Annotated in this window: 55 protein-coding genes and 3 tRNA genes (2 of these 58 running past the window's edge); 26 read left to right on the forward strand and 32 right to left on the reverse strand. The window is 68.3% G+C overall.

From position 1 onward, the window contains the following. From O5M90_RS27740 to O5M90_RS27765, 6 genes are all read left to right on the forward strand, one after another. A protein-coding gene (locus tag O5M90_RS27740) for a MarR family winged helix-turn-helix transcriptional regulator (protein WP_269840760.1) crosses the window boundary here: on the forward strand, positions 1–271 show its 3' portion. Its footprint begins 209 nt before the window's first position; only the last 271 of its 480 coding nucleotides appear in the window; the start codon falls outside the window, past its left edge; its stop codon occupies positions 269–271. Between the two features lie 3 nt (positions 272–274). After that, positions 275–2,053: an arsenic resistance N-acetyltransferase ArsN2 gene (arsN2, locus tag O5M90_RS27745; protein WP_332909502.1), complete on the forward strand. Its 1,779-nt coding sequence runs from the start codon at positions 275–277 to the stop codon at positions 2,051–2,053. A 5-nt stretch (positions 2,054–2,058) separates the two neighbouring features. Then, entirely contained in the window at positions 2,059–3,249 is a 1,191-nt protein-coding gene (locus tag O5M90_RS27750; protein WP_269841091.1) for an MFS transporter, read from the forward strand. A gap of 273 nt (positions 3,250–3,522) precedes the next feature. After that, complete coding sequence (locus O5M90_RS27755; protein WP_269840759.1) at positions 3,523–4,035, forward strand: hypothetical protein; 513 nt, start codon at positions 3,523–3,525, stop codon at positions 4,033–4,035. Positions 4,036–4,180: 145 nt separating this feature from the next. Next, positions 4,181–4,378 carry a hypothetical protein gene (locus O5M90_RS27760; protein ID WP_269840758.1) on the forward strand — a complete coding sequence of 66 codons (198 nt, stop codon included), beginning with the start codon at positions 4,181–4,183 and terminating at the stop codon, positions 4,376–4,378. Then, positions 4,375–4,860 (forward strand): hypothetical protein, encoded by a 486-nt coding sequence (locus O5M90_RS27765; protein WP_137942409.1) that lies wholly within the window; start codon positions 4,375–4,377, stop codon positions 4,858–4,860. Before O5M90_RS27760 ends, O5M90_RS27765 begins: the two co-directional genes overlap by 4 nt. 10 nt (positions 4,861–4,870) lie before the next feature. Here O5M90_RS27765 and O5M90_RS27770 read toward each other — a convergent pair whose 3' ends face one another. From O5M90_RS27770 to O5M90_RS27780, 3 genes are read right to left on the reverse strand one after another with little or no spacing between them, the layout of a single operon-like run. Then, positions 4,871–5,203, reverse strand: coding sequence for a DUF3325 family protein (locus O5M90_RS27770; RefSeq protein ID WP_269840757.1), 333 nt, complete (start codon positions 5,201–5,203; stop codon positions 4,871–4,873). After that, entirely contained in the window at positions 5,196–6,860 is a 1,665-nt protein-coding gene (locus O5M90_RS27775; RefSeq protein ID WP_269840756.1) for a PepSY-associated TM helix domain-containing protein, read from the reverse strand. Before O5M90_RS27775 ends, O5M90_RS27770 begins: the two co-directional genes overlap by 8 nt. A 25-nt stretch (positions 6,861–6,885) precedes the next feature. Further along, positions 6,886–7,200 (reverse strand): iron uptake protein, encoded by a 315-nt coding sequence (locus O5M90_RS27780; RefSeq protein ID WP_269840755.1) that lies wholly within the window; start codon positions 7,198–7,200, stop codon positions 6,886–6,888. A gap of 323 nt (positions 7,201–7,523) precedes the next feature. Between O5M90_RS27780 and O5M90_RS27785 the strand changes: the two genes are divergently transcribed. After that, positions 7,524–7,811: a hypothetical protein gene (locus O5M90_RS27785; RefSeq protein ID WP_269840754.1), complete on the forward strand. Its 288-nt coding sequence runs from the start codon at positions 7,524–7,526 to the stop codon at positions 7,809–7,811. A 198-nt stretch (positions 7,812–8,009) separates the two neighbouring features. On the opposite strand, the gene O5M90_RS27790 is transcribed toward O5M90_RS27785, so the two are convergent. Both O5M90_RS27790 and O5M90_RS27795 read right to left on the reverse strand, forming a co-directional pair. Continuing rightward, positions 8,010–9,413, reverse strand: coding sequence for an ATP-binding protein (locus O5M90_RS27790; protein ID WP_269840753.1), 1,404 nt, complete (start codon positions 9,411–9,413; stop codon positions 8,010–8,012). After that, positions 9,410–10,084 (reverse strand): response regulator, encoded by a 675-nt coding sequence (locus O5M90_RS27795; RefSeq protein WP_269840752.1) that lies wholly within the window; start codon positions 10,082–10,084, stop codon positions 9,410–9,412. Before O5M90_RS27795 ends, O5M90_RS27790 begins: the two co-directional genes overlap by 4 nt. A 163-nt stretch (positions 10,085–10,247) precedes the next feature. Here O5M90_RS27795 and O5M90_RS27800 point away from each other — a divergent pair, with 163 nt between their 5' ends. Then, positions 10,248–11,402: a serine hydrolase domain-containing protein gene (locus O5M90_RS27800; RefSeq protein WP_440402492.1), complete on the forward strand. Its 1,155-nt coding sequence runs from the start codon at positions 10,248–10,250 to the stop codon at positions 11,400–11,402. A 61-nt stretch (positions 11,403–11,463) separates the two neighbouring features. Here O5M90_RS27800 and O5M90_RS27805 read toward each other — a convergent pair. Beyond that, positions 11,464–11,539: transfer RNA gene (locus tag O5M90_RS27805), tRNA-Ala, on the reverse strand. Positions 11,540–11,676: 137 nt separating this feature from the next. Here O5M90_RS27805 and O5M90_RS27810 point away from each other — a divergent pair. Continuing rightward, on the forward strand, positions 11,677–12,558 hold the full coding sequence (locus tag O5M90_RS27810) for an alpha/beta hydrolase (protein WP_269840750.1): 882 nt from the start codon (positions 11,677–11,679) through the stop codon (positions 12,556–12,558). 3 nt (positions 12,559–12,561) lie between these two features. Here the strand turns inward: O5M90_RS27810 and O5M90_RS27815 are convergent, their stop codons facing one another. From O5M90_RS27815 to O5M90_RS27845, 7 genes are read right to left on the reverse strand one after another with little or no spacing between them, the layout of a single operon-like run. Beyond that, positions 12,562–13,182, reverse strand: coding sequence for a YitT family protein (locus O5M90_RS27815; RefSeq protein ID WP_269840749.1), 621 nt, complete (start codon positions 13,180–13,182; stop codon positions 12,562–12,564). Continuing rightward, positions 13,179–13,397, reverse strand: a complete 219-nt coding sequence (locus tag O5M90_RS27820; protein ID WP_137942419.1) for a DUF2788 domain-containing protein — start codon at positions 13,395–13,397, stop codon at positions 13,179–13,181. Before O5M90_RS27820 ends, O5M90_RS27815 begins: the two co-directional genes overlap by 4 nt. 5 nt (positions 13,398–13,402) lie before the next feature. Then, positions 13,403–14,176: a DUF2189 domain-containing protein gene (locus O5M90_RS27825; RefSeq protein ID WP_137942420.1), complete on the reverse strand. Its 774-nt coding sequence runs from the start codon at positions 14,174–14,176 to the stop codon at positions 13,403–13,405. Between the two features lie 48 nt (positions 14,177–14,224). Then, positions 14,225–15,283 carry a tRNA 2-selenouridine(34) synthase MnmH gene (gene mnmH, locus O5M90_RS27830; RefSeq protein WP_269840748.1) on the reverse strand — a complete coding sequence of 353 codons (1,059 nt, stop codon included), beginning with the start codon at positions 15,281–15,283 and terminating at the stop codon, positions 14,225–14,227. Continuing rightward, positions 15,280–17,889 carry a [protein-PII] uridylyltransferase gene (locus O5M90_RS27835; protein ID WP_269841090.1) on the reverse strand — a complete coding sequence of 870 codons (2,610 nt, stop codon included), beginning with the start codon at positions 17,887–17,889 and terminating at the stop codon, positions 15,280–15,282. Before O5M90_RS27835 ends, mnmH begins: the two co-directional genes overlap by 4 nt. A 4-nt stretch (positions 17,890–17,893) precedes the next feature. Further along, positions 17,894–18,700 carry a type I methionyl aminopeptidase gene (gene map, locus O5M90_RS27840; RefSeq protein WP_137942423.1) on the reverse strand — a complete coding sequence of 269 codons (807 nt, stop codon included), beginning with the start codon at positions 18,698–18,700 and terminating at the stop codon, positions 17,894–17,896. Positions 18,701–18,730: 30 nt separating this feature from the next. Beyond that, entirely contained in the window at positions 18,731–19,555 is an 825-nt protein-coding gene (locus O5M90_RS27845) for an undecaprenyl-diphosphate phosphatase (protein WP_269840747.1), read from the reverse strand. A gap of 143 nt (positions 19,556–19,698) precedes the next feature. Here O5M90_RS27845 and O5M90_RS27850 point away from each other — a divergent pair, with 143 nt between their 5' ends. The 6 genes from O5M90_RS27850 to O5M90_RS27875 all read left to right on the forward strand — a co-directional run bounded on the left by O5M90_RS27850 (position 19,699) and on the right by O5M90_RS27875 (position 27,243). Continuing rightward, positions 19,699–20,382, forward strand: a complete 684-nt coding sequence (locus O5M90_RS27850; RefSeq protein ID WP_269840746.1) for a TetR/AcrR family transcriptional regulator — start codon at positions 19,699–19,701, stop codon at positions 20,380–20,382. Then, positions 20,379–21,503: an efflux RND transporter periplasmic adaptor subunit gene (locus O5M90_RS27855; RefSeq protein WP_269840745.1), complete on the forward strand. Its 1,125-nt coding sequence runs from the start codon at positions 20,379–20,381 to the stop codon at positions 21,501–21,503. The genes O5M90_RS27850 and O5M90_RS27855 overlap by 4 nt, the downstream gene beginning before the upstream one ends. A gap of 6 nt (positions 21,504–21,509) precedes the next feature. Further along, positions 21,510–24,743, forward strand: a complete 3,234-nt coding sequence (locus O5M90_RS27860; RefSeq protein WP_269840744.1) for an efflux RND transporter permease subunit — start codon at positions 21,510–21,512, stop codon at positions 24,741–24,743. A 41-nt stretch (positions 24,744–24,784) separates the two neighbouring features. Continuing rightward, complete coding sequence (locus O5M90_RS27865) at positions 24,785–25,435, forward strand: protein-L-isoaspartate O-methyltransferase family protein (protein WP_269840743.1); 651 nt, start codon at positions 24,785–24,787, stop codon at positions 25,433–25,435. 8 nt (positions 25,436–25,443) lie between these two features. Next, positions 25,444–25,785, forward strand: coding sequence for a rhodanese-like domain-containing protein (locus O5M90_RS27870; protein WP_269840742.1), 342 nt, complete (start codon positions 25,444–25,446; stop codon positions 25,783–25,785). Positions 25,786–25,896: 111 nt separating this feature from the next. Further along, positions 25,897–27,243 (forward strand): TolC family outer membrane protein, encoded by a 1,347-nt coding sequence (locus tag O5M90_RS27875; protein ID WP_269840741.1) that lies wholly within the window; start codon positions 25,897–25,899, stop codon positions 27,241–27,243. Between the two features lie 13 nt (positions 27,244–27,256). On the opposite strand, the gene O5M90_RS27880 is transcribed toward O5M90_RS27875, so the two are convergent. Then, complete coding sequence (locus tag O5M90_RS27880; protein WP_262968133.1) at positions 27,257–27,781, reverse strand: Lrp/AsnC family transcriptional regulator; 525 nt, start codon at positions 27,779–27,781, stop codon at positions 27,257–27,259. Positions 27,782–27,890: 109 nt separating this feature from the next. Between O5M90_RS27880 and O5M90_RS27885 the strand changes: the two genes are divergently transcribed. The 3 genes from O5M90_RS27885 to O5M90_RS27895 are packed head-to-tail and all read left to right on the forward strand — an operon-like array spanning position 27,891 to position 30,476. After that, positions 27,891–28,784, forward strand: coding sequence for an EamA family transporter (locus tag O5M90_RS27885; RefSeq protein WP_269840740.1), 894 nt, complete (start codon positions 27,891–27,893; stop codon positions 28,782–28,784). A 43-nt stretch (positions 28,785–28,827) separates the two neighbouring features. Then, positions 28,828–29,610 (forward strand): peroxide stress protein YaaA, encoded by a 783-nt coding sequence (gene yaaA, locus O5M90_RS27890; RefSeq protein WP_269840739.1) that lies wholly within the window; start codon positions 28,828–28,830, stop codon positions 29,608–29,610. 20 nt (positions 29,611–29,630) lie between these two features. Then, positions 29,631–30,476 (forward strand): 2OG-Fe(II) oxygenase, encoded by an 846-nt coding sequence (locus O5M90_RS27895; RefSeq protein ID WP_269840738.1) that lies wholly within the window; start codon positions 29,631–29,633, stop codon positions 30,474–30,476. Positions 30,477–30,479: 3 nt separating this feature from the next. On the opposite strand, the gene O5M90_RS27900 is transcribed toward O5M90_RS27895, so the two are convergent. Next, positions 30,480–30,941: an Lrp/AsnC family transcriptional regulator gene (locus tag O5M90_RS27900; protein WP_137942434.1), complete on the reverse strand. Its 462-nt coding sequence runs from the start codon at positions 30,939–30,941 to the stop codon at positions 30,480–30,482. 99 nt (positions 30,942–31,040) lie between these two features. Between O5M90_RS27900 and ilvB the strand changes: the two genes are divergently transcribed. Continuing rightward, a complete protein-coding gene (gene ilvB / locus O5M90_RS27905) occupies positions 31,041–32,792 on the forward strand; it encodes a biosynthetic-type acetolactate synthase large subunit (RefSeq protein WP_137942435.1) in 1,752 nt (583 codons plus the stop codon). A gap of 47 nt (positions 32,793–32,839) precedes the next feature. Here the strand turns inward: ilvB and efp are convergent, their stop codons facing one another. Continuing rightward, positions 32,840–33,394, reverse strand: coding sequence for an elongation factor P (gene efp, locus O5M90_RS27910; protein ID WP_137942436.1), 555 nt, complete (start codon positions 33,392–33,394; stop codon positions 32,840–32,842). Between the two features lie 125 nt (positions 33,395–33,519). Then, a complete protein-coding gene (gene earP / locus O5M90_RS27915) occupies positions 33,520–34,575 on the reverse strand; it encodes an elongation factor P maturation arginine rhamnosyltransferase EarP (protein WP_269840737.1) in 1,056 nt (351 codons plus the stop codon). Between the two features lie 32 nt (positions 34,576–34,607). Here earP and uvrC point away from each other — a divergent pair, with 32 nt between their 5' ends. From uvrC to O5M90_RS27950, 7 genes are all read left to right on the forward strand, one after another. Then, positions 34,608–36,599, forward strand: coding sequence for an excinuclease ABC subunit UvrC (gene uvrC / locus O5M90_RS27920; protein ID WP_269840736.1), 1,992 nt, complete (start codon positions 34,608–34,610; stop codon positions 36,597–36,599). Continuing rightward, positions 36,586–37,134 (forward strand): hypothetical protein, encoded by a 549-nt coding sequence (locus O5M90_RS27925; RefSeq protein ID WP_269840735.1) that lies wholly within the window; start codon positions 36,586–36,588, stop codon positions 37,132–37,134. The genes uvrC and O5M90_RS27925 overlap by 14 nt, the downstream gene beginning before the upstream one ends. Before the next feature lie 74 nt (positions 37,135–37,208). Further along, on the forward strand, positions 37,209–37,775 hold the full coding sequence (gene pgsA, locus O5M90_RS27930) for a CDP-diacylglycerol--glycerol-3-phosphate 3-phosphatidyltransferase (RefSeq protein ID WP_137942439.1): 567 nt from the start codon (positions 37,209–37,211) through the stop codon (positions 37,773–37,775). A gap of 239 nt (positions 37,776–38,014) precedes the next feature. After that, a complete protein-coding gene (locus tag O5M90_RS27935) occupies positions 38,015–38,287 on the forward strand; it encodes an HU family DNA-binding protein (protein WP_137942461.1) in 273 nt (90 codons plus the stop codon). A 17-nt stretch (positions 38,288–38,304) separates the two neighbouring features. Next, positions 38,305–38,380, forward strand: a tRNA-Val gene (locus tag O5M90_RS27940). 144 nt (positions 38,381–38,524) lie between these two features. Further along, positions 38,525–40,438: a SurA N-terminal domain-containing protein gene (locus tag O5M90_RS27945; RefSeq protein WP_269840734.1), complete on the forward strand. Its 1,914-nt coding sequence runs from the start codon at positions 38,525–38,527 to the stop codon at positions 40,436–40,438. A gap of 80 nt (positions 40,439–40,518) precedes the next feature. Then, positions 40,519–40,594: transfer RNA gene (locus O5M90_RS27950), tRNA-His, on the forward strand. A 132-nt stretch (positions 40,595–40,726) separates the two neighbouring features. On the opposite strand, the gene O5M90_RS27955 is transcribed toward O5M90_RS27950, so the two are convergent. The 15 genes from O5M90_RS27955 to O5M90_RS28025 all read right to left on the reverse strand — a co-directional run. Then, complete coding sequence (locus tag O5M90_RS27955; RefSeq protein ID WP_262968106.1) at positions 40,727–41,650, reverse strand: CysB family HTH-type transcriptional regulator; 924 nt, start codon at positions 41,648–41,650, stop codon at positions 40,727–40,729. Positions 41,651–41,661: 11 nt separating this feature from the next. Beyond that, positions 41,662–42,714, reverse strand: a complete 1,053-nt coding sequence (locus tag O5M90_RS27960; RefSeq protein ID WP_137945632.1) for a sulfate/molybdate ABC transporter ATP-binding protein — start codon at positions 42,712–42,714, stop codon at positions 41,662–41,664. Next, positions 42,711–43,604 (reverse strand): sulfate ABC transporter permease subunit CysW, encoded by an 894-nt coding sequence (cysW, locus tag O5M90_RS27965; protein ID WP_269840733.1) that lies wholly within the window; start codon positions 43,602–43,604, stop codon positions 42,711–42,713. Before cysW ends, O5M90_RS27960 begins: the two co-directional genes overlap by 4 nt. After that, positions 43,604–44,482 (reverse strand): sulfate ABC transporter permease subunit CysT, encoded by an 879-nt coding sequence (gene cysT, locus O5M90_RS27970; RefSeq protein ID WP_269840732.1) that lies wholly within the window; start codon positions 44,480–44,482, stop codon positions 43,604–43,606. Before cysT ends, cysW begins: the two co-directional genes overlap by 1 nt. Then, a complete protein-coding gene (locus tag O5M90_RS27975; RefSeq protein WP_137945629.1) occupies positions 44,482–45,474 on the reverse strand; it encodes a sulfate ABC transporter substrate-binding protein in 993 nt (330 codons plus the stop codon). Before O5M90_RS27975 ends, cysT begins: the two co-directional genes overlap by 1 nt. Positions 45,475–45,603: 129 nt before the next feature. After that, a complete protein-coding gene (locus O5M90_RS27980; RefSeq protein ID WP_269840731.1) occupies positions 45,604–46,404 on the reverse strand; it encodes a MetQ/NlpA family ABC transporter substrate-binding protein in 801 nt (266 codons plus the stop codon). Positions 46,405–46,441: 37 nt separating this feature from the next. Further along, positions 46,442–47,170, reverse strand: a complete 729-nt coding sequence (locus O5M90_RS27985) for an ABC transporter ATP-binding protein (RefSeq protein WP_269840730.1) — start codon at positions 47,168–47,170, stop codon at positions 46,442–46,444. Beyond that, a complete protein-coding gene (locus O5M90_RS27990; protein ID WP_269840729.1) occupies positions 47,170–48,003 on the reverse strand; it encodes an ABC transporter permease in 834 nt (277 codons plus the stop codon). Before O5M90_RS27990 ends, O5M90_RS27985 begins: the two co-directional genes overlap by 1 nt. Positions 48,004–48,013: 10 nt before the next feature. Beyond that, positions 48,014–49,012 (reverse strand): aliphatic sulfonate ABC transporter substrate-binding protein, encoded by a 999-nt coding sequence (locus tag O5M90_RS27995; RefSeq protein ID WP_269840728.1) that lies wholly within the window; start codon positions 49,010–49,012, stop codon positions 48,014–48,016. Then, positions 49,009–50,415 carry an LLM class flavin-dependent oxidoreductase gene (locus O5M90_RS28000; RefSeq protein WP_269840727.1) on the reverse strand — a complete coding sequence of 469 codons (1,407 nt, stop codon included), beginning with the start codon at positions 50,413–50,415 and terminating at the stop codon, positions 49,009–49,011. The genes O5M90_RS27995 and O5M90_RS28000 overlap by 4 nt, the downstream gene beginning before the upstream one ends. Then, entirely contained in the window at positions 50,412–51,212 is an 801-nt protein-coding gene (locus O5M90_RS28005) for a MetQ/NlpA family ABC transporter substrate-binding protein (RefSeq protein ID WP_269840726.1), read from the reverse strand. Before O5M90_RS28005 ends, O5M90_RS28000 begins: the two co-directional genes overlap by 4 nt. 24 nt (positions 51,213–51,236) lie before the next feature. Further along, positions 51,237–51,926: a methionine ABC transporter permease gene (locus O5M90_RS28010; RefSeq protein WP_440402493.1), complete on the reverse strand. Its 690-nt coding sequence runs from the start codon at positions 51,924–51,926 to the stop codon at positions 51,237–51,239. Next, positions 51,919–52,728: a methionine ABC transporter ATP-binding protein gene (locus tag O5M90_RS28015; RefSeq protein WP_269840725.1), complete on the reverse strand. Its 810-nt coding sequence runs from the start codon at positions 52,726–52,728 to the stop codon at positions 51,919–51,921. The genes O5M90_RS28010 and O5M90_RS28015 overlap by 8 nt, the downstream gene beginning before the upstream one ends. An 11-nt stretch (positions 52,729–52,739) precedes the next feature. Beyond that, complete coding sequence (locus O5M90_RS28020; protein WP_269840724.1) at positions 52,740–53,960, reverse strand: acyl-CoA dehydrogenase family protein; 1,221 nt, start codon at positions 53,958–53,960, stop codon at positions 52,740–52,742. 313 nt (positions 53,961–54,273) lie between these two features. Beyond that, on the reverse strand, positions 54,274–54,774 hold the final stretch of the coding sequence (locus O5M90_RS28025; protein ID WP_269840723.1) for an O-acetylhomoserine aminocarboxypropyltransferase/cysteine synthase family protein. The gene runs 822 nt beyond the window's last position; only the last 501 of its 1,323 coding nucleotides appear in the window; its start codon lies beyond the right edge, outside the window; it ends in the stop codon at positions 54,274–54,276.

A 54,774-nucleotide genomic window follows, 5' to 3' on the forward strand; every position in this document is an offset into this window, starting at 1 on the left:
CGAGGGCCTGGCGGCCAAGGGCCTGGTCCTCAAGACCGACAACCCCGCCGATGCGCGCAGCTGGCTGGTGGGTCTGAGCCCGGCTGGCGAGGCACGGGTTAGCGAGCTCAACGGCTTGCTGGACGGCCATGCGGAGCAACTGCTGGCCACGCTTGCAGCCCCGCAGCGCGAAGCGGTGCAAACCGCGCTGCTGCTGCTGCTCAAAACCCTGCGGGCGGATCACAGCGCGATGTGCTGCCTGCCCGCCAGCGAACGGAACAAGGACGGATAAATCATGACGACCCTCCCTATCTCCCTGCGCCAGGCCGGCCCGGCCGACTGGCCCGCGATCAGCGCGCTGCTCGATGCTCATCGGCTGCCGCTGGACGGTGCCCGCGAGCATCTCGCGCACTTCCTGCTGGCCCAGCAGGGCGGCGAACTGGTCGGCTGCGCCGGCATCGAGCGCTACGGCGATATCGGCCTGCTGCGCTCGGTGGCGGTGGCGCCCGGGCTGCTGCAGCAAGGCATTGGCGCCCGCTTGCTGGCCACGCTCTTCGAGGAGGCCCGGCGGCGCGGCCTGCGCCGGCTCTTCCTGCTGACGACGGCGGCCGCCGGCTATTTCGAGCGTCTGGGCTTCGAGCACGTCGAATGCGCCGCGCTGCCCGCCGCACTGCAGGCCTCGGCCGAGTTGCGCGGCGCCTGCCCGGCCTCGGCCACCGCGATGGCGCTGCTGCTGGCCGAGGACGATGCCCCGACCCAGGCTGGCTCCGCCGGCGATCTGCCGGTGGCCGTGCTGGGCGCCGGCCCGGTGGGCCTGGCCGCCGCCGCCCACTTGCTGGAGCGCGGCATCACGCCGCTGATTCTGGAGGCGGGGGCCTCGGTTGGTGCGCACCTGCTGGATTACGGCCATGTGCGCCTGTTCTCGCCCTGGCGCTACAACCTCGACGCCGCGATGGCCAGCCAGCTGCGCGCCGGTGGCGGCTGGCAGGCGCCCCCCGAGGACGAGCTGCCGCTGGCGCGCGAGATCGTCGATCGCGTGCTCCAGCCCTATGCCGCGCTGCCGGCGGTGGCGGCCGCGCTGCGGCTCGGTACCCGCGTGACGGCGCTCAGCCGCGAGGGCTTCGACAAGGTCAAGACCACCGGCCGCGAGCAGGCGGCGTTCGTGATCCGCGCCACGCAGAGCGATGGCCGGACCCTCGAGCTGCGCGCCCGCGCGGTGATAGACGCCACCGGCACTTGGGGCCAACCGAACCCGGCCGGTGCCAACGGCCTGCCGGCGCTGGGCGAGCCCGAGCTGGCGGCTCGCATCGCCTACGGCATTCCCGATGTGCTGGGCACGGCGCGCTCGCGCCATGCCGGCCGCCGCACCCTGGTGCTCGGTGCGGGCCACTCGGCCGCCAATGCGCTGCTGGCCCTGGCCGAGCTGGCGCAGCAGGTGCCGGGCACCCGCCTGGCCTGGGCCACCCGCACGGCCGCGCCGGCGCGTGCTTTCGGCGGCGGCGCGCTGGACGCGCTGCCGGCCCGCGGCCAGCTCGGCAGCGCGCTGCGGGCGCTGCGCGATGAAGGCCGGCTGGAGTTCTTCGGCGGGCTGCGCATCGCCGCGCTGCGCCAGGAGGACGACGGCAGCCTGACCGTGCAAGGGCAAGACCTGACCCTGAGCGGCTTCGACGAGCTGATCGTCGCCACCGGCCAGCGCCCCGATCTGAGCCTGGGCAGCGAGCTGCGCCTGAAGCTCGACCCCTGGCTGGAGTCGACCGAGGCTCTGGGGCCGCTGATCGATCCCAATCTGCACAGCTGCGGCACGGTGCGCCCACATGGGCATCGCGAGCTGGCCCATCCGGAGCCGGGCTTCTACACGCTGGGCGTCAAGAGCTATGGCCGCGCGCCGACCTTCTTGATGGCCACCGGTTTCGAGCAGGCGCGCTCGGTCGCGGCGGCGCTGGCCGGCGACACCGAGGCGGCCGACCGGGTGGAGCTGGAGCTGCCTCAGACCGGCGTCTGCAGCAGCGGCCCGGCCGTGCGCCGTGGCTGCGGCAGCAAGGCCAGTGCGGCCAGCACCGCCTGTTGCGGCTGAAGCGCATGGCGGCCTTGCAGCGCAGCGGCACGGTGGCGGCGCTGGGCACGGCCCAGACCCTGGCCTGGGCCTCGTCCTATTACCTGCCGGCGATGCTGGCCGCGCCCATGGCCGCCGATCTGGGGGTGAGCACGCCCACGGTGTTCGCGGCCTTCTCGATGGCCCTGATCGCCAGTGCGCTGCTGGGTCCCTATGCCGGCCGGGCTATCGACCGCTGGGGTGGCCGGCCGGTGCTGATGGGCAGCAGCCTGCTGTTCGCGCTGGGGCTGGCCGCGCTGGGCCTGGCGCGCGACGGGGTCGGACTGTTCGGGGCCTGGCTGCTGCTCGGGCTGGCGATGGGTGGCGGGCTGTATGAAGCGGCCTTCGCGACCCTGGTGCGGCTGTATGGCCACGAGGCGCGCAACAGCATCACCGGCATCACCCTGATCGCCGGTTTTGCCAGCACCGTGGGCTGGCCCTTGTCGAGCCTGATGGAGCTGCAGTTCGGCTGGCGCGGTGCCTGCTTCGCCTGGGCCGGCCTGCATTTGCTGCTGGGCCTGCCGCTGAACGGGTGCTTGCCCGAGGTCGACAAGCCCGCTGCGGGGCCGAAGTCGGATGTCGCAAGGGCCGCGACGGCGGCCGCCGAGCCGACGGTGGTCGGCTCGCGCCATGCGGCCGCTCTGCTGGCAGTGGTGTTCGCCATCACGATGTTCATCAGCACCGCGATGGCGGCGCACCTGCCGGGCCTGCTGCAGGCTGGCGGCGCCAGCCTGGCGGCGGCCGTGGCGGTCGGGGCCCTGGTGGGGCCGGCCCAGGTGGCCGGCCGGCTGCTGGAGTTCGGCCTGCTGCGGCGGCTCCATCCGCTGCTGTCGGCGCGGCTGGCGGCGCTGATGCATCCGATCGGCGCGGTCCTGCTGGCCGGCTTCGGCGCGCCGCTGGCCGCCGTGTTCGCGCTGCTGCATGGCGGTGGCAATGGCGTGCTGACGATCGCCCGGGGGACCTTGCCGCTGGCGCTGTTCGGTCCGCAAGGCTACGGCCACCGGCAGGGGCTGCTGGCGGTGCCGGCGCGCTTTGCCCAGGCGCTGGCGCCCTGGTTGTTCGGTCTGCTGCTGGCGCGCTGGGGCGCGCAGGCCATGTGGTTCTCGGCCGGGCTGGGGCTGATGGCCTTTGCAGGGCTGGCCGCGCTGAGTGCGGACCCGCCGCAAGAGGAACCGTGACTTTTGCCGACCTTGCGCGATCTTGTGTCGCCGGCCTGCCTGGTATTTGCCCGGGCTTGCTTCCATAGTTTGAACAAGGCGCCTGCGCGTTGTCGGCGGCGTCCGACGCCGGCCGGCGCTGCCCGCCGACAGCGCCGGACCGCCTCCCTGCCTACGATGGAGGCGTCTTTGCGAAGGAGTGCGGACATGACGGGCTCAGCAGCTTCTGCCTCGGTTGGCGCTTGTCGCTGCCTGATGGCTTGTCTTTGCGCCGTAGCCCTGGTTTCGCCGGCGTTGGCGCAGGATCTGTCCGAGCGGGTCGCGCTCGATGGCTCGGTACTCAGACTCAGCGTGAACCAGGGCGAGCCCTTGGCGACCAGCGGCGCGGCGCCGGCGCTGGGTCCCGGCGCCGGCACCTCGACCAGCGCGCGCCAGACCATGGTGTGGATGCGTCCTCGCGCGGGAGCGCTGGGTCTGGGCCTGGGCGTGGAGCAGCGCGAGGGCCTGCTGAGCGCGAACGGCGGCGTGCGCCAGGCCGGTCTGTTGCTGGGCGTCTCGCTCGCCACCGGGCAGCGCTCCGAACTGGTCCTTCAGACCCCGCTGCTGAACGCCTCTCGAACCGTGCCCGAGCCGGGGCTGGTGTCGGCCGACGAAGCCCGCCAGCTGCGCATGGGTCTGGTGTTCGACAGCCGCAAGCCCTACGAGGATCTGCGCCGCGGCGTGCGCGTCGAGCTCAGCGGCCAGACCACCGTGTCCTTCAAGCCGCGCGGCGGCCGCATCGGCGTCACGGTGCAAAGCCGCTGGTGACACGGCCCCCCCCGGGCGTGCAGCGGTCGGCCTTGTCCTACAGCAGGAAGCGGCGCGCCGATATAGCCGGCCCGGCCGGGCTCGACCAAGATCGGTGCATGGGCCATCGCGGTGGTGTCCCAGGCATTCATCAAGGAGCAGCCCCATGATCAGCAAACGCATAGGCATCGTCTCGGCCCTGCTGGCCGGCATCGCGCTGTGGCGCCGCCAGGCCCGCCGCCAGCAGCAGCACGCTGCGGTGGCCGGCAGCCCCGTCAAGCCCCAGGAAGTCAATACCTGGGAAGGCGAGGGTGGCGCCTTGCGCGGCAGTGGCAGCCAGCTCGGCCCGGCTCCCTCGCAATGAGCCCCGAACGCCCGCGCCAGCGCGACGTGAACGCGCTGTTTGCCGAGCTGCGCGCCGCCAATGAAGAGTGCTTCGATGCGCTGCGGCAAACGCCGTCCGAGAGGGTCGCGCAGGCGCAGCGCCAACTGCTGCTGGCGCTGGAACTGAGCTGGCGGCTGGAGGAGTTGGTGCTGCTTCCGGCGCTGCGCCGCAGCGGCCTCAATACCGCCGAGATCGAGCAGGAGATGCTGGTTCTGCGCGAGGCGGCCGACATGCTGGCCAGCGATGCGCTCGATGCCTCGGCCGCCCATATCGTGCTGGGCGCGATCGAGGGCATCGCGATGCTGCGCGCCAAGCGCATCGGCACTGCGCTGGCCTCGGCGACCCAGGCCGGGCCGCTCGACAATGCCCGGCTTGCCGACGAATTCCAGCAGATGCTGGAGCGCTGGCGAGGCGAGCTGCGCGGCGATCCGCAGAGCCCGCCGGGCTCGCGGCCGCACTGAGACCCGGGGCTCAGCCGGCGCCGGTCCGCCCGGGCCGCCGAAGCAGCAGCAGTGCCAGCCACTGCGGCCGCCAGCTCAGCGTGAAGGCGATCAGCAGGGCCGCGCCGGCCAGGGTCATCACCCAGACCAGCGAGGCCATCGAGACATGGTCGACGCTCAGGCACAGCCCCAGCGAGCCCAGCAGGCCGGCAGCGCCCAGCAGGCGCAGGCCGCCCACGGTGGCGGGCGTGAGCGGCCTGGCGCCGCACACCTGCTGCCAATGCACCTCCATGGCCAGCGCCAACCAGCCCAGGCCGGCCACGGTGGCGGCCAGCGCCGCCAGCAGCATCAGGGGCTCACGCATGGGCGGCCTCCGCCACAGGGCTGCTGCTGGCCAGGCGCGCGCGTCGGCCGAGCCGGCGCGCCGCCAGCACGGCCAGCGCGGCGCTGGCCAGCAGCGCCAGATCGACGCCGGCCACCGGCCAGTAAGCGCGGCCCAAGGTGCTCAGCAGATGATCGCCGGTGCTGGCCCAGTTCAGCAGCACGGCAGTGATCGCCAGGGCGGCCACCGCCCAGCACTGCTCGCCCCAGGCCGGCGCGATGCGGCCCTCGGACACCGGCGCCGTGCGCCACAGCGCATGGGCAAAAGCCAGCAGCCAGGCGCCCCAGAAGCCGTACTGCTCCCAGTCGCCGCGCGCCGGCAGATCGCCGGGCAGCAGGCGGTTGGCGATCAGCACGGCCATGGTGGCGATCAGCATGCCGGTCACCGTGGTGACGGCCAGCGCATCGACCCAGCGTGCGCCGCTGAGCCCTTGCTTGGCATGCTGGCGCTTGCGCTTCTCGACGAAGAAGATGAAGCCCGTGGCGATGCAGACGCAGCCCGACAGCCCGCCCAGCACATAAAGCCAGCGCAGCAGCCAGTGGCGGAAGTGCTGCAGATGCAGGCCAGTCAGGAAGTTGTTGATGCCGGCCACCGCGGTGACCGGCGGATCCTCGCGTATCAGCGCGCCGCTGCTGCCCTTGAAGTGCATGCCCTCGCCGGTCAGCGTGACCCGGTCGGTGCCGGCGCGGTAGATGCTGACATAGGCATTGGCGTCGCCGACATGCTGCACGCTCAGGAAGCCGACCTCGCCGGCCATGCCCTTGGCGGCCCAGCGGCGCTGGGCCTCGGCCACCATCGCGTCGACCGAGGCCAACGCCGCCGGCTGGCCGGCGCGCTGGGCCGGCAGACCGGTTTCCATCGCCTCGTGCTGCTCATGCAGCTCGTGCAGCGGTTCCAGCTGGGTATGGGTGACCGGGAAATAGATGCCGCCGAAGATCACCAGCCCCGACAGCGCGAAGATGAAGTGGAAGGGCAGGGCGACGACGCCGGTCAGGTTGTGCAGGTCCAGCGCGCTGCGCTGGGTGTGCTTTTTCGGCCGGAAGGTGAACAGCTCGCGGAAGATCTTGCGGTGCATCACGACGCCGCTGACCAGGGCCACCAGCATGATCAGCGCGGCGAAGCCGACGATCCAGGTGCCGAGGTTTTTCCAGTGCAGGTTCAGGCTGTAGTGCAGCGGGTAGAAGAACTGGCTGCCGATCTTCAGATGGTCTTGCGGCAGTGGGCGGCCGTCGCGCGGATCGATGGTCAGGCTGCCCCAGACCACATCGTCGGCCTGCTTGGCATGGGGCAGCACAAAGCTGGTGAAGACGCTGAGCACCGGGTCGCGGTGCGTGGTGTAGGCGCCCCAGCTGTTGACGACCGGGAAGCTGTCGGCCATCGGCCCGTTGACGCGCTCTCGGGCGGCCTCGATGTTCGCGGCGTCGGGCTTGGTCATGGCCTTGAACACCGGCTGCAGCACCCGGTCGAACGAAGGCATCGGTTGCGGCGCGAAGCGCGATTCGGGGATCGCCCAGCGGTCGATCTCGCGATCGAACACCGACAGCGAGCCGAAGAAGAACACCACCATCAGCACAAAGCCCAGCACCAGGCCGAACCAGGTGTGCAGCCAGGCCATGGTGAGCCGGAAGTTCTGGAACACGGGTCTTACTCCTTGGGTCAGGGATTCAGAGCAGCGCGCGCTGGACCAGCCAGGCCGCCGCAGTCATCAGCGCGCCGCCACCCGCCAGCACGCCCCAGACGCGGGCCAGGCTGCGGGCCGCGAAGGCCCACAGAAACAGCCCGAGGAAGAGAAGGAAGGCCAGCATATAGCTGAGCGACTCGGCATCGTGGAAAGGCATGCCGGCCGCGAACATCGACGCGATGAACAGCGCGACAAAGCCCCAGCAGAAGGCATAGCCGCCCAGCATCGCCGCCGCGATGCGGGCGACGATGTGCAGGCGGGCGATGGCGTGGGGACGCCAGGACTTCTGGGGGCTCATCAGCGGACAACTCCAGCGGGAATCAGGGGCGGGCAACGAGGGTGGGCGCGCTGCCGGGGCAGAGGCGCATCCACTGTCGGGGGATTTCCGTGGCTGGCGATGGCTGGCGCGTCGGGCGGGCGGTCGCGCGCAGCGAGACCGCAAGAAGCGTAATCTTAATTGAGAATGATTCCCGTTATTGAATTGGCCCGTCTATCCGGTGATGCTGATGCAACGGCCGTGCGCTCTGCAAACGCTTGTCAGTCTCGCTCAATACTGTATATTTACACAGTACTGAGCGAGGGCCATCTCGCCAGCAAACCCGAGCGAGCGAGAGCATCACCATGAATCTCAATCTGAACGACCCTGACAGCATCATCGCCTGGTGGCGCGAGTTCCCAGAGCGCCACTGGGACTATCTGGATGTATTCGCCAAGCAGCCGCAGTTTATGGCGGCGGTGCGCCAGGCTCGCTCGCGCATCCGCAGCGACCCGCAACTCGCGCCCATCCTGAACCGGGCGGTGAGTTCTGGCGCGGATCGCCGGCGCGCGATGGCGGCCTTGCTGACGCGCGCGCGTGACATCGAGGTCGACGATGACGCTTTCGACCCCGGTGCCTACGGTTCGCACTGAGCTCGGCGCCTCCCACGTTTTTACCTTGCAGTTGCCGGGCGTTTGTTCTTCACGACCCGCGCGTTTAGCCCGACGGCCTTCCGAGGCCGTCGGGTTTTTTTGCTTTCCAGACCGTTCAGCCGGCCCTGCCGGTCCGTCAGGAAGCGTGCTCATTGGTTTCCGATTGAGCACCTACCGGTATCTTGCGTGGACATCCGTTCAGGCCGGCGTCGATGGATCCGATGGCAAGGCCCATTGCAGGCAGAACGCCACGCCGCGCCCGTCAATGCCTGCGCCCAGCTCGATGTCGGCGTCAATCCGTCGCGCCGCCGATCTGACGATCGCTAGGCCAAGACCGGACCCGTTCTGCCCGTCATGGGCACCACGCACAAAGCGTTCGAACAGCCTGTCCTGTAGTGCCGGGGCAATGCCCGGACCATCGTCCCGGACCTCCAGCCGCATGCGCCCGGCCTGTCGTTCCAGCTGCAGCTCCACCCGCCCTCCGACCCGACCGTAGCGCACGGCATTGCTGACGAGGTTGTCGATGATCGATTCGAATGCCTGCTGCGGACCGCGGCAAGGGGCCTGGTCCGGGCCCCGGTAGCTGAGCTCGATGCCGCGGCTGCGCGCCTCGGCCGCCTGGATCGCAAGACTGTCGCGAGCGATATCCGCCAGATCCACGGAGGCGGCCTCATGTGGGCCCTCGGCATCGAGCCGCGCCAGCGCGAGCAACTGCCCCACCAGGCGACCGGCCCGTGCGATGCCCTGGTCCAGCCGCTGCGTGGCCCGATGGCGCTCCTCGGCGCTGCTGCTGTGGATCCAGCGGTCGCGTTGCGCGCTGATCACCGCGAGCGGCGTGCGCAGCTCGTGGGCGGCATCCGCCAGAAAGCTGCGCTCGCGCTGCAGCAGGGCATGCAGCCGGGCCAAGGTGGTGTTGAGCTCGCGCACCAGCGGTTCCAGCTCGGCATAGCGAGCCGTCACGCGCAGCGGTGCGAGATCCCCGGGGCGGCGCTGCGCCAGTTCGCTGGACAAGCGGCGCAGCGGCCTCAGCCCGGAATGCACCGACAACCACACCGGCAACAGGACCAGCGGAAAGGCCACCAGCAGCGGCTGCAGCAAACCCTCGCGACTGATCATCACCGAGTCGAAATTCAGCCGCCGGCTGCGCGTCGACTGGGTCACGACGATGCGGTAGCGCCCATCGGCGGATTGCGTCCGGTAGGCCCGATAGGTCTGCGCGCCGGCAAGGTTCGCATAGCCATCCGGCCCGTCCGGAACCTGCTTTGGCCCGGCGCCGGCACGGGCCAGCAAACGCCCTTGCGAATCCAGCACGATGAAGGCCAGGAAACCCTCCGGATAGCCGAGCACTTCGCTGTCGCTGGCGATCTTTGCACCCAAGCCTTCCAGCATGGCGACCAGACGGCCCTCGTCGTCCGTCGCCGCCTCGGTCAAGCGCGTCACGCCCTGGGCCAGGGCCAGCATCTCGCGGTCGAAGCTGCCCGACTCCTCGGCATAGACCATCCAATGTCCGAGGGTGTAGATGGCCCCCCAGACCAGGACACAGGCCAGCAACAGCGCCAGCCACAGCCGCTTGGCGATGGACGGCCGCAGGCCCACTTTCACAACGGGCCTGCCATGCCGTAGCCGACGCCGCGCACCGTGCGGATGCAGTCCTCGCCCAGCTTGCGGCGCAGATTGTGGATATGCCATTCGAGCGCACTGAACTCCAGCGCCTCGCCCAGCGGTGCTACAGCGCGCACCAAGCGATGCTTGGTCACCACGCCGCCGCCATGCCTCGCCAGTTCGGCCACGATGGCGAATTCGCGTGGCGACAGCGACACCAGTTCCTCGTCGGTGCGCACCTCGCGGCGCCCCATATCGATGCTGATACTGCCCAGTGTCCAGATGCTGGAGGCCTGCCCGGCCGCCCGTCGCGTGACGGCCCGCACGCGGCTGGCCAACTCGGCGGCCTGCACCGGCTTGATGACGTAGTCGTCCGCCCCCGCATCGAGGCCCGCGACGCGCGCCTCCAGCGCATCACGGGCCGTCAGCAGGATCACGGGCAAAGCCAGGGCAGCGCGCCGCCACTCCCTGAGCAGCGTCAAGCCCTCGCCATCGGGCAGCCCGAGGTCGAGGACGGCGCAGACATAGGGCATGGATTCGTCCGCCGGACCGCACAGGGCACGCGCCTGAGCGAGGGTGCGCACCCATTCGCTGCTCAGCCCATGAGCCTTCAGCGCTTTCTGCAGGTCTGCGCCGAGGTCCAGATCGTCTTCGACCAGAAGAATGTGCATTCAGGCTCTCCAAGCGATGCCAGGCGCAGCTTATGCCAATGCTGTGAAGGCGGCCCAAAGGCGAAGCAAAGGAAGTCGCCCCTAGAGTGCGGCGGTTCTTGAGTCAGCCAGCCCCAAAACAGCCCGGGGCATTCCGAACCTTCAAGCTACGAGGCCCATCATCATGCTCATCTCACGCGCAATGCTCGGCGCTGCCCTGCTGCTGCCGACCCTGTTTCTGGGTTGTGGCGGCGGCAACGACGCGGACTTGGCCACGCCACCGCTTGACCGCAAGGCGGTTCAGGCCCTGGTGGACAAGGCTGTACCTGCGGAGGCGCTGCCGGGAGCCCTGGTGGCGGTGCGGGAGGCTTCCGGACCTACGCTGGGTTTCGCCGCGGGTCGCGGCCGGATCGAGCCGGCTGCCGCCCTGCGAGCCGAAGCCCGCTTTCGCGCCGGCAGTGTGCTGAAGCTGTTGATCGCCACGGTGGTGCTGCAACTGGTCGAAGAGGGCCGCCTCTCGCTCGCAGCGCCGCTTGGCGAGCTGCTGCCGCCGGACCGCGTCGGACGGTTCAATTACAGGGGGCAGATCACGCTGGAGCAGCTGCTGAACCACAGCAGCGGGCTTGGCGATACCGCCACCGGCGCGGCGCACGATGCCGACGTACTGAGTCATCCCGGCAAGTTGCGCAGCGAGCAGGACTATCTTGACGCCGCGCTGCTGGAGCCGCAGCAGCCCCCCGGTGCCCATGCCTACGCCAACACCAACTACATCCTGCTTGGCCTGATCATCGACCGGGCCGCAGGCCGGAGCTGGCGCGCCGAAGTGCGCCAGCGCTTGTTTGCCCGCTTGGGCATGCGGGACTCCTCGCTGCCGGAACCCGCCGACCTGGAGATGCCGGCACCGTTCGCGCACGGCTACGAGTCGGTCGAGGGTGTGGGGCTGGTGGATGTCAGCCGAATCTCCCCCTCGATGGCCGGGGCTGCCGGTGGCCATGCCCTGGTCACCAGCACGGCAGACCTGGCGCGCTTCGCGGCCGCGCTGTTTGGCGGAGCGCTCTATCGATCTCCGGCCACGCTGGAGCGCATGCTGCGCTTTGTGCCCGCCGAGCCGATCGGCGACATGGACTACGCCTACGGCCTGGGCGTCATGCGCCACCAGTTGCCGGACGGCAGGGTATTCCTCGGGCATGGGGGCGCCAGCGCCGGCTATTCCTGCGCCATCCTCTACGATCCGAGCCGCCGTCTCGTCGTGGTGGCCGCCCGCAACGGATCCGATCTGGGCTCGACCTATCTGGACCTGGCGCTGCCGGTGGCCCGCTATCTGCAGCAAGAACGCTGATGGGCGCTGGTGGGCCGTCGGGTCGAAACTGCTGCAGCCTCTTCCCAAGGCAAAGATCGCGTGGTGGAGAGGAGGAGGATCGAACTCCCGACCTCCGCATTGCGAACGCGGCGCTCTCCCAGCTGAGCTACCCCCCCGACGCGAAAAAAGTATAGCAATCGCCGCGCAGTGTGGGGCCGGGCGGCACTGCGGGTTTTCGGCGAGAGCGCGGGTGGGCTGGGCTGGGGGACACTTGCGGCCATCTCGGTCCGCAACGACAAGCAAAGGATGACCCATGGCCGACCACGCTCCCGAGTGGTTTGACACGCAGTACGACAACCGGGCCCGTGTGGCCGACAGCGCGCAGATCCTCGAGCGCTGGACGCGGGCGGCGCAGCTGTCGCGCGAGAAATCGGCGTGCCGGCTGGACCTGGCTTACGGCCCGCATGCCAGCGAGCGCCTGGACCTGTTCCCGGCCCAGACCGAGCACTCGGCGCTGGCCCCGGTGCTGGTGTTCATCCACGGCGGCTACTGGCGGGCGCTGGACAAGGCGGATCATTCCTTCCTGGCCCCGGTCTTCACCGACGAGGGGGCGATGGTGGTGATCCCGAACTACGCGCTGTGCCCCGGCGTCAGCATGGAACACATCCCGCTGCAGCTGGTGCAGGCCCTGGCCTGGGTCTGGCGGCATGCGGCCGAGCATGGCGGCGATCCGAACCAGATCGTGCTGGTCGGCCATTCGGCCGGCGGCCATCTGGCGGCGATGCTGGCCTGTTGCGACTGGAAGGCGGTGGCACCGGATCTGCCGCGCCATCTGGTCAAGGGCGTGCTGTCGATCTCGGGCCTGCATGATCTGGAACCGCTGCGCCAGGCGCCGTCCTTGCAGCGCGATCTGCGCCTGGATGCCGATGCGGTGCGGCGCCTGAGCCCGGTCAATTTTCCGGCGCCCGACGAGACGCCGGTGTACTGCGTGGTCGGGGCCAAGGAGAGCGAGGAGTTCAAGCGCCAGAACGGCCTGCTGCGCCAGGCCTGGGGGTCGCGCAGCGTGCCGGTCTGCGAGGAGGTGCCAGGTCTTGACCACTTCAGCATCCTGCACGACCTGGCCAACCCGGAAGGCCGCAGCCATCAGCTGGCGCGCAAGTTGCTGGAGTTGCGCTGGTACAGCGGCCTGTTGTAGTCCTCAGGTCGCCATGTATCGCCCGGGCCGGTGATTGACCGCCAGCGCCGCGTTGATGGCCGCCATGCCTAGCAGCGACAGGCCGATGCGGTCGGCCGGCACAAAGGCGGTCGAGGCCAGCAGGATGAGCGCGTCCAGGCCGGCCTGCACATAGCCGGCGCGCCAGCCGTAGCGCTCCTGCAGATACAGCACCAGCACATTGAGCCCGCCCAGGCTGGCGCGGTGGCGAAACAGGATCAGCATGCCGGCGCCGATCAGCAGGCCGCCGGCGATGGCGCCGAACCAGGGGTTCAGATCGGCAAAGCGCAGCCAGCGCGGCAGCAGCTCGGACAGCAGCGACATCAGGCTTACCGCCAACACGGTCTTGACGGTGAAGGCCAGTCCCAGCCGGCGATAGGCCAGCCAGTAGAAGGGCAGGTTCAGCGCGAAGAACAGCGCGCCGAAAGGCAGGCCGCTGCCGTAATGGATCAGGAAGGCGATGCCCACCGTGCCGCCGGTCAGCATGCCGGCCTGCTTGAACAGGGCCACGCCCAGCGCGACGAACAAGGTGCCGGTGATCAGCGCCTGCGCGTCCTCGAACAGGCTGTGACGGAAGCTGCGGCTGCTCAGCCTGGCATTGCTCATTCGACGATGCCGCTGAGGAAGAACTTGATCACGCCCTTGGCCGCGAAGCCCACCAGGCCAAAGCCCAGGCCCAGCAGCAGGATGAAGGTGCCCAGCTTGCCGGCCTTGGACTCGCGGGCCAGCTGCAGAATGATGAAGACCATATAGAGCATGAAGGCGGCCACGCCGAAGCTCAGGCCGAAGGTCGCGATCTGCTCCTCGCTATAGCCGAACATCGCCGTCAGTCCTTGGGGCTCACCAGATCGCGGTAGGCATGCCAGCTGGCATGGCCCAGCAGCGGCAGGATCACGATCAGGCCCAGCATCAGCGTGAGCATGCCGATCAGGGTCAGCCCCATGATCAGCAGGGCCCACAGCGCCACCGGCGCCGGATGCTCGAGCACGACGCGCCAGCTGGTGAACACCGCGGCCAGCACCGAGACGCGGCGGTCCAGCAGCATCGGGATTGCGACCACGCTGGAGGCGAACACCGGCGCGGCCAGCAGCGCCCCCAGCCCCAGCCAGGCCTCGAACAGCAGCGACTGTTCGCTCAGCACCACCTGGCGCAGAAAGTCCAGCGGCTTGGCGATGGCGCCGGGGGCGAACACCGTGATCAGCGAGGCCGAGGTCAGCACCCAGCCGCTGCCGGCCAGGGCCAAGAGCAGGCCGAACAGGATCAGCCGCCCGTCATGCGGCCGCCAGGCCTGCAGCACGGTGCTCCAGCCGGGACGCTCGCCACGCTCCAGCGCACGGCTGATCGCATAAAGCCCGGTGGCCAGGATGGGGGCGACCAGCAGAAAGCCGCTGAAGGCGCCGGCCAGCAGCCAGAAACGTTCGCGCGCCAGCCAGAAGATCAGGCTCCCGCCGGTGGCCATCAAGAGGCCATGGGCCAGCGAGGGGCCCGGGCAGCGGCGCAGATCGGCCAGACCGCGCGCCAGCCAGCCCAGCGGGCGCAGCAAGGGGATGGGCTTGACGCCGAAACGGCGCGATTCCTGCAGGGCGTGTTGGGTTCGCATCGAGGATCCGATAGTGCCAGTGCGAGTGTGCACCCGTCTTGACCTGGATCAGGTCGGCAGTTGTCGTGCCAGGTCTTGCAGCGCCGCCGGCTCGGCGCTGGCCAGCTCAAGCCGGCGCGCCTGGGCCAGCTGCGGAAAATGGCCTTGCAGCGAGCGCTCGTAGCCGGGGTCGTAATGCTCGCGCATCAGCGCGGCGAACAGCGTGGCCCAGTCGCCGGCGCGGGCCTGGGCCTGCCAGCCACGCACCGTGTCGCGGCCGCGCAGTGTGATCAGGCCATCGATCAGGGCGCAGAAGCCCTCGGGGTCGGCACGGAAATGCTCATAGTCCTGCAGCAAGAGCTCGACCCGCGCGGCCTCGGGCAGCTCCAGCCACAGGCAGGGGCTGGCGCGCATGCGCTCATGCAAGGCCTCGGGCACGCGCAGCTGGCCGATCTTGCGGCTCTCGCTTTCGATGTAGATGGGCCTGGATTTGTCGAGCGCGCGCAGGCGCAGCCACAGCAGGCTGTCGAAGCGCTTCTGGCTCGGCTGGGGCTGGCCGGGTAGGCCGCCCAGCACCGAGCCGCGATGCGCGGCGCAGGCCTCCAGATCCAGCACCTGGGCGCCCTCGGCGGCCAGGGCCTGCAGCAAGCGCGTCTTGCCGCTGCCGGTGCGGCCGCACAGCAGCCGCAGCTGCAGGGCTGCCGGCCATTGCGCCAGGTCCTCGCGCACCTGGGCCCGGTAGGCCTTGTAGCCGCCTTGCAGCTGGCGTGCCTTGAAGCCGATCTGGCCGAGGAACCAGGTCATCGCGCCGGACCGTTGACCGCCGCGCCAGCAATAGACCAGCGGCCGCCAGCTCTTGGGCAGCGGCGCCGAATGGGCATCCAGATGGGCAGCGATATTGCGCGCCACCATCGCCGCGCCGATCTTGCGGGCCTCGAAGGGAGAGCTCTTGTAGAGCGTGCCGACGACGATGCGCTCCTCGTTGCTGAGCACCGGCCAGTTCAGTGCGCCGGGCAGATGGTCCTCGGCGAACTCGGCCGGCGTGCGCACATCGACGATGGCATCGAAGCGGCCCAGCTCGGCCAGCGCCTCGGGCGCCGCGACGACATGGGAGGGCAGGGTGCTCATGAAGGCAGCGAGACGGCGTCCAGCAGCTCGGTTTCGATCTGCAGCTGGGCCTTGTTCTGCTGCAGCGCGGCGCCGTCGACCAGAAAGGTGTCCTCGACCCGCTCGCCCAGGGTCGAGATCTTGGCCAGCTGCAGATTGATGCCGTGCCGGGCCAGCACGCGGGCGATTGCATAGAGCAGGCCGGCGCGGTCGCTGGTGCTGATCGAGAGCAGCCAGCGCTGCGCGCGTTCGTCGGGCCGCAGCGCGATGCGCGGCGTGAAGGGGAAGGACTTGACCCGGCGCGACAAGCGGCCGCGCTTGGGCTCGGGCAGCGGCCCCTCGGCGTTCAGCGCCTCGCCGAGCTTGGCCTCGACCAGGGGCACCAGATCGCGGTGATGCGATTCAAGGTCGGAGCTGGTGACCTGGAAGGTGTCCAGCGCATAGCCCTTGCGGGTGGTGTGGACCTTGGCGTCCAGGATGTTGAAGCCGGCGCCATCGAAATAGCCGCAGATGCGGGCGAACAGGTCCTGGCGATCCGGTGCATAGACCAGCACCTGCAGGCCTTCGCCGATCGGCGAGGGGCGGGCGCGCACGATCGGGGTGGCGGCCTGCACATGGCGCCACAGCGAGCGCGCATGCCAGGCCAGATCGCCGGCCTCGTGGCGGGCGAAATAGCTCAGCTCCAAGGTGGCCCACAGCGGCGCCTCGGTATCGGGCAGCATCGAATGCAGGGCCAGCTTCTCGCGCGCCTCCTGCTTGCGGGCCTCGATATCGGCCGCCAGATTGGGCTTGGCGCCGCCGAGGGCGCGCAGCGCCAACCGGTACAGGTCCTCCAGCAGCTTGCCCTTCCAGGCATTCCAGACCTTGGGGCTGGTGCCGCGGATATCGGCCACCGTCAGCAGGTACAGCGCGGTGAGGCGACGCGCATTGCCCATCTTCTGGGCAAAGGCGGCAATCACCTCGGGGTCGGACAGGTCTTCCTTCTGCGCCACCCGGGACAGGGTCAGGTGTTGCTCGACCAGGAACACGACCAGCGCGCTGTCCTCGCGCGACAGGCCATGGTCGCGGCAGAAGCGCCGGGCCTCGACCGCGCCGAGGTCGGAGTGGTCGCCGCCGCGGCCCTTGGCCACATCGTGGAAGAGGGCGGCGATATAGAGCAGATAGGGCTTGTCGAACTGCGCGGCCAGCTGCGAGCAGAAGGTGTACTCGTGCGCATGCTCGGGGATGAAAAAGCGCCGCACATTGCGCAGCACCATCAGAATGTGCTGGTCCACCGTGTAGACATGGAACAGGTCGTGCTGCATCTGGCCGACGATGCGGCGGAACACCCACAGATAGCGGCCCAGCACCGAGGTCTGGTTCATCAGCCGGAAGGCATGGGTCTGCCCTTCCGGCTGCTGCAGGATCTGCATGAACATCGCGCGGTTGGCCGGGTCGCGGCGGAAGGCGCCGTTCATCTGCTCGCGGGCGTTGTAGAGCGCGCGCAAGGTGCGCGCCGACAGGCCCTTGATGCCGGGCGTCTGCTGGTAGACCAGAAAGGTCTCGAGAATCGCGTGGGGCTCGCGCTCGTAGAGATCGTCGCTGACGACCTCCAGCATGCCGGCGCGCTCCATGAAGTGCGCATTGATCGTGCGGCGCAGGTCTTGCTGCGAGCCGTTGATCTGCTCCTCCAGGTTCAGCATCAGCACCTGGTTGAGCTGGCTGACGGCCTTGGCGGCCCAGTAGTAGCGCCGCATCAGCACCTCGGAGGCGCGCTGGCCCGGGCTGTTCTCGTAGCCGAAGCTCAGCGCGACGGCGGTCTGCAGATCGAACACCAGCCGGTCCTCGCGGCGACCGGCCACCGCATGCAGGCGGCAGCGGATCAGGTTCAGCAGGCCCTCGTTGCGCTGCAGCTGGCGGCTCTCGAAGGGCGTGATCAGGCCGCGTTGGGCCAGCGCACGCCAGGTCTTGCCCAGGCCGGCGGCCCGGGCGATCCAGATCAGCAGCTGCAGATCGCGCAGGCCGCCGGGGCTTTCCTTGCAGTTGGGCTCCAGCGAATAGGGCGTGTCGTCGTATTTGGTGTGGCGCTGGCGCATCTCCAGCGTCTTGGCGCGCAGGAAGGCACGTGCATCCATGGCCTGGCCGAGCGCTTTCTCAAAGCGCTTGAACAGCGGCCGGGCGCCGGCCAGCGGGCGGGCCTCCAGCATCGCGGTCTGCACCGTGACGTCGCCGGCCGCTTCCTGCAGGCATTCGCCCAGCGTGCGCACCGAGGAGCCGATCTCCAGCCCGGTGTCCCAGCAGGCGGTGATGAAGGCCTCGATGCTGCTCTTGACGGCGCCGGGCTGGTGGGCCTCGCAGCCGTCGGGCAGCAGCAGCAGCACATCGACATCGGAGTAGGGAAACAACTCGCCGCGGCCATAGCCGCCGACGGCGGCCAGGCAGGCCCCGGCCGGCATGCCGGCCTGGGCCCACAGCGTCTGCAGCAGCGCGTCGACCTGGCGCGCCAGCTGGCGCATCAGCGTGTGGGCGGCCGTGACGCTGGCCTTGTGTTGCAGGAAGTCGGCGATCAGCGCCTGCTTGCCCTGCTTGAGCTGGCGGCGCAGCTCGGCGATGTCCAGGGTCGTGCCGCCGCCGGGCGTAGCGAGCATGGGCTCAGCCGGCGGTGATGAAGGCGGGGGGCGGCGGGCTGCCTTCGGAGAGCGTGAAGATCTCGTAGCCGGTCTCGGTCACGAGCACCGTGTGTTCCCACTGGGCCGACAGCGAGCGGTCCTTGGTGACGATGGTCCAGCCGTCGCCGGTTTCGCGGATCTCGCGGCGACCGGCATTGATCATCGGCTCGATCGTGAACACCATGCCGGGCACCAGCTCGTCGAGCGTGCCGGGGCGGCCGTAGTGCAGCACCTGCGGTTCTTCATGGAAGACCTGGCCGATGCCGTGGCCGCAGAACTCGCGCACCACCGAGAAGCCGGCGTTCTCGGCAAAGGTCTGGATCGCGTGGCCGATATCGCCCAGGCGCGCGCCCGGCTTGACCTTGGCGATGCCCTTCCACATGGCCTCGTAGGTGAAGGCGCACAGACGCTTGGCCGCGATCGAGCCCTCGCCGACGACGAACATGCGGCTGGTGTCGCCATGCCAGCCGTCCTTGATCACGGTGACATCGATATTGACGATGTCGCCGTTCTTCAGCGGCCGGTCGTTCGGGATGCCGTGGCAGACCTGATGGTTGATCGAGGTGCAGACCGACTTGGGGTAGGGCGTGTAGCCCGGCGGGCAGTAGTTCAGCGGTGCCGGGATGGCCTTCTGGACATGGACGATATGGTCGTGGGCCAGTTTGTCGAGCTGCTCGGTCGTGACTCCGGGCTTCACATGCGGGGTCAGCATGTCAAGCACCTCGGAGGCCAGGCGTCCGGCAATGCGCATGGCTTCGATATCGGCGCCGGATTTGATCGTGATCGTCATGCGCGGATTATCTCAGACCGCTTTTACCTCTCACGCCGTCCAGGCAATCAGGCCGCTCCAGGCCGTGGCGAGAATCACGATGCCGAACACGATGCGATACCAGGCAAACACCTCGAAGCTGTGGCTGGCGATATAGCGCAGCAGCCAGCGCACGCAGATCCAGGCGCTGACGAAGGAGAACAGCAGGCCCACGCCGAACATCGGCGCATCGCTGAGCGCCAGCAGCGCGCGGTCCTTGTAGAGGCTGTAGGCGCCGGCGCCGATCAGGGTCGGAATGGCCAGGAAGAAGGAATAGTCGGTCGCGGCCTTGCGCGACAGGCCGAACAGCATGCCGCCGATGATGGTGGCGCCCGAGCGGCTGGTGCCCGGAATCATCGCCACGCACTGGGCCAGGCCCACTTTCAGGGCGTCCAGCGGCGTCATGTCGTCGACATGCTCGATGCGCACGACAGCCTGCTTGCGCCGCTCGGCCCACAGGATCACGAAGCCGCCGACGATCAGCGCGATCGCCACCACGGTGGGGGTGAACAGATGGGCCTTGATCGCCTTGCCCAGCAGCAGGCCCAGGATCACGGCCGGCGCGAAGCCGACCGCCACATTGATCAGAAAGCGCCGCGAACGGGCCTCGCTGCCCAAGCCGACGGCCACCTCGCGCAGGCGCTGCCAGTAGACCAGGATGACCGCGAAGATCGCGCCGGTCTGGATCGCGATGTCGAAGACCTTGCTCTTGGCGTCGTCGAAACCGAGCAGGGCGCCGGCCAGTATCAGGTGGCCGGTCGAAGAAATCGGCAAAAACTCGGTCAGGCCTTCCACCACACCCATGATGGCGGCCTTGATCAACAGCACTGCGTCCAACACTCACTCCCTGCTTGATTGGGCCCGCATGATAACGGCGCCCCATGACAGCGCCGCTTGCAAGAACGGGGCCCGGACAAGCCGCGATTGACCGGCGGATAGCTGCTGCGTACATTACTGACCAGTCAGTCAGTACAAGCCGCATGCCGCCGTCCCCCGCCCCGACCCCCTCCGCCAGCCCCCGCCAGCGCCGCAAGGAAGCGCGGCCGCAGGAGCTGCTGGAGGCCGCGCTGGCCCTTTTCATCGAGAAGGGCTTTGCCGCCACGCGCTCCGAGGAGGTGGCCGCGCGCGCCGGCGTGTCCAAGGGCACGCTGTATCTCTACTACCCCAGCAAGGAAGAGCTGTTCAAGGCGGTGGTGCGGGCCAATCTGGCCAGCCATATCGCCGAGGGCATGCAGATCGCCGCCCAGCACCAGGGCAGCATGGCCGAGCTGCTGGCGCTGGTGCTGCGCGAATGGTGGCAGCGGGTCGGCCTGGGGCCGGCCGGCGGCATCAGCAAGATCATGATGGCCGAGGCGCGCAACTTCCCGGAGCTGGCGCAGTTCTATCTGGACGAGGTCATCGTGCCGACCCATCAGCTGCTCGGCGGCCTGGTGGCGCGCGGTATCGCCAGCGGCGAGTTCCGGCCGGTGCCGGTGAACGAGACCGTGCAGGTGCTGATCGCCCCGATGCTGCAGATGGTCTTGTTCGAGCACTCCTTCGGGGCCTGCCAGATGCTGAGCCCAGCGATACAGCCCGAGGCCGTGCTGGCCGTGCAGCTGGACCTGATGCTGCGCGGGCTGCTGAGCCAGCAGCCCGGCAGCCAAGCCAGGGACAGCGAGCGATGACAGCGGGCCGCAAGTTCAAGCTCCTGCTGCTGGGCCTGGCGCTGCTGGCGCTGGTCCTGGTGCTGCTGTCGCGGCGCGACAGGCCGGCGGCGCCACCGGTGACGGCCAAGAGCGGCGCGGTGCTGGAACTGGGCGCGCTCGATGTGGCCAGCGCCACGCGCCAGCGCTTTGCGCGCAGCCTGGCGCTGTCGGGCGGCTTGAAGGCGCTGGATCTGGCCCTGGTCAAGGCCAAGGTGGCGGCCGAGCTGAAGACGCTGACGGTGCGCGAGGGCGACCCGGTGCGCGCCGGCCAGCTGCTCGGAGAACTGGACGCCACCGAGCTCGACTGGCGGCTGCGCCAGGCCGAGCAGGGCGCGGCCGCCGCCAAGGCTCAGCAGGAAATTGCCCGCCGCACGCTGGACAACAACCGCGCCCTGGTCGGCCAGGGCTTCATCTCGGCCACCGCGCTGGAGTCCTCGGCCTCCGGCGAGGCGGCGGCCCAGGCCAACTGGCTGTCGGCCCAGGCCGCGGTCGAGCTGGCGCGCAAGGCCCGCGCCGATGCGCGGCTGATCGCGCCGATCAGCGGCCAGGTCTCGCAGCGCCTGGCCCAGCCTGGTGAGCGGGTGCCGCTGGACGGCCGCATCCTGGAGATCGTCGATCTGAGCCGGCTGGAGCTGGAAGCGGCGGTGCCGGCCGAGCAGATCGCCGGCCTGCAGATCGGCGCGCTGGCTCAGCTGCAGGTCGAGGGTCAGGACTTGCCCGTGCAGGCCACGCTTTCGCGCATCAATCCGGCCGCCCAGGCCGGCTCGCGCGCGGTGCTGCTCTATCTGCGGGTCGAACCCAAGCCGGGGCTGCGCCACGGCCTGTTCGCGCGTGGCAGCCTGGTGCTGGATGCCCGCGAGGGGCTGGTACTGCCGGCCGATGCGCTGCGCATCGACAAGGCGCGGCCCTATGTGCTGCTGGTGCGCGAGGGCCGGGTGCTGGTGCAGACGGTGGAGCCGGGCCGCAGCGGCGAGGTCGACGGGCAGCCGGTGATCGAGATTGTCGGCGGCCTGGGTGAGGGAGCCCAGGTGCTGCGTGGCGCGACCGGCCAGGTGGCCGAGGGCACGGCGGTCAAGCTGATGCCGGCCGCCGTGCGCTGACCGCCCATGTGGTTCACCCGCGTCTCGATTCAGAACCCGGTGATGGCCGTGATGGTCATGCTGGCCTTTGTCGTGCTGGGCTTGTTCAGCTACCAGCGCCTGTCGGTCGACCAGTTCCCGAATATCGACTTCCCGACCGTGGTCGTGCAGATGGACTATCCGGGCGCCTCGCCCGAGATCGTCGAGAGCGAGGTGACCAAGAAGGTCGAGCAGGCGGTCAACACGGTGGCCGGCATCAGCACGCTGACCTCGCGCAGCTACGAGGGCAGCTCGGTGGTGATCGTCGAGTTCAATCTCGATGTCGATGGCCGCAAGGCGGCCGAGGATGTGCGCGAGAAGGTCGCGCTGATGCGACCCACGCTGCGCGACGAGGTCAAGGAGCCGCGCATCTCGCGCTTTGATCCGCAGAGCGTGCCGATCTTCAATGTCGCTGTGCTGTCGACCGATGGCTGTCCGGCGCCGGGCCGCCCCAAGCCGGACGCGCCCCCTCGGGGGGCAGGCATCGCCAGCGATGCCGTGGGGGCTTCATGCCTAAGCACCCAGGAGCTGACGACCTGGGCCACGCAGGTGCTGCAGAAACGGCTGGAGAATGTGCGCGGCGTCGGCTCGGTCAGCGTGGTCGGGGGGCTGCAGCGCCAGATCCAGATCCAGCTGCGGCCGGCCGCGATGGAGGCGCTGGGCATCACGATGGAGCAGGCGCTGGCCGCCGTGCGCAGCGAGAACCAGGAGCTGCCGCTGGGCAATATCCGCTCGGCCGTGCAGGAGCGGGTCGTGCAGATCAATGCGCGGCTGAAGCGCCCCGAGGATTTCCGCGACATCGTCGTCGCGCGCAAGAACGGCGCCTCGATCAAGCTCTGGCAGATCGCCGATGTGGTCGATGGCCCGCAGGAGATCGAGAGCCTGGCGCTCTACAACGGCCAGCGCACGGTGCTCCTGAGCGTGCAGAAGAGCCAGGGCGAGAACACCATCGCGGTGGTCGACGGGCTGCAGCGCGCGCTGGCCGAGGCGCAAAGCCTGCTGCCTGCGGGCCTCAAGACCGAGGTCAACCGGGACAACTCGCGCGCCATCCGTGTCTCGGTGGCCAATGTGCGCCAGACCCTGATCGAGGGCGCCGCGCTGACGGTGCTGATCGTGTTCCTGTTCCTGAACAGCTGGCGCTCGACCGTGATCACCGGCCTGACGCTGCCGATCGCGCTGATCGGCACCTTTTTGTTCATGTACCTCTTCGGCTTCACGATCAACAACATCACGATGATGGCGCTGAGCCTGTGCGTGGGCCTGCTGATCGACGATGCCATCGTCGTGCGCGAGAACATCGTGCGCCATGTGCAGATGGGCGCCAGCCCCAAGCAGGCGGCGCTGGACGGCACGCAGGAGATCGGCCTCGCGGTGCTGGCAACGACGCTGTCCATCGTCGCGGTGTTCCTGCCCATCGGCTTCATGGGTGGCATCGTCGGCAAGTTCTTCCACGAGTTCGGCATCACCATCGTCGCGGCGGTGCTGATCTCGATGTTCGTCAGCTTCACCCTGGACCCGATGCTGTCCAGCGTCTGGCATGACCCGCAGGCGCATGGCAGCGGCCCGCCGGTGACTTGGTATGACAGGACCATAGGCCGGGTGACCGGTGCCTTCGAGCGCTTCACCGACTGGCTGTCGGCGGGCTATCAGACAATCCTGGCCTGGTCGCTGGCCCACAAGGGCCTGACCCTGCTGGTGGCGCTGACGACCCTGCTGCTGAGCTTTGCGCTGCTGGGCGGCATCGGCAAGGAGTTCGTGCCCAAGGCCGATCTGTCCGAGACGCAGGTCAATTTCTACACCCCGGTCGGCTCCTCGCTGGAGGTCACCGAGGCGCGCGCCCGGCAGATCGACGCGCTCTTGCGCGAGCTGCCCGAAGTCCGCTACACGGTGACGACGATCAACAGCGGCTTCGCGGCCGGCAAGATCTATGGCGCGATCTATGTGCGGCTGACGGATCGCAAGGACAGACAGCGTAGCGTCAACGATCTGGTCACGCCGCTGCGCGACAAGCTCGCGACGATACCGGGCATCACGGTCACCAATATCGGCCAGACCGATCTGGGCGGCGGCAAGAGCCTGCAGTTCTCGATCCAGGGCGCCGACCTGAAGGAGCTGGAGCGCCTGTCCAAGAGCGTGATCGCGCGGTTGCAGCAGATCCCCGGCCTGGTCGACCTGGACAGCACGCTCAAGCCCGACAAGCCGACCGTGGCCATCGAGGTCAAACGCGAGGCCGCCGCCGATGCGGGGCTGAATGTCAATGCCTTGGCGGGCTCGCTGCGCACCTGGCTGGCCGGCACGACGGTGGGCAACTGGCGTGCGCCCGATGGCGAGAACTACGACGTGCTGCTGCGACTGGCGCCCCAGGGGCGTGACAGCCTGGCCGATCTGGCGCAGTTGCCCATCCCGGTGGCGCCGGCCGCCGACGGCGCGGCGCGGGTCGTGCGCCTGTCCCAGGTGGCCGAGATCCGGCCCTCGACCGGCCCCAACCAGATCAACCGCCGCGACCTGAACCGCGAGATCACGATAGACGCGAACGCGCTGGGCCGCAGCTCGGGCGAGGTCTCGGCCGATATCAAGAAGGTGCTGGACGACACCGCCTTCCCGCCCGGCTACCGCTACAGCTTCGGCGGCTCGACCAAGAATATGAACGAGTCCTTCCAGTACGCGGTCGGCGCGCTGGCCCTGGCCATCGTCTTCATCTACATGATCCTGGCCAGCCAGTTCAAGAGCTTTCTGCAGCCGCTGGCGCTGATGAGCTCGCTGCCGCTGACGCTGATCGGCGTGGTGCTGGCGCTCCTGGCCTTCCGCTCGACCTTGAATATGTTTTCCATCATCGGCATCGTGATGCTGATGGGTCTGGTGACCAAGAATGCGATCCTGCTGATCGATTTCGCGATCCGCGCCCGCGAGGGCGAGCATGGCCACGGGGTTGACAGCGAGCCGATCGGCCGCGAGGCGGCCCTGCTGCGCGCCGCCCAGGTGCGGCTGCGGCCCATCCTGATGACGACGCTGGCGATGATTTTCGGCATGGTGCCGCTGGCTTTTGCGCTCAGCGAGGGCTCGGAGCAGCGCGCGCCGATGGGGCAGGCGGTGATCGGCGGGGTGATCACCTCCTCGCTGCTGACCCTGGTGGTGGTGCCGGTGATCTATTGCTATCTGGATGATCTGTCGCAGTGGGCGCGGCGGCGCTGGCAAGGCCAAAGCGTGGCGCCGCCGAAATAGAATCCGCGCTGCAGTCAGAAAGACCGTCTTCGAGGAACCTTATGAACGTCGAACAAGCCCGCTTCAATATGATCGAACAGCAGATCCGCCCCTGGGATGTGCTGGACCAGGGCGTGTTGTCGCTGCTGGCCCTGGTCAAGCGCGAGGACTTCGTGCCGCCGGCCCACCGGGCGCTGGCCTTTATGGACACCGAGATCCCGCTGCCGCATGGCGGCGCGATGCTGGCGCCGCGGGTCGAGGCCCGGCTGCTGCAGGAGCTGAAGGTGGCGCGCCACGAGAAGGTGCTGGAGATCGGCACCGGCGCCGGCTATCTGACGGCCCTGCTGGCCCACAAGGCGCAAAGCGTGATCAGCCTGGAGGCCGATGCCCAGCAGGCCAAGCTGGCGACCGAGACGCTCAAGCGCAACGGTGTCAGCAATGCCAAGGTGCGCGAGGGCCATGGCGCCCAGGGCCTGGCCGCCGAGGCGCCGTTTGATGTGATCCTGCTGGCGGGCTCGGTGGCCGAGGTGCCGCAGGCCCTGCTGGACCAGCTCAAGCCCGGCGGCCGGCTGGTGGCCATCGTCGGCGAGCTGCCGGTGATGCGCGCCACGCTCTACACCCGTTCGGGTGCGGGCTTCAGCAGCACGGTGCTGTTCGACACCGTCGCGCCGCGCCTGCCCGGCTTTGCCGAGCACACCGCTTTCTCATTCTGAGCCAGCGCATGCCGCAGCAGCTGTCGATTGAAGCCGCGCGGGCTCTGTGCGCCGGCGGGGCGTCCGGCCAGGCGCCGCTGCTGCTGGACGTGCGCGAGCCCTGGGAGGCCGCGCTGGCCAGCATCCGGCTGGACGGGATGGCCAGCAAGCTGATGCCTATGGGGCAGGTGAGCGCCCGCCTGGCCGAGCTGGACCCGGCGCAGCCTGTCGTCGTTTATTGCCATCATGGCGTGCGAAGTCTGCAGGTCGTCGCATTCCTGGAGCGTCAGGGCTTCGAGTCGGTCTATAACCTCGCCGGCGGCATTGACGCCTGGTCCTGCGAGGCCGATCCGTCCGTGCCCAGATATTGACCCTAGCACCCGAAGTGCCGGCCCAGGCCTTCACAAACACTCATCGCAAGCCAAGGAAGCCTCATGTTCGCTGATCAGAAAATGAAGAAGAAGACAAGCCCGCATTCGCGCATGAGTTCTTCATTGACCCGACTGTCACTGTGCGTGGCCCTGGCTTTCGGTGCTGCGGCCAGTGCCCAGGCGCAAAGCCTGCTGGAGCTCTACGAAGCCGCGCGCGTCTATGACGCCGGCTATCTGGCCGCCCGGGCCCAGGCCGACTCGGCGATCTACAAGGCCGAGCAGGCCAATGCGCTGGACCGGCCCACGCTGGGTCTGGGCGTCAGCGGCACGCATCTGCAGAGCGATCCGCCGACGGTCTATGGCGCCGGTGGCGCCAAGGTGGCCGGTGACCGGGTTGGATCGAGCACGGTGCAGGCCGGCCTGCGGGCCAACTATGCGCTGTACAACCGCAGCAACAAGATCACGATCGAGCAGGCCAAGCGCGGGCTCAATGTCGCCCAGGCCGATCTGGAGATTGCCGAGCAGGACCTGATCGTGCGCGTCTCGCAGGCCTATTTCGATGTATTGGCAGCCGGCGATGTGCTGTCGACGACACGGGCCAGCAAGGCCGCCATCGCCGAGCAGCTGGCCTCGGCCAAGCGCAATTTCGAGGTCGGCACCGCCACCATCACCGACACCCGCGAGGCCCAGGCCCGCTTCGATGTGGAAAGTGCCCGCGAGCTGGCGGCCGACAACGATCTGCGCATCAAGCGCATCACGCTGGACCAGATCGTCGGCCGCTCCGGCGTCGAACCCAAGCCGCTGGCCGTGCCGGTGGCGCTGCCGGCCGTGACGCCCTTGACGGTGGACCCCTGGGTCAACCAGGCCGATGAGTTGCACCCCCAGGTGCGCAAGGCCCGGCTGGGCCTGGATGTGGCGGGCCTGGAAGCCGACAAGGCGCGGGCGGCGGACGGCGTGACGGTGGACCTGAGCGGCAATCTGGGCGTCAGCAATGCCCGCGGCCGCGGCGCGCAGCTGCCCGGCACGGGCGGGCAGGGCTCGGTCGCGGTGGAGATGAATCTGCCGCTCTACACCGGTGGCTACAACAGCAACCGCATCAAGGAAACCCTGGCGCTGCAGGAGCGCTCGCGCAATGACCTGGAGTTTGCTCGCCGCACGGTGGCCGAGGGCACGCGCCGCGCCTTCTTCGGCGTGCAGTCGCTGGCCGCCCAGGTCAAGGCTCTGGAGGCCGCCGAGTCGTCCAGCAAGCTGGCGCTGGAAGCCACCCAGCTGGGCTACAAGGTCGGCGTGCGCGTCAACCTCGATGTGCTGAACGCCCAGAGCCAGCTCTATGCGACCCAGCGCGACCTGGCCAAGGCCCGCTACGACGTGGTGCTGACCGGCCTGCGCCTGCGCCAGGCCGCTGGCCAGCTGCGCCCCGAGGATGTGGCGGCGGTCAACACGCTGCTGGCCAAGTAAGAAGGCCAGGCCCTCAGGCCTGGGGACTGCGCCGGCGCCGCTTCGCGGTGGCCGGCGTTTGCTTGTCCGGTGCGGCTGAGTTGGCCGGGGCGAGCAGCGGGGCCGGGCGCAGCGGCGCGTTCTCGCGCACGCTCTTCAGGATGATGGCGGTGGAGGTCTCGGCCAGCGCGCAGTAGCGCTGCAGCACCTGCTCCAGATGGGCGACATCGCGCACCGCGATCTCGAGGATCCAGCTGTCCTCGCCGGTCACATTGAAGGCGGTCAGCACCTCGGGGCTGGCCTCGACCGCCTGGCGCACCCGTGCCTCGTCGGCCCGGCCCACCCGTATCACCGCACGGATCGCATAGCCGAGGCGGGCGCTGTCGACCACGGCGCGGTAGCCGCTGATCACGCCGACCTCCTCGAGCCTGCGCACCCGCTCGGTGACGGCCGGCTGGCTCAGGTGCACACGCCGGCCCAGCTCGGCCATGCTGAGGCGGGCATCGGCCTGCAACTCGGCCAAAATGCGGCTGTCATGGTGGTCCAGCGTGTAGTCCATTGATTTGCAGGTCAAATGCCTGAATGTCCTGCAAGTTTAAGGCTTTGGTCCTTTTGAAGCGTCAGTTTCATCTTCAAGCCGGCGTACCAATTCCCTAGCATTGCCAGCCATGGACAACAGCAACACCCTGAGCCGCAGCGGCGGTCTGAGCCCCCGCGTGATCGCCTGCCTGGCCGCCACCTGGCTGGTCTGGGGCTCGACCTATCTGGCCATCAAATACGCCTTGCTGAGCTTCCCGCCCTTCTTCCAGATGGGCACGCGCTTCCTGGCCGCCGGTGTCTTGCTGGCCGCATGGATGCGCTGGCGCGGCGCGGCCTGGCCGGGCCCGCGCCAATGGCTCAATGCGCTGCTGGTGGGCAGCCTGATGCTGGGCGGCGGCATGGGCGGCACGGCGACGGCCGAGCAGACCGTCGGCTCGGGGCTGGTCGTGGCCTTCATCGCGGTGATGCCCTTGATGATTGCGGCGCTGAACCTGCTGTGGCGGGTGTTGCCCAGCCGGCTGGAGCTGGCCGGCATCGTCGTGGGCCTGTTCGGCGTGCTGATGCTGACCCAGGGCCAGGGTTTCGGCGCCTCGCCGCAGGGCCTGGTCGCGATCACGACGGCCTGCGCCTGCTGGGCGCTGGGCAGCGTCCTGTCGCAGCGCGGCTTTGCGCTGGCGGCCGGGCCCATGGGTTTTGCCAGCGAGATGCTGGCCGGCGGTGCGGTGCTGATGCTGTTGAGCCTGCTCAGCGGCGAGACCCTGAGCCTGCCGCTGCGCAGCGAGGCGGTCTGGGCCTGGCTGTATCTGGTGGTGTTCGGTTCGCTGATCGCCTTCAACGCCTATATGGTGCTGCTGGCCGAGGCGCCGGCAGGCCTGGCATCGAGCTACTCCTTCGTCAATCCGGTGATCGCGATGCTGCTCGGGGTGGTGATCGCCGGCGAGGTGGTCAGCGGCTATGAGTGGCTGGCGGCCCTGGTGGTGCTGGTCGGCGTCGTGCTGCTGCTGCGCGGGCGCAAGGCCTGACCCCCGTCTGCGCCACCGGCGCCGAAGCGGGCAAAATGGCGCCATGCTTTATCTGCTCTCGCCCGCCAAATCGCTGGACTACAACACCCCGGTCGCCGCGCCGCTGCTCAAGCTCGCCACCGAGCCGCAGTTCCTGCCCCAGTCCAAGGCCTTGATCAAGGTCTTGAAGACCAAGACGGCGGCCGATATCGCCGCGCTGATGGATCTGAGCCCGGCCCTGTCCGAGCTCAATGTGAACCGCTACCACGCCTGGCAGCCGCGCTTCACCGAGGCCAATAGCAAGCCGGCGGTGCTGGCCTTCAACGGCGATGTCTATGACGGTCTGGACGCCAAGAGCCTGGCTGTCGAAGACCTGCAATGGGCGCAGCAGCATCTGGCCATCCTGTCCGGGCTGTACGGCGTGCTGCGGCCGCTGGACCGCATGCAGCCCTACCGCCTGGAGATGGGCACGAAGCTGGTCACCGAGCGCGGCAGCCATCTCTACGGCTTCTGGGGCGACACGCTGGCCGAGCACCTGAATGCGCGCGCGGCCCAGCAGCAGGTGCCGGTGATCGTCAATCTGGCGTCGCAGGAGTATTTCAAGGCGGCCGATCGCAAGGCCTTGCAGCCGCGCGTGATCGAATGTCAGTTCGAGGAATGGAAGAACGGCCAGTACAAGATCATCAGCTTCTTCGCCAAGCGGGCGCGCGGCCTGATGGCGCGCTATGCGATCACGCGGCGCATTGATACGCCGGCCGGCCTGAGGGACTTCGATCTCGACGGCTATGTCTACCAGGCCGAGCTGTCGACGCCCGAACGCCTGCTGTTTCGCCGCCGCCTGGGCTGAAAGGGCCGGAGGAGTCCACCATGAGTGCCCAGACCATCACGCCCGAGCTGCAGCGCTGGATCGTCGAGCAGGCCAAGGCCGGGCTGACGGCCGAGCAGGTGCTGCAGGCCATGCTCAAGAGCGGCTGGGACGAAACCGTCGCGGCCCAGGCGCTGGCGCAGAGCGTCGCCGGTTTCGTGCCGGGCCAGGGCCTGGTCCTGCCGGTGCCCAGCGCGGTGCCCGAGCCCGATCTGAGCGGTGCGCCGCCGCTCTTGAATGCCGGCGACCGCGCGGTCGGCGTGCTGGTCAGCCTGCAACTGCCGCGCCTGCTGGTGTTCGGCGGCCTGCTGTCCGACGAGGAGTGCGATCTGATGCGCGCAGCGGCGGCCAGCCGCCTGGCCCGCTCGGAGACGGTGGCGGCCTCGGCCGATGGCAGCGAGGTCAATGCCGCGCGCACCAGCGAGGGCATGTTCTTCGAGCGCGGCGAGAACGAGATCTGCCGGCGGGTCGAGGCCCGCATCGCCCGTTTGCTGAACTGGCCGGTCGAGAACGGCGAGGGCCTGCAGGTGCTGCGCTATCGGCCCGGGGCCGAGTACCTGCCGCACTACGACTACTTCGACCCGCGCCACACCAGCACGCCGCCCATCCTGCAGCGCGGCGGCCAGCGGGTCGCCACCTTGGTGATGTACCTGAACACGCCCGAGCAGGGCGGCGCGACGATCTTTCCCGACATCGGCCTGGAGGTCGCGCCGATCAAGGGCAATGCGGTGTTCTTCAGCTATGACCGGCCGCACCCGATCACGCAAAGCCTGCATGGCGGCGCGCCGGTGCTGGCCGGCGAGAAATGGGTGGCGACCAAATGGCTGCGCGAACGGCGCTTCGAGTGAGCGCTAGCGATTCAGCGGCAGCTGGCTCTGCTTGAGCTGGCGCAGCACGAAGCTGCTCTTGCTGTGGCGGATGCCGGGGATCTTGTAGAGCCGCTCGCGCAGCAGGCGCTCGTAGTCGCGGGTGTCGGCCACCGCGATGCGCACGTAGTAGTCGTAGTCGCCCGAGACCAGAAAGGCCTCCAGCACCTCGGGGATCTGCTCCAGCGCGCGGCCGAACTCGAACAGCGCGGCGTCCGAATGATCGTTCAGGGTCACCTGCACGATCACCGTGTCGGCCAGGCCGATCTTGGCGGCATTGACGCGCACCGAGTAGCCCTCGATGACGCCGGCTTCTTCCATGCGCTTGATGCGGGTCCAGCAGGGCGAGCTGGTCAGGCCGACCTTGCCGGACAGCTCCTGCAGGCTGATGCGGGCGTCGCGCTGCAGCTCGGTCAGGATGGCCAGATCGAATTTATCGAGTTTCATGCTGCCGGATTCTATTCATCAAGGAAATTTTCCTGAATTGAAGTCTTTTGCAGGAAATTTCAGCAGCAATTTCTGGGCGAGCTTGGGCACAGTGAGGGCATGAATGCTGTGCTCCAAGACCTGCCCCACGCCCGCCCGCAAACTCACCCAAGTAATGGCGCCGAGGCGCTGATCGCGACCCTGCTGAGCCTGGGCGTCGACACCGTGTTCGGCTACCCCGGCGGCGCGGTGCTGCCCTTGTACGACGCGCTGTACGCCGAGCCGCGGCTGCGCCATGTGCTGGTGCGCCACGAGCAGGCCGCCGTCCATGCGGCCCAGGGCTATGCGCGCACGACCGGCCGGGTCGGCGTGGTCTTCGTGACCTCGGGGCCGGGCATGAGCAACACCACCACCGGCCTGCTCGACGCCTTGTGCGACTCGATCCCGGTGCTGTGCATCAGCGGTCAGGTCGCGACCACGGCCATCGGTACCGACGCCTTCCAGGAATGCGATGCGCTGGGGATTTCGCGGCCGGTGACCAAGTGGAATGTGCAGGTGCGCGAGGCGGCCGCGCTCAGCGAGACCCTGGCGCTGGCCCATGCCAGGGCGGCCGGCGGACGGCCGGGGCCGGTGCTGGTCGATGTGCCCAAGGATGTGCAGCTGGCGCCGGTGGCGGCGTGGCGGGCACCGGTGTTGCCCATGGCTGCACCTGTGCTGCCGGCGGCCACGCAAATCCAGGCCGCGCTGGCCCTGCTGGCGCAGGCGCGCCGGCCGGTCTTCTATGGCGGCGGCGGGCTGATCAATGCCGGCTCGGCGGCCTGTGCGGCCTTCACGCGCCTGGTGCGGGCCAGCGGCGCGCCCTGCACGCTGACCCTGATGGGGCTGGGCGCCTTCCCGGCCGACGATCCGCAGTCGCTGGGCATGCTGGGCATGCACGGCAGCCTGGAGGCCAATCTGGCGATGCACCATGCCGATCTGCTGGTCTGCGTCGGCGCCCGCTTCGACGACCGTGTGACCGGCCGGCTCGATGCCTTCTGCCCGCAGGCCCAGGTCATCCATCTGGACATCGACCCGCGCTCGATCGGCAAGGTGGTCAAGGCCGATGTGGCCCTGCTGGGTGACTGTGGCGCCAGCCTGCGGGCGCTGGAGCAGGGCTGGCAGAAGGGTGGACAGAAGGGCTGCGATCTGGGCGACTGGTGGGCGCGGATCGAGGGCTGGCGTGCCGAGCGCTCGCTGGCTTTCGAGGACCGCAGCGATTGCATCCTGCCGCAGGCCCTGATGAGCCGGCTCGATGCGCAGCTGGCCGGCCGCGACGCCATCGTCGCCACCGATGTCGGCCAGCACCAGATGTGGGCCGCGCAATACCTGCGCCAGCAGCGGCCCGGCCGCTGGCTCAGCTCGGGTGGTGCCGGCACCATGGGCTATGGCCTGCCGGCCGCGATCGGCGCGCAGATCGCGCACCCCGAGGCCCTGGTGGTCTGCGTCAGCGGGGACGCGTCCATCCTGATGAATATCCAGGAGCTGTCGACCGCGACCCAGCACCGCACGCCGGTCAAGGTGGTGCTCAGCAACAACGGCCGCATGGGCATGGTGCGGCAGTGGCAGGAGCTGATCCACGGTAACCGGCTGAGCCACAGCTATACCGAGGCGCTGCCGGACTTTGTTGCGCTGGCCCAGGCTTTCGGCTGGCAGGCACGACGGGTCGAGCGGCGCGAGGAACTGGACGCGGCGCTGGCCGAGTGCCTGGCCAGCGAGGGGCCGTTCTTTCTGGATGTGGTGGTGGCGGCCGAGGAAAACTGCTTCCCGATGATTCCCGCCGGCGCGGGGCATCACGAGGTTCTGCTCGGCAAGGGCCGCCAGTACATGGCCTGAAATGAACAAGGGCACCCGAAGGTGCCCTTGTCATGGATCGCGAGTGCTTAGACGCGCTTGCGGTACTCGTGCGTGCGAGTGTCGATTTCGATCTTGTCGCCCTGGGCCACGAAGATGGGCACCGGGATTTCGAAGCCGGTGGAGATCTTGGCAGGCTTGAGCACCTTGCCCGAGGTGTCGCCCTTGACGGCCGGCTCGGTCCAGGTCACTTCGCGCACCAGGCTGGTCGGCAGCTCGACCGAGATGGCCTTGCCTTCGTAGAACACCACTTCCACGGGCATCGCGTCTTCCAGATAGGACAGGGCGTCACCCATGTTCTCGGCTTCCACCTCGAACTGGTTGTACTCGGCGTCCATGAAGGCGTACATCGGGTCGGCGAAGTAGGAGTAGGTGCACTCCTTCTTTTCCAGAATGATCTGGTCCATCTTGTCGTCGGCCTTGAACACGACTTCGGTGCCGGAGTTGTTCAGCAGGCTCTTGAGCTTCATGCGCACGGTGGCGGCATTGCGGCCACCGCGGCTGTATTCGGTCTTCAGCACGACCATCGGGTCCTTGCCGTGCATGATCACATTGCCGGCGCGGATTTCTTGAGCGATCTTCATGAGTGTTCGGGTCCGTTGAGGGAGTCGTTGGAGTCGTGGTTGGGGGCTGGCTTGCTCTCGGACAGGTGAAAGCAGGTGCCCAGCGCGCGCCCGAAAACTCCCATGGCGCGGCAAAGCCCGAGATTTTAGCCTGAAACGCCGACGAAACGCAGCAGCTGGGCGCTCAGATCGGCTTGCGCTGCCAAATGCGCACGCCAGCGCTGTGCATGGCGCTGCGCGGCCTCGGCCGGCGGCAGGCCGGCCGGCCAGGCCGCCAAGCCATTCCAGGCGCGCCACAGGCCCCGGCTGGCCGCGGCCAACTCTGCGGTCGCGCCGGTCAGCCACAAGTCCATGAAGGCTTCCAGCTTGGGGCCATGGGCGCCGTCGTGCTGGGGATAGATCTGCCAGACAAAGGGCTTGGCTGCCCACTGGGCGCGCACAAAGGAATCTTCGCCGCGCACGAAGTTCAGATCGCAGGCCCACAGCAGGTGGTCGAACTCGGGCTGGCTCAGGTAGGACAGGGCCTGCCAGCGCAGCGTCGGCGGCAGCGCCAGCCCGGCGATCTGGGCCTGGGCCGCACCGGGGCAGACCAGCAGCAGGGTCGGCGTGTCGGCCAATGCCTGCAGCAGCGCCGGCAGCGCCGGGTTGGCATAGGCGAACAGGCTGAGCAGGCGCTCGCCCGGCCGCGGCGCGATGCCTTGGGCGGCCCGCCAGGCGGGGGCGTCGAAGCGCTGCTGGCGCTGCAGCAACTCGGGCTCGCGCAGCAGGCCGCCGGTGTGCGGCGTGAAGCCGGGGTAGAAAAAGCGCTTGGACAGGCCGGCGCCGGGGCCGCTGAATTGCGGCGAGGCCAGGCCATGGCTGCGCTCGACATAGGACTCGGCGCTGAGGTACTCCAGATTGATCCATTGCGGCGCCGCCGGCCGGGCCGCCATGCGCGCAACAAAGGCCGGCGGCAGCTCGCAGCCGAAGGTCTCGACGACGACATCGCCGACCGCCGCTGCGTTGTCGGCGCTGTTCCAGGCCAACACCTCGATACCTTGCGGCGCGCCTCCGGGCGCCATCCAGGCCAGCGCCGAGGCATCATCGAGCCACAGCCGCACGGTCTGGCCGCGCGCTGCCAGATCGCGGGCCAGCCGCCAGCTCACGCCGATATCGCCATAGTTGTCGATCACGCGGCAGAACAGATCCCATTGCAATCTCATCGCCGGATTATCTGGCGGCACAATCGCGCCCCATGCAAGGCAGCAGCAACCCCTCCGAGACCGATACCACAGCGACACCCGAGCCGGCCGACGCCGAGCAGGCCGCGCGCGAGCTGCGCGCCCAGGTGCTGGCCGCTGTATTGGCCGAGGTGGCGGCCTTGCCGGGCCTGCCGGGCGTCTATCGCTATTTCGACGCCCAGGATCAGGTGCTCTATGTCGGCAAGGCCAAGAACCTGAAGAAGCGGGTCTCGAGTTACTTCCAGAAAGACCATGGCGGCACCCGCATCGGCATGATGGTCGCGCGCATCGCGCGGCTGCAGACCACGGTGGTGCGCACCGAGGCCGAGGCCTTGCTGCTGGAAAACAATCTGATCAAGACGTTGAACCCGAAGTTCAACATCCTGTTCCGCGACGACAAGAGCTACCCCTATCTGAAGCTCAGCGGCCACGACTACCCGCGAGTCAGCTATTACCGCGGCGCGGTCGACAAGCGGCACCGCTATTTCGGGCCGTTCCCGAGCGCCTGGGCGGTCAAGGAATCGATCCAGCTGATACAGAAGGTGTTCCGGCTGCGCACCTGCGAGGACACGGTTTTCAATAACCGCAGCCGGCCCTGCCTGCTATACCAGATCCGGCGCTGCTCGGGGCCTTGTGTGCCCGAGGGTCAGGGAGCGGAATACGGTCGCGATGTGCGCAATGCCGAGCGCTTTCTGCTGGGGGAGACGCAGGAGGTGATGGACGGGCTGCAGGCGCAGATGATGGCCTATGCGGACGCGCTGCAGTTCGAGCTGGCGGCCGAGGTGCGCAACCAGATCAGCGCGCTGTCCAAGGTCTTGCAGCAGCAGGCGATGGACGAGAACAGCGCCACCGGGCGCGACCGCGATGTCGACATCCTGGCCGTCAAGGTGCAGGGCGGACGGGCCTGCGTCAATCTGGCAATGGTGCGGGGCGGGCGGCATCTGGGCGACCGGGCCTATTTCCCCAAGCATGTCGAGGACGCCACCGCGGTGGCGCTGGCCGATGATGATGAAGAGGGTCAGGCATCGAGCCGCTCCGCCCAGTCACCGGAACGGCAGGTGCTGGAGGCCTTCATGGCCCAGCACTATCTGGACGCGCAAGTGCCCTCGCTGATCGTCGTCAGCGACGAGGTCGATGCCGCGCTGGCCGAGGCCCTGACCCTGCAGGCCGGCTACAAGGTGACGACCCAGGCCCAGCCGCGCGGCCAGCGCCGCATCTGGCAGGAGATGTGCGTCAAGGGCGCCGAGCTGGCGCTGGCACGCTTGCTGTCGCAGGAAGGCTCGCAGCAGGCCCGCACCCAGGCCCTGATCGAGGCGCTGGACCTGAGCGTGCAGGAGCTCGACAAGTTCCGCATCGAGTGCTTTGACATCAGCCACACGGCCGGCGAGGCGACGATCGCCTCCTGCGTCGTGTTTGAGGGCCACCAGATGCAGAGCGGCCAGTACCGGCGCTACAACATCGAGGGCATCACCGGCGGCGACGACTATGCGGCGATGCGTCAGGTGCTGACGCGGCGCTACAGCAAGATGGCCGAGGCCGCCCAGCTGGGCACGGGCCGGCTGCCGGATCTGGTGCTGGTCGACGGCGGCAAGGGCCAGGTCTCGATGGCGCGCGAGGTGTTCGAGGAGCTGGGTCTGGATCTGGCGCTGATCGTTGGCGTCGAGAAAGGCGAGGGCCGCAAGGTCGGGCTGGAAGAGCTGGTGTTCGCCGACGGCCGCGACAAGGTCTATCTGGGCCGCGACTCGGCGGCGCTGATGCTGGTGGCCCAGATCCGCGACGAGGCGCACCGCTTTGCGATCACCGGCATGCGCGCCAAGCGCGCGGCGGTGCGCACCGGCGGCTCGAAGCTGGAGGATGTGCCCGGTGTGGGGCCGAAAAAGCGCGCACAGTTGCTGCAGCGCTTCGGCGGTGTGCGCGGCGTGGCCGGCGCCAGCGTCGACGAGCTCTGCACGGTCAAGGGCGTCTCAAGAGAATTGGCAGAGGAGATTTATCGTGTTTTGCACTGAACAAGAGGGCCGCTGGCAACGCGCCGCACGCGGGCTGGGCCTGGGAGCGCTGCTGGCGCTGGTCGGCTGCTCGGGCCCGCGGGCGCCGGTGCCGCCGCCGGCATCGACCGCCCAGCCCAGCGGCTCGGCGCCGTCGGCCGCTAGCCCCGAGCTGCCAGGCAAGGCGCCGGGCCAGCCGGCGCCGCTGGTGCTGGAGCCGCCCAAGCCGGTGCGTAGCGCCGTGGAGTTGCGTCTGCAGGCGGCCTACCGGCTGATCGTCGCGAACCCGGACCGCGTCTATATGGGCGAGGTGCCCGAGCCCTTGCTGGCGATCCCGGTGCTGGAGATCGAGCTGTTTTCCGACGGCCGCGTCAAGCACATCCATGTGCTGCGCAAGCCCGGTCAGGCGCTGGACACGGTGCAGCTGGCGATCGATGCGGTGCACCGCGCCGCACCGTTCGGCGATGTCTCGCGCATGCCCAAGCCCTGGAAGTTCAGCGAGACCTTTCTGTTCAACAACCAGCGCAAGTTCAAACCGCGCACGCTCGATCAGTGAGCCAGGCTCGGCATTAATGAGACAAAGTCGGTACCCGTCTCGGGCGCTGCACGGTAATTGGGCACAATGCCCGCATGTTCTTCACGCTGCCAACCCTGTTCACCTGGGCCCGGATCCTCGCGATCCCGCTGATCGTCGGGGTGTACTACCTCGACCTGCTGCCGGCGCACCAGAATCTGTTTGCCACCGTGCTCTTTGTGGTGGTCGCGCTGACCGACTGGTTGGACGGCTATCTGGCCCGCAAGCTCAACCAGACCTCGGCCTTCGGCGCCTTCCTGGACCCGGTGGCCGACAAAATCTTGGTCTGCGCGGCCCTGCTGGTGCTGCTGGAGCTGCAGCGCGTCAATGCCATGGTCGCCCTGGTCATCATCGGCCGCGAGATCACCATCTCGGCGCTGCGCGAGTGGATGGCACAGATCGGTGCCTCGCGTAGCGTGGCCGTGCACATGGTGGGCAAGCTCAAGACCACGGTGCAGATGGTGGCCATCCCCTTCCTGCTCTATGACGGCCGACTGTTCGACCTGATCCCGACCCGTGAGTGGGGGACCTGGCTGATCTATGCGGCCGTCGTGCTGACCATCTGGTCCATGGTCTATTACCTGCAAAAAGCCCTGCCAGAAATCCGCGCCAAGGCCAAGTGAGTCTGCGCCTTTGGGCTGTCTGTTTGGCGCTTTCTGGGCGCATGGGCGACCGCCGACGCACTCATTTGTATCGGGACTTTTCCTGGCTCAGCAGCCAAGATGATTGCGTCTAGAATCCGCTTCCCCGCAGGTTCGCCGGCGCTGGCGTGCCAGGATGGACGCGGCTGGTGTCCTGGCGGCCCAGACAGGACGTCGCCTTCGTTGCCGCGTTTTTGCAAAACCTTTTGAGGGGATTCTTTGTGAACAAGTCCGAACTGATCGAGCACATCGCCAAGCAGGCCGACATCTCCAAGGCGGCGGCGGGGCGAGCGCTGGAGGCGCTGATTGGCGGTGTGAAGACGACGCTGAAGAAGAATGGCAGCGTTTCTCTGGTAGGCTTCGGCACCTTCAGTGTGACCAAGCGCGCCGCGCGCACCGGTCGCAACCCGCGCACCGGCGACACGATCAAGATCAAGTCGGCCAAGGTCCCGAAGTTCCGTCCCGGCAAGGCGCTCAAGGACGCGGTGAACTGAAGAATCCCGGATCAACCGGGTGCTTAGCTCAGTTGGTAGAGCGGCTCCCTTACACGGAGTAGGTCAGCGGTTCGAGCCCGTTAGCACCCACCAAGTCTTGCCCGCCCGAGGTGGCGCGGGCCGAGGCTAGAATCACATCCGATGCAAAGGCGAACCCAGGTTCGCCTTTGTCGTGTTTGAGCAGCGCCCGGTCGTGGCCATGCCGGCGCGCACCGCAATGCCTGTTTGAGGTCCTTGATGTTTGAATTCGTCCGTAAGCACAATCGCCTGTTCCAGTTCATCCTGCTGATCCTGATCGTGCCCGCCTTCGTGCTGGTCGGCCTGGAGGGTTACAGCAGCTTCATGGATGGCAGCAATGCCGGCGTGGCCAGCGTCAATGGTCGCAAGATCACGCAGGCCGAGTGGGACGCCACGCACCGCGAGCAGATGGAGCGCATGCGCGCCCAGATGCCCAACCTCGACGTCAAGCTGTTCGACTCGCCCGAGGCGCGGCAGCAGTCGCTGGACTCGCTGGTGCGTGAGCGCGTGATGCAGGCGGCCGCTCAGGGCCAGCATCTGGTGGTCAGCGACGAGCGCCTGCAGCAGCTGTTCCGCAGCGACCCGCAGTTCGCCTTCCTGCGCAACCCGGACGGCACGGTCAACAAGAATCTGCTGATCGCCCAGGGCATGAGCTCGGAGATGTTCGCCCAGCGCCTGCGTCAAGACCTGACCCTGCGCCAGGTGATGATGGGTGTGGGCGGCTCGGCGCTGGCCGGCAATGCCAATGCGGCGGTGGCCTTCGATGCCTTGCTGCAGCAGCGCGAGCTGCAGCTGCAGCGCATCGAGGCCAAGGACTTCCTGGCCCAGGTCAATCCCAGCGATGCCGAGATCGAGGCCTTCTACAAGGAACCGGCCAATAACGCGCGCTTCCAGCTGCCCGAGACCGCCAGCATCGAGTACCTGGTGCTGGACCTGCAGGCGCTGAAGTCCGATGTCAGCGTCAGCGACGAGGATCTGCGCAAGTACTACGCCGAGAACCAGTCGCGCTACACCGTGGCCGAGGAGCGCCGCGCCAGCCATATCCTGATCAAGGCCGACAAGGACGCGCCCGCCGCCGAGCGCAGCAAGGCCAAGGCCCGCGCCGAGGAACTGCTGGCCGAGGCACGCAAGAACCCGGCCGGCTTCGCCGATCTGGCCCGCAAGAATTCGCAGGACGAAGGCTCGGCGCCCAATGGCGGCGATCTGGACTTCTTTGCCCGCGGCGCCATGGTCAAGCCCTTCGAAGATGCCGCCTATGCGCTCAAGCAGGGCGAGATCAGCAATGTGGTCGAGTCCGATTTCGGCTACCACGTGATCCAGCTGACCGGCCTGCGCGGCGGCGACAAGAAGAGCTTCGAGGCGGTGCGCCTTGAGATTGAAGATGAGGTGCGTCGCCAGCAGGCGCAAAAGCGCTACACCGAGGTGGCCGAGCAGTTCAGCAACACCGTCTATGAGCAGTCCGACAGCCTGAAGCCGGCGGCCGACAAGCTCAAGCTGAGCATCCAGACCGCCATCGTGCAGCGCGCTCCGGCGCCCGGCGCCAGCGGTCCACTGGCTTCGGCCAAGCTGCTGGAGGCCGTGTTCGGCAACGAGGCGCTGCGCAACAAGCGCAATACTGAGGCGGTCGAGACGGCGCCCAACCAGCTGACGGCCGCCCGCGTGGTGCAGCACAACCCGGCCCGCCTGCCGGCCCTGGCCGATGTGAAGCCGCAGGTGCGCGCCCAGCTGATGCAAAAGCGCGCCACCGAGCTGGCCATCAAGCAGGGCCAGGAGCGCCTGGCGGCGCTGCAGAAGTCCGGCGATGCCGCCGGTCTGGATGCGCCCGTCGTCGTTTCCCGCGCCAAGCCGGCCAATCTGTCGCAGAAGGTGCTGAACGAGGTGTTGCGCGCCGATGCCAGCAAGCTGCCGGCCTATGTCGGCGTCGACAGCGGCGAGGGCGCCTATGTGCTGGTGCGCATCAACAAGCTGCTGCCGCGCGACCCGGCCGTGATCGACGAGCAACGCGCCAGCCAGCAGTACGCGCAGGCCTGGACGGCGGCCGAGTCGGAGGCCTATTACAAGGCGCTGAAGACCCACTACAAGACCAAGGTCACGGTGCCTGCCGCTGCCGCCGCATCGGCGCCTGCTCCTTGATGGACTGAATAAATTTTGGCGGTTTGGAAAGAAATCTCTTCTCAGTCCGCTGAAGTCTGCCTATAATCATAGGCTCAGCGGTGGTTGTAGCTCAGTTGGTAGAGTCCAGGATTGTGATTCCTGTTGTCGTGGGTTCGAGTCCCATCAGCCACCCCAAAAAAATCAAGGGCTTAGCGGTGAAAACTGCTAAGCCCTTCGTCTTTTCTGCTGTCGATATCCTCGGCCTGGGAATATTCCTCAGTTTGCAGAGTGCCGAGCCATCGAGTCTCGGGCGTGCATGGGCACCGCTCAGGCCTCGCTCAGTGCGGCGCGCACCGCGTCCTCGCTGAGGTCGGCCACGCACTCCTGCAGAAAGCGATAGGCGTAGCCGCGCAGGTAGTGGCCGCGCTTGAGCGCGATATGGGTGGTGTTGGCTTCAAACAGATGGGCGGCGCTGAGCAGCTGCAGGCCCTGGTCGCGCTGCGGCTCGAAGGCCATCGCCGCGATGATGCCGACGCCCAGTCCCACCTGCACATAGGTCTTGATCACATCGGCGTCCAGCGCCGACATCACCAGGTCCGGCGCCAGGCCGGCCTTGGCGAAGGTCGCATCGATGCGCTCGCGGCCGGTATAGCCCTGGTGATAGGTGATCAGCGGGTGCTCGGCGATCTGCTCCAGGGTCAACGCACTCGACTGCGCCAGTGCATGGCCCTGGGGCACGACGACCGCATGGTGCCAATCGTAGAAGGGGAAGGTGACGAAGGCATTGTTCTTGCCCAGCGCCTCGGTGGCGATGCCGATGTCGGCCTCGCCGGACTCCAGCAGCGCGACGATCTCGGCCGGGCTGCCCTGGTGCAGCACCAGATGGACCTTGGGATAGGCGGCCTTGAAGCGCGCCACCACCTGAGGCAGGGCATAACGGGCCTGGGTGTGGGTGGTGGCGATGCTCAGCTGGCCGACATCGGCGTCGGCGAACTGCTCGGCCAGGCGCTTGATGTTCTTGGCATCGAGCAGCATGCGCTCGACGATCACGGCCAGCTCCTTGCCGGGCGCGGTCAGGCCCAGCAAGCGCTTGCCATGGCGCACGAACAGCGCCACGCCCAACTCGTCCTCCAGGTCCTTGATGTGCTTGCTGACGCCCGACTGCGAGGTGAACAGCGCCTCGGCCACATCGGTGAGGTTGAAGTTCTGCTGGACCGCCTCGCGGATGATGCGCAGTTGCTGGAAATTCATGGTGAAAGGACTCAGGCGGCGTCGAACAGGCTCAGGCGCGAGGCCTGCAGGCGGACCTGCTGGCCGGACCGCAGGTTCAGGGTGGCGGCATGCTCGCGGCTGAGCTCGGCTTCCAGCGGCTGGCCGCCCGGGCCGGTCAGCTCGACCCGGCTGGCGGCGCCGAAGCTCAGCACCCGATCGACGGTCGCGGCGATGCCGGGGCCGTCGCCGCTGGTCAGGATCTGCAGCTCATGCGGGCGTGCATAGGCCTGCACCTTGCCGCTGGGCACATGGCTGAGGCCATGGTTCAACTGATGGTCGCCGATATGCACCAGCGCCCCCTCGGCGCGACCCTCGAAGCGATTGACCGCGCCGAGAAAGCCGTAGACAAAAGGCGTGGCCGGGCGCTCGTAGACCTCGGCCGGCGTGCCGATCTGCTCGACCTTGCCATGGTCCATCAGCACCACGCGGTCGGCCACCTCCAGCGCTTCTTCCTGGTCATGGGTCACGAAGATGCTGGTGATGTGCAGATCGTCGTGCAGCCGGCGCAGCCAGCGGCGCAGCTCCTTGCGCACTTTCGCATCGAGCGCGCCGAAGGGCTCGTCGAGCAGCAGCACGCGCGGCTCCACCGCCAGTGCGCGGGCCAGCGCGATGCGCTGGCGCTGGCCGCCGCTGAGCTGCGGCGGGTAGCGGTCGGCCAGCCAGTCCAGCTGCACCAGATTCAGCAGCTCATGAACCTTCTTCTTGATCTCGCTCTCACTGGGGCGTTCCTTGCGCGGCTTGACGCGCAGGCCGAAAGCGACGTTGTCGAACACCGTCATATGGCGGAACAGCGCGTAATGCTGGAATACGAAGCCGACCTGGCGCTCGCGCACATGGGTGTCGGAGGCGTCCTCGCCTTCCAGCAAGACCTGGCCCCGGTCGGCCGTCTCCAGACCGGCGATGATGCGCAGCAGGGTGGTCTTGCCGCAGCCCGAGGGGCCCAGCAGCGCGACCAGCTCGCCGGTTGGGAAGTCCAGCGAGACGTCGCCGAGGGCGGTGAAGCTGCCGAAGGATTTGTGGATGTTGCGGACCTGGATGCTCATGGCGCTTCCTTGACTTGGGAGTGGGCTTTCCACTCGACGATTTGCTTGATGACCAGGGTCAGCAGGGCCAGCAGGGCCAGCAGCGAGGCCACCGCGAAGGCGGCGGCGAACTGGTACTCGTTATAGAGGATCTCGACGTGCAGCGGCAGGGTGTTGGTGTAGCCGCGGATATGGCCCGAGACCACCGAGACCGCACCGAACTCGCCCATCGCCCGCGCATTGCACAAGATCACGCCGTAGAGCAGGCCCCACTTGATATTGGGCAGGGTGACGCGCCAGAAGGTCTGCCAGCCCGAAGCGCCCAGCACGGTGGCGGCTTCCTCCTCGTCGCGGCCCTGGGCCTGCATCAGCGGGATCAGCTCGCGGGCGATGAAGGGAAAGGTCACGAACACGGTGGCCAGCACGATGCCCGGCACCGCGAAGATGATCTTCAGGTCATGGCCCTGCAGCCACGGTCCGAACCAGCCCTGAGCGCCGAACAGCAGCACGAAGACCAGGCCGGCCACCACCGGCGAGACCGAGAAGGGCAGGTCGATCAAGGTGATCAGCAGCTGCTTGCCGCGGAAGTCGTGCTTGGCGATGGCCCAGGCCGCGCTGACGCCGAACACCAGGTTCAAAGGCAGCGAGATCGCTGCGGCGAGCAGGGTCAGCTGGATGGCCGAGACCGCATCGGGCTCCAGCAGCGCCGCGAGATAGACGGCCCAGCCCTTGCGCAAGGCCTCGATGAAGACCGTCAGCAGCGGCAGCACCAGGAACAGCAGGAAGAAGCCCAGACCCAGGGTCAGCAGGGTGCGACGCACCCAGGGCGCCTCGCGGGTGGCGGGATTGTTTTGATAGAGACCACCGGGCTTGCGGGCCACGGTCAGGGTCGATGCAGCGGCGCCGGCCATCAGCGTTTTCCTTGTTGTCCGTTGCGACGCGAGCTCCAGGCCTGCAGGCCGTTGATGGCCAGCAGCAGCACAAAGGAGAAGATCAGCATCACGGCCGCGATCGAGGTCGCGCCCACATAGTCATACTGTTCGAGCTTGGCGATGATCATCAGCGGTGTGATCTCGCTGACCATCGGGATATTGCCGGCAATGAAGATCACCGAGCCGTACTCGCCGACGGCGCGGGCAAAGGCCAGCGCGAAGCCGGTCAGCAGGGCCGGCAGCAGCATCGGCAGCACCACCAGACGGAAGGTCTGCCAGCGATGCGCGCCCAGCGCCGCCGCCGCCTCCTCCAGCTCGGTCTCCATATCCTCCAGCACCGGCTGCACCGTGCGCACGACAAAGGGCAGGCCGATGAAGATCAGTGCGATCAGGATGCCCAGCGGCGTGAAAGCGATCTTGACGCCGTAAGGGGCGAGCAGCGAGCCTATCCAGCCATTGCCGGCATAGAGCGCGGTCAGCGCGATGCCGGCCACCGCGGTGGGCAGCGCAAACGGCAGATCGACCAGCGCGTCGACCAGCTTCTTGCCCGGGAACTCGTAGCGCACCAGCGACCAGGCCAGGATCAGGCCGAAGACCAGATTGATCAGGGCCGCCAGCAGCGAGGTGCCGAAGCTGAGCTGGTAGGAGGCCACGACGCGCGGCGCGGTGGCCGCCGCCCAGAAGGCCTCGAAACCATGGCCGCCGGCCTTGATGAAGACCGCCGACAGCGGGATCAGCACGATCAGCGACAGATAGAAGACGGTAAAACCCAGCGTGGGCGCGAAGCCGGGCAGGACCCGGCGCGGCCGGCGCAGGGGCGCCGTGCTCGGCGCGCCGCTCAGGACGACGGTATTCATCAGCGCTTCAGGACCAGCTGGTCATAGATGCCGCCGTCGGCGAAATGGGTCTTGACCACGGCCGGCCAACCGCCCAGCAGCGAGTCGACCGTGAAGGTCTTGACGGCCGGGAAGCGCGCCGCGTGGCGCTTGGCCACCTCGGCGTCGCGGGGGCGGAAGTTGTGCTTGGCGAGGATTTCCTGGCCCTCGGGGCTGAACAGGAAGCTGAGGTAGGCGCGGGCGGCCTCGCCCGAGTTCTTCTTCGCGACGACCTTCTCGTTGATCGCCACCGGCGCCTCGGCCGAGATCGTGATGCTGGGGTAGACCACCTCGTACTTGCCCTTGCCGAACTCATTCTCGATCAGCTCGGCCTCGTTCTCGAAGGTCACCAGCACGTCGCCGATATCGCGCTGCGTGAAGGTGGTGGTGGCGCCGCGGCCGCCGCCGTCCAGCACCGGCACGTTGGCCAGCAGCTTGGCGACGAAATCGCGCGCCTGGGCCTCGTTACCGCCCTTGGCGATCACGCTGCCCCAGGCCGCCAGATAGGTGTAGCGGCCATTGCCCGAGGTCTTGGGGTTGGGCACGATCACGCCGGTGCCGGGCTTGGTCAGGTCGGCCCAGTCCTTGATGCCCTTGGGGTTGCCCTTGCGCACCAGGAAGACGGTCACGCTGGTGTAGGGGGCGGCGCCCTGCGGGAAGGCCTGGCGCCAGTCCTTGCGAATGATGTCCTTCTCGACCAGGAAGTCCAGGTCCGAGGCCTGGTTCATCGTGATCACGTCCGCATCCAGGCCGCTGGCCACCGCCAGCGCCTGGCGGCTGGAGCCACCGTGGGACTGGTTGACCGTGATGGCCTTGCCGCTCTTGGCCTGCCAATACTTGCTGAAAGCCGGGTTGACGTCCTTGTAGAGTTCGCGGCTGACATCGTAGGAGACGTTCAGCAGGGCGTCCTGGGCCAGAGCCGGCAGGGCGAGTGCAAGACCCAGGGCCAGGGTCGTGATCGACTTTGTGAGCATGGTTTTCTTGTGCGACCCGCAGGTCTTGCTGATGCGAAGACCTGCAGAGTGCCAAGAAGCGCTTATTCACGGAACGATAGTTTTGGTATTTGTTTATCCGGAATAAGCATTTCTGAAAAAGAGCTATGGCTAGAAAGCCGGGATCAGCGAGCCTTTCAGGCTGGTCTCGACAAAGCTGCGCACCTCGGGGGACTGGAAGGCCTTGACCAGGGCGGCCACCCAGGGCTTGTCCTTGTCGGCGGTGCGCACCGCGATCAGATTGGCATAGGGGCTCTGGGCCGGCTCGATCGCGATGGCGTCGCGGCTGGGCAGCAGGCCGGCCTGCACCGCGTAATTGGTGTTGATCGCGCTGGCATCCAGATCGTCCAGCGTGCGCGGCAGCTGGGCGGCCTCGACCTGGATGATCTGCAGGTTCTTCGGGTTGTCGGTCAGATCGGCCAGGGTGGCACTGATGCCGGCCGTGGGCTTGAGCTTGATCAGGCCGGCCTGGGCCAGCACGTTCAGGGCGCGGCCGCTGTTGCTGGGATCGTTCTGGATGCCCACCTTGGCACCTCTGGGCAGATCGGCCAGCGATTTGTACTTCTTCGAGTAGAAGCCCAGCGGCGCGGTCACCGTGTTGCCGACCGCGCTGATCTTGTAGCCGCGCGCCTGGATCTGGCTTTGCAGAAAGGGCAGGTGCTGGAAGCTGTTGGCCTGCACATCGCCGGCGTCCAGCGCCGCATTGGGCTGGATGTAGTCTGCGAACTCGACGATCTGCAGCTTCAGGCCCTGGCGCTCGGCCACCTTCTTGGCGACCTCGGCGATCTGGGCATGGGGGCCGTTGGTGACGGCGATCTTGATCGTCGTGTCCTGGGCCTGGGCCAGGCCGGTGGCGGCGAGGCTCAGGGCGAGCAGCGTCTTGAGGGCAAAGCGTTTGGTGTTGTTGCTCATATCGTGGCGTGGGAGGGAAGGAAAAATCAGCGGGCTGCTACAGCGCATGCACCGCATGCAGGGCGTCCAGCACCTGGGCGCGCAGGGCGGCCAGGCGGGCATCGTGGCGGGAGCGGGGGCGCGGCAGCTCGACGAGCTGTTCCCGGGCGATGCGGCCCGGCGCTGCCTCCAGCACCAGCACCCGGTCCGACAGCAGCACCGCCTCGTCGACGTCGTGGGTTACCAGCAGCAGCGCGCTGCCGTGGGCGCGGGCCAGCTCGATGATCAGGTCCTGCAGCTTGATGCGGGTGAAGGCGTCGACGGCCGAGAAGGGCTCGTCCAGCAGCAGCAGGCGCGGCCGCGTGTAGAGCGCGCGGGCGATCGCGACGCGCTGGGCCTGGCCGCCGGACAGCTGCTTGGGCAGATGGCCCTCGTAGCCGGCCAGGCCGACCTCGGCCAGCAGCGCGCTCACCCGGGGCGCGTCATAGCCCTGGCCGATGTCGAAGCCGACGTTCTCGGCCACCGTCAGCCAGGGGAACAGCCGCGGCTCCTGGAACACATAGCCGATCTCGCGGCTCAGACCTTGCCGCGGCCGGCCATCCAGCAAGACCTGGCCCTCGTAGTCAGGCTCCAGCCCGGCGACGATGCGCAGCAGCGTGCTCTTGCCGCAGCCGCTGGCGCCGACCAGGGCCAGCACCTCGCCGGCCGCGAGGCTCAGGCGCAGCTCGCCCAGCACCGGCTGGCTGCGGCCCGGATAGCGCTTGTGGCGGATATGCAGGTCCAGCATCAGGGGGCCGCTCCGAAGCTGTCGCGCCAGTGCAGCGCGCGGGTTTCGAGCGTCGCCATCAGGCTGTCGCTGAGCTTGCCCAGCAGGGCCAGCAGCACGATGGCGGCCAGCACGATATCGGCCCGGCTGGTCTCGCGGCCGTCGGTCAGCAGATAGCCCAGGCCGCGGCTGGCGGCGATCAGCTCGGCCGCCACCATGAACATCCAGGCCAGGCTCAGGCCGTTGCGCAGGCCGGTCAGCACCGCCGGCAGCGCGGCCGGCAGCAGCACCCGCCGCGCCAGCGCGGCGCGCGAGAGGCCGCGCAGCCGTGCCACCTCGACCAGCTTGCGGTCCACATCGCGAAAGCCCGAGGACACGCCCATGAAGACCGGGAAGAAGGCACCGATCGCGATCAGCGTGATCTTGGGCGCCTCGTCGATGCCCAGCCACAGCAGCAGCAGCGGCACCCAGGCCAGCGAGGGGATGGCGCGCAGCGCCTGGAAACTGGGGTTCAGCAAGGCCTCGGCCACCCGCGACAGGCCCACCAGCGCGCCCAGCAGCAGGGCCAGGCTCGCGCCCAGCGCAAAGCCGCCGGCCACGCGCAGCGTGCTGCTGCCGATATGGCCCAGCAGCCCGCCCTGCCGGGCCAGCTCCTGCAGCGTCGCCAGCACATCGCTGGGGGCCGGCAGCAGATTCGGCGCCACCCAGGCGAGCCGCACCGCCAGCTCGGCCAGCGCCAGCAGGGCCAGCGGCGGCAGCAGCCCCAGCCAGGCCAGCGGCAGGCCGCGCGCCGGCTTCGCCGGGCTCGGCTGTGGCGGCGTCAGGTGCGCGCTCAGTTCATGCTCGACCGCCATGACACCGGCCTCAGGTGCGCAGCAGGCCGGCCGCGAAGCGGGTGTCGACCAGATCGCTCACCGTCTTGTTCAGATCGGTGCCGGGCTTGACCAGCTGCTCGGCCAGCAGAATGGGTGCGGCCGCCTGCAAGGCCTTGATGTGCTCGGCGCCGGGTTGGGGCGTGCTGAGGTCGGTGCGCAGCTTGATCTGCAGCAGGGCCACCGGCAGGCTGACCTTGGCCTCCTCGGACAGGATCTTCGCGGCCTCGGTGGTGTTGGCCAGAATCCATTGCCGGGCCCGCTCGTAGCCGGCGATCACGCGCTGCACCTCGCGCGGGTGGCGGGCGAGAAAGTCCTCGCGCACATTCAGGAAGCCATAGGTATTGAAGCCCATATTGCGGTAGAGCAGGCGGGCGCCGCTGCCCAGCTCGCTGGCCGCCATATGCGGGTCCAGTCCGGCCCAGGCATCGACGCGGCCCTGCTCCAGCGCGGCACGGCCATCGGCATGCTGCAGGGCCACATGTTCGATATCGCTGCGCTTCAGGCCCACGGTCTGCAGCGAGCGCAGCAGGAACAGATAGGGGTCGGTGCCCTTGGTCGCCGCGACCTTCTTGCCCCGCAGATCGCTCAGGGTCTTGATCGGCGAATCGGCGCGCACCACCAGCGCGGTCCACTCGGGCCGCGAGTAGATATAGGGCGCCTTGATGGGGTTGCCGTTGGCGCGCGCCAGCAGCGCGGCCAGGCCGGCGGTGGAGCCGATGTCGAGGCTGCCGGCGTTCAGGTATTCCAGCGCCCGGTTGCTGCCGGCGCTGAGCACCCAGCGCACCGGGATGCCGTCCTTCTTGAGGTCCTCTTCCAGCCAGCCAAAGCGGCGCAGCACCAGACTGGACGGCGAGTAGTAGGCGTAGTCCAGGCGCACTTCCTTGGGTGCGTCGGCGGCGTGGGCGCTGCGGACGGCCGGCAGCGCGGCCTGGCCCAGGCCCAGGGCCAGGGCCAGGGTCTGGCGGCGGGTGAGGGGAAGGGATGTCATGCGGCTTGCTCCAACGTTGCTTGTTTGTCGTTCTGCAGCCGGACCTGACGGCCGGCATGGCTGGTCTTGAGGCGGTCACCCTGGCCGAACAGCTGCTGGCGCAGGGTGCTGCCGGGCTGGTACTCGCGGCGGTAGCGGCCGCGGGCCTGCAGCTCCGGCACGATCAGCTCTACCACCTCGCGCAGGGTCTCGTGGGCCACCGCATAGGTCAGGTTGAAGCCATCGAGGCCGGTGGCGTCTGCCCAGGCGATCAGCTGATCGGCCACCTGGGCCGGATTGCCGACCAGCACCGGCCCGCGTCCGCCCAGGCCGATGAACTCGGCGGCCTCGCGCACGGTCCAGCGCTTGCTCGGGTCGGCGCTGCTGAAGGAGGCCAGCGCCGTGCGGCCGGCCTGGGTGTCCAGGTACTCGATGGTCGCGTCCAGCGGATAGCGCGAGAAGTCCACGCCGGTCCAGCCCGACAGCAGGGCCAGCGCGGCCTCGATGTCGATGTGCTGGCGGTACTCGGCCAGCTTGGCCTGCGCCTCTTGCTCGGTGGCGCCGGTGATGATCAGGGCCTGGGCGTAGATCAGCACATCGTCGGCCGCGCGGCCGGCCGCGACGGTCGCGGCGCGGATGCCGTCCACATAGCCGCGCAGCACCGTCTGGCTCGGTCCGCTGACGAACACGCATTCGGCATGCCGGCCGGCGAAGGCCTTGCCGCGCGAGGAGGTGCCGGCCTGGTAGAGCACCGGCGTGCGCTGCGGCGAGGGCTCGCTGAGATGGATGCCGGGCACGCGGTAGTGCTCGCCCCGGTGCCCGATCGCATGCACCTTGGCGGGGTCGGTGAAGAGCTTGCCGGTCTTGTCGCGGACGACGGCGCCGTCCTCCCAGCTCAGCTCCCAGAGCTTGTAGACCACGTCCAGGTATTCGTCGGCCAGGTCGTAGCGCTCGTCATGGCCGATCTGCTGCTCCAGGCCCAGATTGCGCGCGGCGCTGTCCAGATAGCCGGTGACGATGTTCCAGCCAACGCGGCCGCGCGTCAGATGGTCCAGCGTCGAGAGCCGGCGCGCGAAGCTGTAGGGGTGCTCGTAGGTCAGCGCGCAGGTGACACCAAAGCCCAGATGCTCGGTGACCGAGGCCATCAGCGGTATCAAGGCCAGCGGGTCGCCCAGCGGCAGCTGCACACCATGCTTGAGCGCCGCCGCGGCGCTGCCCTCGAAGACATCGTAGACCCCCAGCACATCGGCAAGGAAGACGCCGTCGAAGCGGCCGCGCTCCAAGAGCCGTGCCAGGTCTTGCCAGTAGACCGGATCGGTGTAGCGGTGCGACTGGTCGCGCGGGTGGGTCCACAAACCGGGGGACTGGTGTCCCACGGTGTTCATTGCAAACGCATTGAACCGGATCGGCTTGGCCTGGCTCATTGCAGGAAACTTGGACGAGCGTAGCCGGGGAAGTTCTTCTTCAGCACCGCCTTGAACTCGGCCGTGCGGAAGGCCTCGGCGAGGTCGCGGGCCCAGGGCTGTTCCTTGTTCTTGCTCTGCACCGCCGCCACCAGCAGGTAGTGATCGGGCGTCTTCTCCAGTACCACGGCCTCGGTCAGCTTGAGCCCGGAGGAGATCGCGAAATTGCCGTTGATGATGGCGAAGTCGGCGTCGTCCAGCGTGCGCGGCAGCTGGGCGGCTTCGAGCGGTTGCAGCTTCAGGTTCAGCGGGTTTGTCGCGATGTCCTTCTCGCTGACGCGCAGCGGATCCAGCCCCGGCTTGATGGTCAGCAGCTTGTGCTGCTCCAGCAGCACCAGGGCGCGCGCCAGATTGCTGGGGTCGTTGGGCAGGGTGATGCGGTCGCCGGCCTTGATCTCGGCGATGCTCTTGCGCTTCTTCGAGTAGATGCCCAGCGGTGCGATCGGGCCCTGGACGATGTCGACCAGGTCCAGCTTTTGGTCGGCCTTGAACTTGTTCAGATAGATGATGTGCTGGAAGAAGTTGGCGTCCAGCGAGCCCTGGGCCAGCGCATGGTTGGGCTGCACATAGTCGTTGAACTCGACCAGCTTGAGCTTGTAGCCCTTCTTCTCCAGCTGCGGCTGGATGCCCAGGCGCAAGACTTCGATATTGGAGCCGGCGGTGGCGCCGATGACCAGCTCCTTCTTGGACTGGGCCAGGGCGGGCAGGGCGGTGGCGACGAGGGCCAGGGCGATCAGGGAGCGACGAACGGGATGCATGGGAAGGTCCTTTGGATGAGGGGGTCAGCGCTTGTCGAGCCGGCGCGCTGCGGTATTGCCGATGAACTGGATGAGCTGGACCAGGGCGATCAGCACCGCGACGGTCAGCACCATCACATCGGTCTGGAAGCGGTAGTAGCCGTAGCGGATCGCCAGATCGCCGATGCCGCCGCCGCCGACCACGCCGGCTACGGCCGAGTAGGACAGGAAGCTGATGGCCAGCACGGTCAGCGCGCTGACCAGGCCGGCGCGCGCCTCGCGCACCAGCACCTTGAAGACGATCTGCAGCTCCGAAGCGCCCATCGCATGGGCGGCCTCGATGACGCCGCGCGGCACCTCGCGGATGCACTGCTCGACCAGGCGGGCGAAGTAGGGAATCGCGGCGAAGGACAGCGGCACGGCGGCGGCCAGCGGGCCGATCGAGGTGCCGGCGATCACCCGGGTGATCGGCACCAGGGCCACCAGCAGGATGATGAAGGGGAAGCTGCGCACCGTGTTGACCAGCCAGTTCAGCAGCCGGTAGGCCGGGCCGGACCAGGGCCGCTGGGCCAGCGACTGGCCCGGGCTCAGCAGAAAGAGCAGCACGCCCAGCGGGCCGCCGAAGAGCACGGCGGCGCTCAGGCCTATGGCCAGCATCAGCGCGGTCTGGCCGAAGGAGACCCAGAGCTCGGGCAGGATGGCGACGATGTTCGCCGGCAGCAGCGCCTCAAGCATAGGCCGCCTCCTCTTGCTGCTGCAGCGCGGCCAGGCGCTGCAACTGGGCCAGCTCGCGGGCCAGCGCGGTGCGGCCGCGCGTGCCGGCCTCGGCCACCGCGAACTGCTCGACGATGGCGCCGTCCTCGATCACCGCGACCTGGCGGCACAGCTGCTGCACCACCGGCAGCTCATGGGTGACGATGACAATGGTCACACCCAGGCGGCGGTTGATGTCGGCCAGCGTGGCCAGCAGCTCGCGGGTGGTCTCGGCGTCCAGCGCCGAGGTCGGCTCGTCGCACAGCAGCACCGCCGGGCGCGGCGCCAGCGCGCGGGCAATGGCCACGCGCTGCTTCTGGCCGCCGCTGAGCTGGGCCGGGTAGCTGGTGGCCTTGTCGCTCAGGCCTACCAGGGCCAGGCATTCGGCCACGCGGGCTTCGATCTCGGCGCTGTTGAAGCGGCCGTGCAGGCGCAGCGGGAAGGCCACGTTCTCGGCCACACTGGCGTTCTGCAGCAGATTGAACTGCTGGAAGATCATGCCGATGTTCTGGCGCGCGGCGCGCAGCTCGCGCTGGGGCAGGGCGCTCAGCTCGCGCGCTGCGACGAAGACGCGGCCGGCATCGGGCCGCTCCAGCAGATTGATCAGGCGCAGCAGGGTGGACTTGCCGGCGCCGCTCTTGCCGATCAGGCCGAAGATATCGCCTTCGCGGATCTGCAGGCTGGCGTCCCTGACCGCGTGAAAGCGCTGGCCATCCGGCAGCGCGAAGGACTTGCTCAGGCCTTCGAGCCGGATCAGCGGCAGGTGTTGGAGTTTGCTGGTCATCAAGCTTGTTGTCAGGAATAAGCGGTGGGGTCGGGAATGCGCGCGTCCAGCACATGGCGGCCGAGGTCGCGCAGCTTGTAGTCGACCGGGTCGTGCAGGGTGTGGACCCGGGCGTTGCGCCAGAAGCGGTCCAGGCCGAGGCGGCCCGAGGTGCTGCGCGCACCGGTCAGCTCGAAGAGCTGGGTGCTGACCTCGATGGCGGCGCGGTGCGCCAGCACCTTGGACTCGGCATTGGCGACGGCCACCGCGCCGCGTTCGGCGGTCGTCAGCGCCTCGCCGCGCGCGAGTGCCTGCGCCAGCTCGCGCATGGCGGCGTCCGCCAGGGCCTGGGCCGGGCGCAGATACAGCCAGAGATCGCCGTAGCGCTGCTGGATCAGCGGGTCGTCGGCCGCGCGTGCCACGCCCGAGGCAAACCAGGGCTTGCTGTGCTCCAGCGTGTAGCGGCGCGCCGCGTCGAAGGCGCCCTCGGCAATGCCCAGATAGAGATGGGCCATGATGCCCTGGGCGATCTGGGAGCGCAGCGTGGCGCGCGGCGTCGGCGCGGTGCCGGGCAGTTGCAGCAGCTCGGCGTCGGCCAGCCAGACCTCGTCGAAGCGCACCGTGCCGCTGTCGGTCTGGCGCTGGCCGAAGGCGTCCCAGTCGCTCTCGACCTGCACGCCCTCGCGCCGGGTCGGCACGATGCCGATCAGGAAGCCGCCATCGGCCGTCGTCGCCGACAGGGTCAGCCGGTCCGAGCCCAGCGCGCCGGAGCAGAAGCTCTTCAGGCCCTGCAGCCGGTAACCGCCGTCCACGCGCCGTGCCTGCAGCCGGGTGTCGGCCGGGTTCAGCGCATTGCCCCAGAACAGGCGCTGCTCGGCGGTGTCGGCCAGATGGCGCTGGCCATGCTGCGCAGCGGCCGGGCCGCCATAGAGCTGCACGCCGAACAGCTGCAGATGGTGAAAGCCCAGCACATGGGCCAGGGCGCTGTCCACCTGGGCCAGCCGGCGCACCGCGCCGAACAGCTCGGCCACGCCGCCGCCCAGGCCGCCCAGCTCGGGGGCGATGGTCAGCGCCAGCAGGCCGCTGGCGCGTATCAGCTCGCGCTCATGCGCCGCATGGCCGCCGTGGCGGTCGCGCTCGACGGCGGTGGCCGCCAGCTGCTCGGCCAGCAGCTCAAGACCTGACCCCAGGACGTGGTCAAGCGTGGGGCCGTCGGCTGCCTTGGGCGTTCGTATCAAGGTACTGCTTGTCATCGGATCTCGTCGCTGTGCGGTATCAAAAAAAACGGGTCCAGAACCGTGCCGGGGTCATCTCCTTCGCCATACCCCTATGACACCCCATGACAACCTCGGCACGGTCTGGCCCGTCCCATGCCGGCCAGGGGCCGGCATGTCTCAACGCTGTGAAGCGCTCCCTCTTCGTGGATCGAGCTCCGCAGGAGCTGACCTCTTCTTCTCTTCCTCTCTCGACATGCTCTCCAGCACGGTGTTCAGAGTAATGGCGGCCCGTACGGCCGACCACGAAGCAAATCGTTGATGCTTGGGCGGCGCTTGCATAAGCGCCGGCTCAGACCGCCGCCAGCGCCTGCTCCAGATCGGCCCGCAGGTCGTCGATGTGCTCGATGCCCACCGACAGCCGCACCGTGTCCTCGCTGACGCCGGCGCGGTCGAGCTCGGCCGGCGAGAGCTGGCGGTGCGTGGTCGAGGCCGGGTGGGTGGCCAGCGATTTCGCGTCGCCGATATTGACCAGGCGGGTGAAGAGCTGCAGCGCATCGAGAAAGCGCGCGCCGGCCTCGCGAGGCGACTGGCCGGCGGCGGTCTTGAGCCCGAAGGTCAGCACGCCCGAGGCCTTGCCGCCGAGGTATTTCTGCACCAGCGCATGATCCGGATGCTCCTCCAGGCCGGCGTAGTTGACCCAGGCCACTTTGGCATGCTGTTTCAGATGCTGTGCCAGCTTCAGCGCGTTCTCGCTGATGCGCTCGACCCGCAAGGCCACGGTCTCGATGCCCTGCAGGATCAGGAAGGCGTTGAAGGGCGAGATCGCCGCGCCGGTGTTGCGCAGCGGCAC

It is taken from the genome of Paucibacter sp. M5-1 (assembly GCF_027498415.2).
In the GTDB taxonomy this organism is placed as follows: domain Bacteria; phylum Pseudomonadota; class Gammaproteobacteria; order Burkholderiales; family Burkholderiaceae_C; genus Roseateles_E.

Bases quoted from the DNA above. Each gene is read 5' to 3' on its own strand.
- arsN2 (WP_332909502.1), top strand. From the start codon at position 275: ATGACGACCCTCCCTATCTCCCTGCGCCAGGCCGGCCCGGCCGACTGG.
- O5M90_RS27750 (WP_269841091.1), top strand. From the start codon at position 2,059: ATGGCGGCCTTGCAGCGCAGCGGCACGGTGGCGGCGCTGGGCACGGCC.
- O5M90_RS27760 (WP_269840758.1), top strand. From the start codon at position 4,181: ATGATCAGCAAACGCATAGGCATCGTCTCGGCCCTGCTGGCCGGCATC.
- O5M90_RS27765 (WP_137942409.1), top strand. From the start codon at position 4,375: ATGAGCCCCGAACGCCCGCGCCAGCGCGACGTGAACGCGCTGTTTGCC.
- O5M90_RS27770 (WP_269840757.1), bottom strand. From the start codon at position 5,203: ATGCGTGAGCCCCTGATGCTGCTGGCGGCGCTGGCCGCCACCGTGGCC.
- O5M90_RS27780 (WP_269840755.1), bottom strand. From the start codon at position 7,200: ATGAGCCCCCAGAAGTCCTGGCGTCCCCACGCCATCGCCCGCCTGCAC.
- O5M90_RS27785 (WP_269840754.1), top strand. From the start codon at position 7,524: ATGAATCTCAATCTGAACGACCCTGACAGCATCATCGCCTGGTGGCGC.
- O5M90_RS27795 (WP_269840752.1), bottom strand. From the start codon at position 10,084: ATGCACATTCTTCTGGTCGAAGACGATCTGGACCTCGGCGCAGACCTG.
- O5M90_RS27800 (WP_440402492.1), top strand. From the start codon at position 10,248: ATGCTCATCTCACGCGCAATGCTCGGCGCTGCCCTGCTGCTGCCGACC.
- O5M90_RS27810 (WP_269840750.1), top strand. From the start codon at position 11,677: ATGGCCGACCACGCTCCCGAGTGGTTTGACACGCAGTACGACAACCGG.
- O5M90_RS27815 (WP_269840749.1), bottom strand. From the start codon at position 13,182: ATGAGCAATGCCAGGCTGAGCAGCCGCAGCTTCCGTCACAGCCTGTTC.
- O5M90_RS27820 (WP_137942419.1), bottom strand. From the start codon at position 13,397: ATGTTCGGCTATAGCGAGGAGCAGATCGCGACCTTCGGCCTGAGCTTC.
- O5M90_RS27825 (WP_137942420.1), bottom strand. From the start codon at position 14,176: ATGCGAACCCAACACGCCCTGCAGGAATCGCGCCGTTTCGGCGTCAAG.
- mnmH (WP_269840748.1), bottom strand. From the start codon at position 15,283: ATGAGCACCCTGCCCTCCCATGTCGTCGCGGCGCCCGAGGCGCTGGCC.
- O5M90_RS27835 (WP_269841090.1), bottom strand. From the start codon at position 17,889: ATGCTCGCTACGCCCGGCGGCGGCACGACCCTGGACATCGCCGAGCTG.
- map (WP_137942423.1), bottom strand. From the start codon at position 18,700: ATGACGATCACGATCAAATCCGGCGCCGATATCGAAGCCATGCGCATT.
- O5M90_RS27850 (WP_269840746.1), top strand. From the start codon at position 19,699: ATGCCGCCGTCCCCCGCCCCGACCCCCTCCGCCAGCCCCCGCCAGCGC.
- O5M90_RS27855 (WP_269840745.1), top strand. From the start codon at position 20,379: ATGACAGCGGGCCGCAAGTTCAAGCTCCTGCTGCTGGGCCTGGCGCTG.
- O5M90_RS27860 (WP_269840744.1), top strand. From the start codon at position 21,510: ATGTGGTTCACCCGCGTCTCGATTCAGAACCCGGTGATGGCCGTGATG.
- O5M90_RS27865 (WP_269840743.1), top strand. From the start codon at position 24,785: ATGAACGTCGAACAAGCCCGCTTCAATATGATCGAACAGCAGATCCGC.
- O5M90_RS27870 (WP_269840742.1), top strand. From the start codon at position 25,444: ATGCCGCAGCAGCTGTCGATTGAAGCCGCGCGGGCTCTGTGCGCCGGC.
- O5M90_RS27875 (WP_269840741.1), top strand. From the start codon at position 25,897: ATGAGTTCTTCATTGACCCGACTGTCACTGTGCGTGGCCCTGGCTTTC.
- O5M90_RS27880 (WP_262968133.1), bottom strand. From the start codon at position 27,781: ATGGACTACACGCTGGACCACCATGACAGCCGCATTTTGGCCGAGTTG.
- O5M90_RS27885 (WP_269840740.1), top strand. From the start codon at position 27,891: ATGGACAACAGCAACACCCTGAGCCGCAGCGGCGGTCTGAGCCCCCGC.
- yaaA (WP_269840739.1), top strand. From the start codon at position 28,828: ATGCTTTATCTGCTCTCGCCCGCCAAATCGCTGGACTACAACACCCCG.
- O5M90_RS27895 (WP_269840738.1), top strand. From the start codon at position 29,631: ATGAGTGCCCAGACCATCACGCCCGAGCTGCAGCGCTGGATCGTCGAG.
- O5M90_RS27900 (WP_137942434.1), bottom strand. From the start codon at position 30,941: ATGAAACTCGATAAATTCGATCTGGCCATCCTGACCGAGCTGCAGCGC.
- ilvB (WP_137942435.1), top strand. From the start codon at position 31,041: ATGAATGCTGTGCTCCAAGACCTGCCCCACGCCCGCCCGCAAACTCAC.
- efp (WP_137942436.1), bottom strand. From the start codon at position 33,394: ATGAAGATCGCTCAAGAAATCCGCGCCGGCAATGTGATCATGCACGGC.
- earP (WP_269840737.1), bottom strand. From the start codon at position 34,575: ATGAGATTGCAATGGGATCTGTTCTGCCGCGTGATCGACAACTATGGC.
- uvrC (WP_269840736.1), top strand. From the start codon at position 34,608: ATGCAAGGCAGCAGCAACCCCTCCGAGACCGATACCACAGCGACACCC.
- pgsA (WP_137942439.1), top strand. From the start codon at position 37,209: ATGTTCTTCACGCTGCCAACCCTGTTCACCTGGGCCCGGATCCTCGCG.
- O5M90_RS27945 (WP_269840734.1), top strand. From the start codon at position 38,525: ATGTTTGAATTCGTCCGTAAGCACAATCGCCTGTTCCAGTTCATCCTG.
- O5M90_RS27955 (WP_262968106.1), bottom strand. From the start codon at position 41,650: ATGAATTTCCAGCAACTGCGCATCATCCGCGAGGCGGTCCAGCAGAAC.
- O5M90_RS27960 (WP_137945632.1), bottom strand. From the start codon at position 42,714: ATGAGCATCCAGGTCCGCAACATCCACAAATCCTTCGGCAGCTTCACC.
- cysW (WP_269840733.1), bottom strand. From the start codon at position 43,604: ATGGCCGGCGCCGCTGCATCGACCCTGACCGTGGCCCGCAAGCCCGGT.
- cysT (WP_269840732.1), bottom strand. From the start codon at position 44,482: ATGAATACCGTCGTCCTGAGCGGCGCGCCGAGCACGGCGCCCCTGCGC.
- O5M90_RS27975 (WP_137945629.1), bottom strand. From the start codon at position 45,474: ATGCTCACAAAGTCGATCACGACCCTGGCCCTGGGTCTTGCACTCGCC.
- O5M90_RS27980 (WP_269840731.1), bottom strand. From the start codon at position 46,404: ATGAGCAACAACACCAAACGCTTTGCCCTCAAGACGCTGCTCGCCCTG.
- O5M90_RS27985 (WP_269840730.1), bottom strand. From the start codon at position 47,170: ATGCTGGACCTGCATATCCGCCACAAGCGCTATCCGGGCCGCAGCCAG.
- O5M90_RS27990 (WP_269840729.1), bottom strand. From the start codon at position 48,003: ATGGCGGTCGAGCATGAACTGAGCGCGCACCTGACGCCGCCACAGCCG.
- O5M90_RS27995 (WP_269840728.1), bottom strand. From the start codon at position 49,012: ATGACATCCCTTCCCCTCACCCGCCGCCAGACCCTGGCCCTGGCCCTG.
- O5M90_RS28000 (WP_269840727.1), bottom strand. From the start codon at position 50,415: ATGAGCCAGGCCAAGCCGATCCGGTTCAATGCGTTTGCAATGAACACC.
- O5M90_RS28005 (WP_269840726.1), bottom strand. From the start codon at position 51,212: ATGCATCCCGTTCGTCGCTCCCTGATCGCCCTGGCCCTCGTCGCCACC.
- O5M90_RS28010 (WP_440402493.1), bottom strand. From the start codon at position 51,926: ATGCTTGAGGCGCTGCTGCCGGCGAACATCGTCGCCATCCTGCCCGAG.
- O5M90_RS28015 (WP_269840725.1), bottom strand. From the start codon at position 52,728: ATGACCAGCAAACTCCAACACCTGCCGCTGATCCGGCTCGAAGGCCTG.
- O5M90_RS28020 (WP_269840724.1), bottom strand. From the start codon at position 53,960: ATGACAAGCAGTACCTTGATACGAACGCCCAAGGCAGCCGACGGCCCC.